The organism is Intrasporangium sp. (assembly GCF_051961875.1).
Classification (GTDB): Bacteria; Actinomycetota; Actinomycetes; order Actinomycetales; family Dermatophilaceae; genus Intrasporangium_A.
On record NZ_JBQCCV010000108.1, the window covers coordinates 1 to 44,536 of the forward strand.

General features: G+C 71.4%; 39 protein-coding genes. 23 read left to right on the plus strand and 16 right to left on the minus strand.

The window, feature by feature from the left end; genetic code table 11:
- Positions 1-189: 189 nt before the first annotated feature.
- On the plus strand, positions 190-1,236 hold the full coding sequence (gene tsaD / locus ACTHJJ_RS06030) for a tRNA (adenosine(37)-N6)-threonylcarbamoyltransferase complex transferase subunit TsaD (RefSeq protein WP_440302031.1): 1,047 nt from the start codon (positions 190-192) through the stop codon (positions 1,234-1,236).
- Positions 1,237-1,271: 35 nt separating this feature from the next.
- Here the strand turns inward: tsaD and ACTHJJ_RS06035 are convergent, their stop codons facing one another.
- Together ACTHJJ_RS06035 and ACTHJJ_RS06040 are read right to left on the minus strand one after the other, a co-directional pair.
- Complete coding sequence (locus tag ACTHJJ_RS06035) at positions 1,272-2,342, minus strand: glycoside hydrolase family 3 N-terminal domain-containing protein (RefSeq protein ID WP_440302032.1); 1,071 nt, start codon at positions 2,340-2,342, stop codon at positions 1,272-1,274.
- A gap of 343 nt (positions 2,343-2,685) precedes the next feature.
- Positions 2,686-3,516: a polysaccharide deacetylase family protein gene (locus ACTHJJ_RS06040; RefSeq protein WP_440302033.1), complete on the minus strand. Its 831-nt coding sequence runs from the start codon at positions 3,514-3,516 to the stop codon at positions 2,686-2,688.
- Positions 3,517-3,706: 190 nt separating this feature from the next.
- On the opposite strand from ACTHJJ_RS06040, the gene ACTHJJ_RS06045 reads away from it, so the two are divergent.
- The 3 genes from ACTHJJ_RS06045 to ACTHJJ_RS06055 all read left to right on the plus strand — a co-directional run bounded on the left by ACTHJJ_RS06045 (position 3,707) and on the right by ACTHJJ_RS06055 (position 6,441).
- Positions 3,707-4,726 (plus strand): nucleoside hydrolase, encoded by a 1,020-nt coding sequence (locus ACTHJJ_RS06045; RefSeq protein WP_440302034.1) that lies wholly within the window; start codon positions 3,707-3,709, stop codon positions 4,724-4,726.
- Positions 4,726-5,541 carry a ribokinase gene (locus ACTHJJ_RS06050; protein WP_440302035.1) on the plus strand — a complete coding sequence of 272 codons (816 nt, stop codon included), beginning with the start codon at positions 4,726-4,728 and terminating at the stop codon, positions 5,539-5,541. The genes ACTHJJ_RS06045 and ACTHJJ_RS06050 overlap by 1 nt, the downstream gene beginning before the upstream one ends.
- 75 nt (positions 5,542-5,616) lie before the next feature.
- Entirely contained in the window at positions 5,617-6,441 is an 825-nt protein-coding gene (locus ACTHJJ_RS06055; protein ID WP_440302036.1) for a DUF427 domain-containing protein, read from the plus strand.
- Here the strand turns inward: ACTHJJ_RS06055 and ACTHJJ_RS06060 are convergent.
- Positions 6,438-7,679, minus strand: a complete 1,242-nt coding sequence (locus ACTHJJ_RS06060) for a THUMP-like domain-containing protein (protein ID WP_440302037.1) — start codon at positions 7,677-7,679, stop codon at positions 6,438-6,440. The genes ACTHJJ_RS06055 and ACTHJJ_RS06060 overlap by 4 nt on opposite strands.
- Positions 7,680-8,205: 526 nt before the next feature.
- Between ACTHJJ_RS06060 and groES the strand changes: the two genes are divergently transcribed.
- Entirely contained in the window at positions 8,206-8,502 is a 297-nt protein-coding gene (gene groES, locus ACTHJJ_RS06065; protein ID WP_440302038.1) for a co-chaperone GroES, read from the plus strand.
- Between the two features lie 111 nt (positions 8,503-8,613).
- Entirely contained in the window at positions 8,614-10,227 is a 1,614-nt protein-coding gene (gene groL / locus ACTHJJ_RS06070) for a chaperonin GroEL (RefSeq protein ID WP_440302039.1), read from the plus strand.
- A gap of 74 nt (positions 10,228-10,301) precedes the next feature.
- On the opposite strand, the gene ACTHJJ_RS06075 is transcribed toward groL, so the two are convergent.
- Complete coding sequence (locus ACTHJJ_RS06075; protein WP_440302040.1) at positions 10,302-10,592, minus strand: WhiB family transcriptional regulator; 291 nt, start codon at positions 10,590-10,592, stop codon at positions 10,302-10,304.
- A 334-nt stretch (positions 10,593-10,926) separates the two neighbouring features.
- On the opposite strand from ACTHJJ_RS06075, the gene shbA reads away from it, so the two are divergent.
- From shbA to ACTHJJ_RS06105, 6 genes are all read left to right on the plus strand, one after another.
- The gene (gene shbA, locus ACTHJJ_RS06080; RefSeq protein WP_440302041.1) at positions 10,927-11,505 is read left to right on the plus strand and encodes an RNA polymerase sigma factor ShbA; all 579 of its coding nucleotides are present in this window, start codon (positions 10,927-10,929) and stop codon (positions 11,503-11,505) included.
- Positions 11,502-12,458 carry a hypothetical protein gene (locus ACTHJJ_RS06085; RefSeq protein WP_440302042.1) on the plus strand — a complete coding sequence of 319 codons (957 nt, stop codon included), beginning with the start codon at positions 11,502-11,504 and terminating at the stop codon, positions 12,456-12,458. The genes shbA and ACTHJJ_RS06085 overlap by 4 nt, the downstream gene beginning before the upstream one ends.
- 14 nt (positions 12,459-12,472) lie before the next feature.
- Positions 12,473-13,993, plus strand: coding sequence for an IMP dehydrogenase (gene guaB, locus ACTHJJ_RS06090; protein ID WP_440302043.1), 1,521 nt, complete (start codon positions 12,473-12,475; stop codon positions 13,991-13,993).
- Between the two features lie 120 nt (positions 13,994-14,113).
- Positions 14,114-15,235 (plus strand): GuaB3 family IMP dehydrogenase-related protein, encoded by a 1,122-nt coding sequence (locus tag ACTHJJ_RS06095; protein WP_440302044.1) that lies wholly within the window; start codon positions 14,114-14,116, stop codon positions 15,233-15,235.
- A 214-nt stretch (positions 15,236-15,449) separates the two neighbouring features.
- Complete coding sequence (locus ACTHJJ_RS06100) at positions 15,450-15,656, plus strand: cold-shock protein (RefSeq protein WP_440302045.1); 207 nt, start codon at positions 15,450-15,452, stop codon at positions 15,654-15,656.
- Between the two features lie 144 nt (positions 15,657-15,800).
- A complete protein-coding gene (locus ACTHJJ_RS06105) occupies positions 15,801-17,474 on the plus strand; it encodes a GMC oxidoreductase (protein ID WP_440302046.1) in 1,674 nt (557 codons plus the stop codon).
- A gap of 170 nt (positions 17,475-17,644) precedes the next feature.
- Here ACTHJJ_RS06105 and ACTHJJ_RS06110 read toward each other — a convergent pair whose 3' ends face one another.
- From ACTHJJ_RS06110 to ACTHJJ_RS06150, 9 genes are all read right to left on the minus strand, one after another.
- Positions 17,645-19,432: an ABC transporter ATP-binding protein gene (locus ACTHJJ_RS06110; protein WP_440302047.1), complete on the minus strand. Its 1,788-nt coding sequence runs from the start codon at positions 19,430-19,432 to the stop codon at positions 17,645-17,647.
- Entirely contained in the window at positions 19,432-21,144 is a 1,713-nt protein-coding gene (locus ACTHJJ_RS06115; RefSeq protein WP_440302048.1) for an ABC transporter ATP-binding protein, read from the minus strand. Before ACTHJJ_RS06115 ends, ACTHJJ_RS06110 begins: the two co-directional genes overlap by 1 nt.
- Positions 21,145-21,189: 45 nt before the next feature.
- Positions 21,190-21,600, minus strand: a complete 411-nt coding sequence (mnhG, locus tag ACTHJJ_RS06120; protein WP_440302049.1) for a monovalent cation/H(+) antiporter subunit G — start codon at positions 21,598-21,600, stop codon at positions 21,190-21,192.
- The gene (locus tag ACTHJJ_RS06125; protein WP_440302050.1) at positions 21,597-21,872 is read right to left on the minus strand and encodes a monovalent cation/H+ antiporter complex subunit F; all 276 of its coding nucleotides are present in this window, start codon (positions 21,870-21,872) and stop codon (positions 21,597-21,599) included. Before ACTHJJ_RS06125 ends, mnhG begins: the two co-directional genes overlap by 4 nt.
- Entirely contained in the window at positions 21,869-22,510 is a 642-nt protein-coding gene (locus ACTHJJ_RS06130; protein ID WP_440302051.1) for a Na+/H+ antiporter subunit E, read from the minus strand. The genes ACTHJJ_RS06125 and ACTHJJ_RS06130 overlap by 4 nt, the downstream gene beginning before the upstream one ends.
- On the minus strand, positions 22,507-24,126 hold the full coding sequence (locus ACTHJJ_RS06135; protein WP_440302052.1) for a Na+/H+ antiporter subunit D: 1,620 nt from the start codon (positions 24,124-24,126) through the stop codon (positions 22,507-22,509). The genes ACTHJJ_RS06130 and ACTHJJ_RS06135 overlap by 4 nt, the downstream gene beginning before the upstream one ends.
- A complete protein-coding gene (locus ACTHJJ_RS06140) occupies positions 24,126-24,626 on the minus strand; it encodes a Na(+)/H(+) antiporter subunit C (RefSeq protein WP_440302053.1) in 501 nt (166 codons plus the stop codon). The genes ACTHJJ_RS06135 and ACTHJJ_RS06140 overlap by 1 nt, the downstream gene beginning before the upstream one ends.
- Complete coding sequence (locus ACTHJJ_RS06145) at positions 24,626-27,472, minus strand: Na+/H+ antiporter subunit A (protein ID WP_440302054.1); 2,847 nt, start codon at positions 27,470-27,472, stop codon at positions 24,626-24,628. Before ACTHJJ_RS06145 ends, ACTHJJ_RS06140 begins: the two co-directional genes overlap by 1 nt.
- Positions 27,473-27,593: 121 nt before the next feature.
- Positions 27,594-28,262 carry a hypothetical protein gene (locus ACTHJJ_RS06150; protein WP_440302055.1) on the minus strand — a complete coding sequence of 223 codons (669 nt, stop codon included), beginning with the start codon at positions 28,260-28,262 and terminating at the stop codon, positions 27,594-27,596.
- Between the two features lie 71 nt (positions 28,263-28,333).
- Here ACTHJJ_RS06150 and ACTHJJ_RS06155 point away from each other — a divergent pair, with 71 nt between their 5' ends.
- From ACTHJJ_RS06155 to ACTHJJ_RS06185, 7 genes are all read left to right on the plus strand, one after another.
- Positions 28,334-29,101, plus strand: a complete 768-nt coding sequence (locus tag ACTHJJ_RS06155; RefSeq protein ID WP_440302056.1) for an SURF1 family protein — start codon at positions 28,334-28,336, stop codon at positions 29,099-29,101.
- Complete coding sequence (locus ACTHJJ_RS06160; RefSeq protein WP_440302057.1) at positions 29,098-29,490, plus strand: DUF3817 domain-containing protein; 393 nt, start codon at positions 29,098-29,100, stop codon at positions 29,488-29,490. Before ACTHJJ_RS06155 ends, ACTHJJ_RS06160 begins: the two co-directional genes overlap by 4 nt.
- 180 nt (positions 29,491-29,670) lie before the next feature.
- Positions 29,671-31,257 carry a glutamine-hydrolyzing GMP synthase gene (gene guaA, locus ACTHJJ_RS06165; protein ID WP_440302058.1) on the plus strand — a complete coding sequence of 529 codons (1,587 nt, stop codon included), beginning with the start codon at positions 29,671-29,673 and terminating at the stop codon, positions 31,255-31,257.
- A gap of 74 nt (positions 31,258-31,331) precedes the next feature.
- Positions 31,332-32,063: a phosphatase PAP2 family protein gene (locus tag ACTHJJ_RS06170; RefSeq protein WP_440302059.1), complete on the plus strand. Its 732-nt coding sequence runs from the start codon at positions 31,332-31,334 to the stop codon at positions 32,061-32,063.
- Between the two features lie 10 nt (positions 32,064-32,073).
- Positions 32,074-34,740, plus strand: a complete 2,667-nt coding sequence (gene asnB, locus ACTHJJ_RS06175) for an asparagine synthase (glutamine-hydrolyzing) (RefSeq protein WP_440302060.1) — start codon at positions 32,074-32,076, stop codon at positions 34,738-34,740.
- A gap of 283 nt (positions 34,741-35,023) precedes the next feature.
- Positions 35,024-37,420, plus strand: coding sequence for a phosphoketolase family protein (locus ACTHJJ_RS06180; protein WP_440302061.1), 2,397 nt, complete (start codon positions 35,024-35,026; stop codon positions 37,418-37,420).
- On the plus strand, positions 37,417-38,511 hold the full coding sequence (locus ACTHJJ_RS06185; protein WP_440302062.1) for an acetate/propionate family kinase: 1,095 nt from the start codon (positions 37,417-37,419) through the stop codon (positions 38,509-38,511). The genes ACTHJJ_RS06180 and ACTHJJ_RS06185 overlap by 4 nt, the downstream gene beginning before the upstream one ends.
- On the opposite strand, the gene ACTHJJ_RS06190 is transcribed toward ACTHJJ_RS06185, so the two are convergent.
- Together ACTHJJ_RS06190 and ACTHJJ_RS06195 are read right to left on the minus strand one after the other, a co-directional pair.
- The gene (locus tag ACTHJJ_RS06190; protein ID WP_440302063.1) at positions 38,508-39,590 is read right to left on the minus strand and encodes a lysylphosphatidylglycerol synthase transmembrane domain-containing protein; all 1,083 of its coding nucleotides are present in this window, start codon (positions 39,588-39,590) and stop codon (positions 38,508-38,510) included. The two genes, ACTHJJ_RS06185 and ACTHJJ_RS06190, sit on opposite strands and share 4 nt — an antisense overlap.
- A complete protein-coding gene (locus tag ACTHJJ_RS06195) occupies positions 39,587-40,441 on the minus strand; it encodes a PIG-L deacetylase family protein (protein ID WP_440302064.1) in 855 nt (284 codons plus the stop codon). Before ACTHJJ_RS06195 ends, ACTHJJ_RS06190 begins: the two co-directional genes overlap by 4 nt.
- 37 nt (positions 40,442-40,478) lie before the next feature.
- Between ACTHJJ_RS06195 and ACTHJJ_RS06200 the strand changes: the two genes are divergently transcribed.
- From ACTHJJ_RS06200 to ACTHJJ_RS06215, 4 genes are read left to right on the plus strand one after another with little or no spacing between them, the layout of a single operon-like run.
- Complete coding sequence (locus ACTHJJ_RS06200) at positions 40,479-41,675, plus strand: glycosyltransferase (RefSeq protein WP_440302065.1); 1,197 nt, start codon at positions 40,479-40,481, stop codon at positions 41,673-41,675.
- Positions 41,672-42,379, plus strand: a complete 708-nt coding sequence (locus tag ACTHJJ_RS06205; RefSeq protein WP_440302066.1) for an NUDIX hydrolase — start codon at positions 41,672-41,674, stop codon at positions 42,377-42,379. The genes ACTHJJ_RS06200 and ACTHJJ_RS06205 overlap by 4 nt, the downstream gene beginning before the upstream one ends.
- A gap of 10 nt (positions 42,380-42,389) precedes the next feature.
- The gene (locus ACTHJJ_RS06210) at positions 42,390-42,743 is read left to right on the plus strand and encodes a hypothetical protein (protein ID WP_440302067.1); all 354 of its coding nucleotides are present in this window, start codon (positions 42,390-42,392) and stop codon (positions 42,741-42,743) included.
- A 1-nt stretch (position 42,744) separates the two neighbouring features.
- Positions 42,745-42,960: a hypothetical protein gene (locus ACTHJJ_RS06215; RefSeq protein ID WP_440302068.1), complete on the plus strand. Its 216-nt coding sequence runs from the start codon at positions 42,745-42,747 to the stop codon at positions 42,958-42,960.
- Between the two features lie 134 nt (positions 42,961-43,094).
- Here the strand turns inward: ACTHJJ_RS06215 and ACTHJJ_RS06220 are convergent.
- Positions 43,095-44,536 (minus strand): amidohydrolase (locus ACTHJJ_RS06220; RefSeq protein WP_440302069.1); only part of this gene is annotated, 1,442 nt, incomplete at its 5' end.

The window sequence follows — 44,536 nt, forward strand, 5'->3', positions numbered from 1 at the left end:
AGGCGGCGACGGCGGCACTCGTCCGAGAGAGTCCCCGTGTATGCATGGAGTGGCTCCGAATTCTTCTGGAGGTTGTGGAGTTGAGCGCGGACAACCTATGTCCGCCGATGGTCCCGGTGATAGAGGCGCGCGGCCCTTGACGGCGGGGTCTGTTCCCGTCGCCCACCGGCGATCGGGCACCATGAGCGGGTGAGCGACGAACCCCTCATCCTGGGCATCGAGACGTCGTGCGACGAGACCGGCGTCGGGATCGTGCGTGGCCGCACCCTGCTCGCCGACGCGGTCGCGAGCAGCGTCGACGAGCACGCACGGTTCGGAGGGGTCGTGCCCGAGGTCGCGAGCCGGGCCCACCTCGAGGCGATGGTGCCGACCATCGAGCGGGCCTGCCAGGACGCCGGTGTCACGCTGCGCGACCTCGACGCGATCTCCGTCACGGCCGGTCCCGGGCTCGCGGGGTCGCTGCTCGTCGGCGTGGCGGCGGCCAAGGCGCTGGCCGTCGCGCTCGGCAAGCCCATCTACGGCGTCAACCACCTCGCCTCCCACGTCGCGGTCGACATCGTCGAGCACGGCCCGCTGCCCGAACCGACGATGGCGCTGCTCGTCTCCGGCGGCCACTCGTCGCTGCTCCTCGTCCCTGACGTGACCCACGACGTGCGCTCGTTGGGCTCGACGATGGACGACGCGGCAGGGGAGGCGTTCGACAAGGTGGCCCGGGTGCTCGGGCTGCCGTTCCCGGGAGGCCCGCACGTCGACCGGGCGGCCCGCGAGGGGGACAAGGTGGCGATCGACTTCCCACGCGGCCTGACGAGCGGACGGGACATGGAGCGGCACCGCTTCGACTTCTCCTTCTCGGGGCTGAAGACGGCGGTGTCGCGCTGGGTCGAGTCGCGGCACCGGACCGGCGAGCCGGTGCCGGTGGCGGACGTGGCCGCTAGCTTCCAGGAGGCGGTCGTCGACGTGCTCACCCGGAAGGCGCTGCTCGCCTGCCGCGAGAACGACGTCGATCACCTGCTCATCGGTGGCGGTGTGGCGGCGAACTCGCGGCTGCGGGCACTTGCCGAGGAGCGCTGTGCAAAGGCGGGGGTCACGCTTCGGGTGCCGCGGCCGGGCCTGTGCACCGACAACGGTGCTATGGTCGCCGCGCTCGGCGCGCAGATGGTGCTGAAGGGGCGCGACCCGAGCGACCTCGGCCTGCCGACCGACTCCTCGATGCCCGTGACAACCGTCCGCGCCTGACCCGTCGACCGGTCACATTCCCGGCCCTCGACCGGTCACCCGCAGCGGGCGAGGTGCCGCTCCACCTTGAGGGTCACCACCCGGGTAACCGCCGCCTCGACCTGGGCAGCGAAGGCCCGGTCGGTCCTCATCCGGGCCGTGATCGCGTCGAGCATCGCCGGCACCGCGTCGGGCCGCGCGGTGAGGACGATGTCCCCGCCCGCCGCGATGAAGCGGGTCGCCCGTTCGCCGGGCGGCACTGCAGCGACGGACTTGGCGGCGCCGACGTCGTCGGCGATGACCACGCCGTGGTAGCCGAACTGGTCGCGGAGCAGGCCAGTCATGATCTTCTTCGAGAAGACGGCGTTGATGCCCGGATCGATCCGGCTGTAGATTGCCGAGCCCACCATGACGAGGTCCGTCCCAGCCGCGATACCGGCCCTGAACGGCTCGAGATAGGGATCCTGAGGCGTCGTGACAGTGTCGGTGATGTCCTGCGCGGTCACGTCGGTGTTGCCGGTGATCCGCCCGAGGCCGGGAAAGTGCTTGACCGAGGTCGCGACGCCGGCGGCCTGCATCCCCTTGAGGAACGCGACCGACATGGTGGCGACCCGGCCGGGCTCGTGCCCGTACTCGCGACCCCACCGGCCGATCGGTTGGTTGGCGGTGCCGAGGCTCGCCGGCACCGTGTCGGCAACTGGCGCGAGGTTGACGTTGATGCCGGCTGCCTTGAGCTCCTTGCCCCAGGCCGTCGCCGCGGCGGTCAGCTTGGCCGGCGTCATGGTGCCCTGCTCGAGTGCCGAGGGGATCCGACTGAAGCCCGGACCGCGCAGCTGCTGGATGTTCCCGCCCTCCTGGTCCGCCGCGACCAGCAGGCCGACGCCACCAGCCGCGGCCCCGGACGCGACTCCCGCGAGGTGGCTGGACGTCGCCCGTATGCCGCCTGCGCCGTTCCAGCCACCGAGGAGGACGATGCCGCCCACGTGTCGGTGGGCCACGAGGGAGTCGAGGCTGGTCCGCGGGGCGTGGACGTCGAGGCCCACCATGAGCAGCTGGCCGGCCCGTTCAGCCGGCGAGAGGCGGTCGACGATCGACCCGACGCAGGAGGGCGTGCTCGGGGACGTCACCGGCGCAGTGGTTGTGGTGCCTGGCGGGGCGGATGCACCGGTGGGCGACGAACCTGCCGTCGCGCCGCTCGGGGAGGCCGGCTCGCGGGTCGTCGCAGGCGATCGGCCCGGGCTGGGAGCTGCAGTGCACGCGGTCACGGTGAGCGTCATACCGACGGCGCAGAAGAGTGCGCGGCGGCCCGACCGCCACGTCGACCCGGAAACGTGGTGAGGTCGACGATCACGCACCCGGCCACCCTAACCCGCTGGCCCCGCCGGCATCGGGGGCCCATCCGGCAGCGCTGACGGGGGGTGCGCATAGCACCGAAAGGTCCTTCCCGGCGAGACGCCCCTCAAGCCGGGTTCACGGTCGGCCCGGCGCTGGCTTGGGGAGGGGCTTCAGGCCGGAGGTCGCGTCCAACGCCACGAACCGGTATCCCCGAGCCTGGTACCACTGGATGATGCGCGGCAGCGCCCTCAGCGTGTTTCCCCGGAAGGTGGCGACCGTCGCCTCCGGCTCGTTCGACGCCTTCCCGCCGTGCATCAGCACGATGGGGTGGTTGACGTTGGAGTAGCGCAGGTCTGTGCCTCTGCGCACGATCGCATCCTGGGCCGCCTTGCTGAGGTACTTCGGCTGTGACCAGTCCTGGGTGTCGACCGACCAGAGGACGTTCTGCATGCCGAGCGACCTGGTGACGGCGCTGACGTTGTTCATGTAACCGCCTGGCGGACGGAAGAAGCAGGAGACGTGACCGGTCTGCTTCTGCTGCTGGACCGCGGTCGTCCTGATCTGGTTGGTCAGGTACGGCTTGGACCAGTGGCCGTTGGCCTTGGTGGGGTACTGGTGCTCCCACGTGTGGGACTCGACCAGGTGGCCCTCCTGGGCGATCTTCTTGACGGTCGCGAGCATCTTGGCGTCCTGCTTGCCGGTATCGAAGAACGTCGCGCGGACGTTGTACCTGCGCAGGATCGCCAGCAGCTCGGGCATGTTCTCCAGCGAGTTGTCGTCGAAGGTGAGCGCGACGGTCTTGCCCGAGCCCGGCGCCACGCGCGTGGTCGTGCCGGCCAGCTTCGGGTTGCACTTCCCGGTGAGAGCCATGGCGGGCTGCGGGGCAGCAACCGTCATGGCGGTCGTCGCCACCGCCGCGGCCGCAACGGCGGCCACGAGGCGAGCACGCGAGGGGCGCTTGATCACTGGTTCGACGACCTTTCGGTTGGTCTGGCTCACGCCGGATGGGCCGCGCATCAGCGGCGGAAGCCCGACTCCCGCCGGAGCCTAGGTGCGAGGTCCGGCCTTTTTCTCCCTTTTGCACCTTTTCAGCCCGTCGTCCCCTCGCCACCCGTGCTCCAGCACGCGACGGCACCGAACGCGATACGTTGCCGCGGTGATCACCGGAACCGTTCCCGTGGTGCTCGACGTCGACACCGGCGTCGACGACGCCTGCGCCATCGCCTTCGCGGCGCTCCATCCGCGCGTCGACCTGACGGCGGTCACATGCGTCGGCGGCAACGCCCCGGTGGACGACGTGGTCCGCAACACCCTCATCGTGCTCGACGCTGCCGGACGTCGCGACGTGCCGGTCGCGCGCGGTGCCGACCGACCACTCCTCGAGACTCCCGTCGACGCCCGGCACGTCCACGGCGCGGACGGCATGGGTGACCTGGGCTGGGCACCCAGTGAGCGCACCGCCGATCCCCGCCATGCGGTGGAGCTGCTCCGTGACGTCTGCGCCGCCGCGGCGGAGTCGGGCCGCAAGCTCACGATCGTCCCGCTCGCGCCGCTCACGAACATCGCGCTCCTGCTGCGGACCCATCCCGACGCAGTCGCGGGGATCGAGCGCATCGTCTTCATGGGCGGCGCGGCGCACGTCGGCAACGCCACCGCCTCCGCGGAGTTCAACGTGTTCCACGACCCTGAGGCGGCGGCGATCGTCCTCGGCGCCTGCCACGAGCTCGGCATCGACGTGACGATGTACGGCCTGGACGTCTTCTACGACCCGGTCATCACCCGGGAGCAGGCGGACCGCCTCGTCGCCGGAGGTCATCACGGCGCGGCCGAGCTGGCAGGTCGGCTCGCCCACTACCAGTGCGACCGCTTCGGCGGGGATGCCGCGACCATCGGCGACGCCGGGGCCGTGTGCGCCGTCGTTGAGCCGGACCTGATCCGGACGGAGGTCCTCCCGGTCCGCATCGAGCTGGCCGGAGCCTGGTCCCGGGGCCGCACCATCGTCGACCGCCGCGACTGGACGGGTGACCTGGCGCACGACCCGCATGGCGAGGCCCCGGTGCGGGTCGCGGTCGCCCTCGGCGTCGATGCCGCCCGCGCCGCACGGCTCTGGTACGACACGCTCCTCGCCTCGACCACGTCACCCGGGCCGGCTGAGCCCACGGAGAGGAGCGCCTGATGGGTCGGGTCATCGTGGTGGGTTCGCTGAACGTCGACCTCGTCACCCTCGTCCAGCGCCACCCGCGCCCGGGGGAGACGGTGCTCGGTGAGTCGGTCGGCAGGTTCGCCGGTGGCAAGGGTGCCAACCAGGCCGTGGCTGCCCGCCGCGCCGGCGCCGCCGTCGTCATGGTGGGAGCCGTCGGGATGGACGACGCCGGCGACGCCTACGTGCGGCGGCTGGCCGACCTCGGAGTCGACCCACGGCTCCAGCGCATCGAGAACACGCCGACGGGCGCGGCGGTCATCACCATCGACCGCGCCGGGGAGAACTCGATCATCGTCGTCCCGGGTGCCAACGGCGAGTTCGACGCCCGCGAGGTCGGCGCCGGGCCGGGCGACGTCGTCCTCCTCCAGCTCGAGATCCCGCTCGAGTGCGTCGGCCGCGTCGCCCGGGAGAGCCACAAGGCAGGTGCCCGCGTCGTCATCAACCTGGCTCCCTACGCATCCCTGCCAGACGACGTCGTCGCGCTCGCGGACCCTCTCGTCGTGAACGAGACGGAGGCCGCCCTTCTCGCCGACGCGGGCCTCATGCCGCAGTCGCTCATCGTCACCTTCGGCGCCGCCGGAGCGATGTGGGACGGGGAACGCGTCGACGGGATCTCCGTCGCCGAGGAGGAGATCGTCGACAGCGTGGGCGCGGGGGACGCGTTCTGTGGCGCCCTCGCCGCGGCGCTCGCGGACGGCGACGACCGCACCACCGCTCTGTGTCGCGCCAACGCCGCCGGCGCCGCTGCGGTCCGGTGGAGCGGTGCCCAGCCGGACGGCCGCCTCTGACCGAGCGCCCACACTCAGTCACGCAGATCACTCACAGCCCTTCCCCAGCGAGCGCAGCGCGAGCACACTCAGGGAATGGCTCTCCGGCTCGAACGTCTCCTCCGCGACACCCTCGACGAGATCCGGATCCACCCGGTGCGCAAACGGATCCGGGCCATGCTCGGCGACACGACCGTGGTCGACTCCACCGAGGCCGTCATCGTCTGGGAACCGCGGCGCGTGGTGGCCTCCTACGCCGTCCCGGTCGCCGACGTCGCGGCGCAGCTCATCCCCTACTCCGGACCTGTCCCGGCCCCGCCCACCCCGCGCGAGGGCCGGCCCCTCCTGCTCGACCCTCGTGTCCCGTTCGGTGTGCACCTCGGGCCGGGTACGGCGCTGACGATCCGCACCGAGACCTCGGAACTGCCCGGTGCGGCGTTCCAGCCCGACGACCCGGACCTCGAGGGCCACGTCCTCCTCGACTGGGACGCCTTCACCGAGTGGCTCGAGGAGGACGAGCCGGTCATCGGCCATCCGCACGACCCGTTCGACCGGATCGACTGCCGGCGCAGCTCGCGGCGGGTCGTGGTGAGCCACGACGGGCACGTCCTTGCCGACACGACCCGCGCGACCTTCCTCTTCGAGACACCCCTGCCGACGCGCTTCTACATCCCGCGGGAGGACGTGCGCATGGACCTGCTCACCCCGACCGAGTCGACTTCGACGTGCGCCTACAAGGGGAGGGCGGCGTACTGGTCGGCCCACGTCGACGGCGAGACCCTCCGGGACATCGCGTGGTCCTACGAGGAGCCACTCCTCGACGCCCTCCCCGTCCGCGACCAGGTGGCCTTCTTCGACGAGCGACTCGACGTGGCCGTAGACGGGAAACGTCTCCGACGCCCGGTCACGCCCTGGTCCTAGGCCGGCTCCACGACGATCGCGGCCTGGCTGCCCGCGACGCGGGTCAGCACGAGGACCGCCTCGGAGCCGCCCTTGCCCCGCCCGGTCATCTTGAGCTGCCGCCGCAGGAGGTCGGCGTCCGTCGTGACCCCGCGCTTCTTGATGGTGACCCGGTCGTGGCCGTGCTCGCGCAACCAGCGCGCCACCGCTTTCGTGGAGAGGGGCATCGCGGCACGGACCCGGTAGCGCTTGGCCCACCCCACGTCGTATGCCGCTCCGCTCGTCACGTAGCCGAGGCCCGGTCCAAGCTCGGTGCCGTCCACCGCGGCGACGAGCGCGCCGGTCAGGCCAGCCCGGATGACCGCCCGGTCCGCCTCGTAGAGCCAGCCGCCGAGGGCATCGATGGAGTCGAGCGGCTCGCGCTCCGATCCCGGCGTGGCGTCCGCTTCGGTGACGACCGCAGTCGTGGACTCGGTGCAGACGGCCGCTGTCCTGCCCGCCGCCTCGACGAGGGGGCCCCACCAGACCGCGCACTCGAGCACCTCCCCGTGCCACGACGTCCACTGCGCCTCGGCGCCCTTCGGGATCGCGGCGTGCGGGAAGGCGGGCGACAGCTTGGCCCCCGTCGCAGGGACATTCGCCGCATAGCGCTGCACCTCCTGCCACGACGGTGAGATCTCCTCGAGCGAGAAGAGGCGCTTGGTCCGGCCACGCACGTCGCCGACCCCCGGGGCACGCCGGGCCGGGTCGAGCCAGACACCGGTCCGGGTGGCCGCGGCCCCAGTGGGCAGGTCCACGTCCTCGGCCGGCCCGCGCGTCACCCTGGCATCGGGCCAGTGGCGCAGGTTCACGGCGGCGACCGCGGCGGTCACCGGATCCGCGTCGACGGCGGCCACCCGGAGGTCGAGGGCGGCGAAGGCCATGGCGTCGGCGCCGAGGCCGCAGCCGAGGTCGTGGACGAGCTGGACTCCGGCCCGCTCGAACCGGAGGGCGTGCCGGGCCGCGACGGGGAGCCGGGTCGCCTGCTCCAGGCCATCGGCCGTGAAGAGCATCCCGGCGGCGAAATCACCGAACTTGTCTCGGGCCCGGGCTCGGAGACGGGCCTGCGCCATGGCGGCGGCGACGAGGTCCGGGTCCAGGCCGGACGCCCGCAGCCGACTCTGCAGCTGGAGGGCGGTCGACTCGTCGTAGTCCGGCAGCGCCTGTAGGAGGGACCACCCCTCGGGGCTCGCGAGCCGCTCGACCGTCGCCACGTCCATGAGGGCCATCCTCCCAGCGGTACGTCCAGGCTCCCGCCACCCCTCCCGTCGACTGAGCGCCCCGACACTCCTGTCACAGCGTCAGCCGGCTCGAGTGAACGTCCCGTCACTGTGGTCACAGCGTCATCCCCTTCGAGTGGGCGCTCGGTGGCTGGAGTCGCGCCAACGGTGGGGCGAATGAGGTTGAGCGCTCACTCGACGGGGGATGGCCCGCGTCGGACGCCGCACGGGCGCCCGTGGGGTGTGACGGATGGGACGGGGCGCTCACTCGACGCGGGGGAGGATGGCGTACGGGGGGCTGGCGGGGCCTGGCGGATGGGACGGGGCACTCACTCGACGGGGGCGGCGGCCGGCGTGTTGGCACTCGACTTGACCGAGTGCTAATCGGAACCTAGATTTCTGCTTGTTGGCACTCTCGCCCTGAAAGTGCCAGAACTCCAGAGGTGGTCGACCCCCGCGACGGCGATCGCCTCGACGAGCCCAACAGTCAACAGTCATCCAGACAGTCCCGAAGGGAAGGTCACCAGTGTCGGTTTCCATCAAGCCGCTCGAAGACCGCATCGTCGTGAAGTCGCTCGAGGCCGAGCAGACCACCGCGTCCGGCCTCGTCATCCCCGACACCGCCAAGGAGAAGCCGCAGGAGGGCGAGGTCCTCGCTGTCGGCCCCGGTCGGTGGAACGAGGACGGCGACGAGCGCGTCCCGCTCGACATCAACGTCGGCGACAAGGTCATCTTCAGCAAGTACGGCGGCACCGAGGTCAAGTACAACGGCGAGGAGTTCCTGATCCTCTCCGCGCGCGACGTCCTCGCCATCGTCGGCTGACGCCCTTCGCACCACATGCAGTGACCGCACCCCGGTGGTGAGTCCCCGTCGGGGTCCAACCGGGGTGCGGTCCCATTTCAGCAGAAGTTCTACACGAGCCTAAGGAAGCACATGGCCAAGCAGTTGGAGTTCGACGACTCCGCACGCAAGTCACTCGAGCGCGGTGTCGACGCGCTCGCCAACGCGGTCAAGGTGACGCTCGGTCCGAAGGGCCGCAACGTCGTCATCGACAAGAAGTGGGGCGCCCCCACGATCACGAACGACGGTGTGACGATCGCTCGCGAGATCGAGCTCGAGGACGCCTACGAGAACCTCGGCGCCCAGCTGGCCAAGGAGGTCGCGACCAAGACCAACGACATCGCCGGCGACGGGACGACGACCGCGACGGTCCTCGCCCAGGCGATGGTCAAGGAGGGGCTGCGCAACGTCGCCGCCGGCGCCGGTCCGGCCGCGCTCAAGCGCGGCATCGACAAGGCCGTCGCGGCCGTCAACGACCACCTCCTCAAGGTCGCCCGTGACGTCGACGGCAAGGACGAGGTCGCCTCGGTCGCGACCCTGTCGGCCCAGGACGCCACGCTCGGCGAGCTCATCGGCGAGGCCTTCGACAAGGTCGGCAAGGACGGCGTCATCACGGTCGAGGAGTCCTCGACGACCGCCACCGAGCTCGAGTTCACCGAGGGTATGCAGTTCGACAAGGGCTACCTGTCGGCCTACTTCGTGACCGACACGGAGCGCATGGAGACCGTCCTCGAGGACGCCTACGTCCTCATCAACCAGGGCAAGATCTCCTCGGTCACCGAGGTGCTGCCGGTCCTGGAGAAGGTCGTCCAGTCGGGCAAGCCGCTGCTCATCATCGCCGAGGACGTCGAGGGCGAGGCCCTGTCGACGCTCGTCGTCAACAAGATCCGCGGCACCTTCAACGTCGCGGCCGTCAAGGCCCCCGGCTTCGGCGACCGTCGCAAGGCGATGCTGCAGGACATGGCGATCCTCACCGGCGGTCAGGTCATCGCCGAGGAGGTCGGGCTCAAGCTCGACCAGGCCGACCTCACGGTCCTCGGCCAGGCCCGCCGCATCGTGATCACCAAGGACCACACCACGATCATCGACGGCTCGGGCGACGCGTCCGAGGTCGCCGGCCGGGTGGCCCAGATCAAGGCCGAGATCGAGCGCACCGACTCCGACTGGGACCGCGAGAAGCTCCAGGAGCGCCTCGCCAAGCTCGCCGGTGGCGTCTGCGTCATCAAGGTCGGCGCGCACACCGAGGTCGAGCTCAAGGAGAAGAAGCACCGCATCGAGGACGCGATCTCCGCGACGCGGGCCGCGATCGAGGAGGGCATCGTCGCCGGTGGCGGCACCGCCCTCATCCACGCGGCCGAGGTCATCGACGGCCTCGGGCTCGACGGTGACGAGGCCACCGGCGCCGCGATCGTCAAGCGCTCGGTCCAGGAGCCGCTCCGCTGGATCGCCGAGAACGCGGGCCTGCAGGGCTACGTCGTTACCTCGAAGGTCGCCGAGCTGCCGATCGGGCAGGGCCTCAACGCCGCGACCGGCGAGTACGGCGACCTCGTCGCCGCCGGTGTCATCGACCCCGTCAAGGTGACCCGCTCGGCGCTGCGCAACGCCGCGTCGATCGCCTCGATGATCCTGACGACCGACACCCTGGTCGTCGACAAGCCCGAGGACGAGCCGGAGCCGGCCGGCCACGGGCACGGGCACGGTCACTGACCGACACCGGCAAGGCCGGAGGGCCGCTTCCCAACTCGGGAAGCGGCCCTCTTCACATCTCGGCAGCGGTGCGCTCAGGACGCCTCACGGACCGTGCCGTCGAGGAGCAGCTCCCGTTCGAGCTCGGACAGCCCACCCCAGATGCCGTAGGGCTCTCGCACGGAGAGGGCGTGCTGGAGGCACTGGGTGACGACGGGGCAAGCACCGCAGATGGCCTTGGCCGCTGCCTCCCGGGCCCGTCGGCGCGGGCCGCGTTCCCCCTCGGGGTGGAAGAAGGTCTCGGGGCTCTCCGTGCGGCACGTGCCCTCGAGCTGCCAGTCCCACCGCTCCGCGAGTGGGCCGGGAAGACGACTGATCTCGGCCATTCTCTTGTCTTTCGATCCATGCAGGGCTGGGGCCCCTGCGGTTCCCTGTTGCCGGCTGGGGGGAGTGGCCGGTAGTTCGACGCTAACCGGGTGGACCACCAAGAAAACAGGACGAAAAGTTCAAGAGATAGTCAAGATTCGGTCCGCTGATGGCATGCTCTGAGTGGCGCGCGCAACGGGGTGGCCGCTCGGCCAGACCGGACCGCGGTCGTCGGTGATCCTTTGGACCGTTTGCCCAGTGCGGCGGCGGTGGTCGAGAGAGGTCGGGGGACGGGGAGCGATGGGTCTCGGAGTCACTGTGTCTGCGCGCGTAACGCCAAGCCGGTCGCCTGCGATGGAACAGGTGGACCTGCCGACACCGCTCGGTGACCTCGCCGTTCGTGCCGTCCACGACCGTCACGCCGCCGAGCGTCTGATGGCAGGGGTGAGGGGACTCGCCCTCAGGTACGGACGAGTTCGGCTGGCCCGGTTCGGCGCCGAGGACCTCGCCCAGGACGTCGCTCAGGAGGTGTGCATGGCCGTGCTGTCGGCGCTCCCGACGTACCAGGACCGTGGTCTGCCCTTCGAGGCGTTCGTCTACCGGATCGCCGCCAACAAGCTGGCCGACGCACAGCGCGCCGTGCTGCGCTCCGCGGCACCCGTCGCCGACGTGCCGGACTCGCTCGACGAGCGGCCCGGGCCCGAATCGCAGGCGGTGACGCGCGCCGAGGCGGCGCTCGCGCTCGAGCTCATGGAACACCTGTCCGAGCAGCAGCGCGAGATCATCATCCTGCGCGTCGCGGTCGGGCTCTCGACCGAGGAGACGGCCGCGTCACTCGGTATGTCGCCGGGCTCGGTCCGCGTCGCCCAGCACCGCGCGCTCCAGAAGCTCCGCTCCCTCATGGCCGAGCGAGACACGAGCGACGTGGCATGAACGACCCGGCACCCCTGAGCGACGTGCGTGCGGACGAGGCGCTCCTCGACCGCCTGGGCGCACGCACCGACGCCGAGGCCACGGAGCCCGTCGCCGGGCTTCTCGCGGCCCTCGGCGTGCTCGCCGACGAGCCGGTCGGACCTCAGGGCTCGACCAGGGCGACATCGCACCGGCGCACCTTCCGCAGCCGCCGCAGTGTCGCCGCCGCGGGCCTGCTCGCGGTCGCCCTCTCGGGCGCAGGAGTGGCCGCGGCCATGACGCTGCCTGACCTCGGAGCCCCCGCACTCGCACCGGTCCGGACGAGCCGGTCCGCCAAACCAGTGAAGCCGATCGTCCCGCAGCAGCTGGGCCGGGTCGGCGCCAGCCCGTCGAAATCCCCGACCACCCCCGCCACCAGTCGAACCGGTGCCGCGACGGATCCCCCGTCAGCGGGCCTGCCGCAGCCGCGGGGAGGTCAGTCGTCCGAGAGCCAGCCCATCGAGAGCCAGCCGTCCGAGAGCCAGCCGTCCGAGAGCCAGCCGTCCGAGGACCCGCAATCCGGAAGCGACCCTGCCGGGACGTCCCGGACCGGTACGCCGCTCCCACCCTCGGGGACCGACGACGGTGCGGACGACCAGGGCCAGGCCGGCCAACCGGGGGCGAGCGCACCGAGGCCGGTCCGCGGCGGGACGCTGCCGGGACCCGCAGCGGGGCGGGGGACGACGGTCGCGTCGGTCCCCGCCCAGGCCGCGCACGGGCAGCAGCAGGGAGCAGCGGGACAGCAGGCGAACTCGAGCGACAGGCCCGGCGTGGCTGCCTCGGCGAAGGGGCGCCCGGCGACCCCGGCGACCACCCACGCGAGCGCCGCAGCGGGCTCCGCGAAGAGCGGCATACCGTCCGGGGCGGAGATGGGATCCGAGCGGAAGGGCACGTCCCAGGGATCCTCCGGGCGTCAGGGCTCCTCAACCCGCTGAACTACCATTCGTGCATGAGTCTCGGATCGCCAGAACTTCCTGCTGCCTTCGCGTCCCTCGGCCTCACCTACGACGACGTCCTGCTCCTGCCCGGCGAGACGGACGTCATCCCGAGCGAGGTCGACACGACTGCGCGGCTGACGCGAGAGCTCACGATCCGGATCCCGCTCCTGTCCGCGGCCATGGACACCGTGACCGAGGCCCGGATGGCGATCGCGATGGCCCGCCAGGGCGGCATCGGGGTGCTGCACCGCAACCTCTCCATCGAGGACCAGGCCAAGCAGGTCGACCTCGTCAAGCGCACCCAGACCGGCCGCATCACCAACCCCGTCACCATCGGGCCCGACGCGACGCTCGAGGAGCTCGACCGGATCTGCGGCGAGTACCGCGTCTCCGGGCTGCCGGTCGTCGCCCCCGACGACACCCTCCTCGGCATCATCACGAACCGCGACCTGCGGTTCGTGCCGGTGGCCGAGTGGACCCGGACGCTCGTCCGCGACGTCATGACGCCGATGCCGCTCATCACCGCGCCCGTCGACATCGACCGGGACGCAGCCGCGGCCATCCTCCGCAAGCACAAGCGGGAGCGGCTCCCGCTCGTCGACGGCGAGGGCCGGCTCGCCGGGCTCATCACCGTCAAGGACTTCGTCAAGTCCGAGCAGTTCCCCGACGCGAGCAAGGACGGCCAGGGGCGCCTCCTCGTCGGCGGCGCGGTCGGCTACTTCGGCGACTCCTGGGAGCGGGCGACGACCCTCATCGAGGCCGGTGTCGACGTCCTCGTCGTCGACACCGCGCACGGCCACGCCCGGCTGCTCCTCGACATGATCAAGCGCCTCAAGAGCGACCCGGCGACCGCCGACACCCAGATCGTGGGCGGCAACGTCGCGACCCGTGAGGGCGCCCAGGCGCTCGTCGACGCCGGGGTCGATGCGGTCAAGGTCGGTGTCGGACCCGGCTCGATCTGCACGACGCGTGTGGTCGCCGGCGTCGGGGTGCCGCAGGTGACGGCGATCCACGAGGCCGCCCAGGCCTGTGGCCCCGCCGGGGTGCCGCTCATCGGTGACGGCGGCCTGCAGTACTCGGGCGACATCGCCAAGGCTCTCGTCGCGGGCGCCGACACCGTCATGGTGGGCTCGCTCCTCGCGGGCTGCGAGGAGAGCCCGGGCGAGCTCGTCCTGGTCAACGGCAAGCAGTACAAGTCCTACCGCGGCATGGGCTCGCTCGCGGCGATGTCCTCGCGGGGCAAGAAGTCGTACTCGAAGGACCGCTACTTCCAGGCCGACGTGGTGAGCGACGACGAGCTCATCCCGGAGGGCATCGAGGGCCGGGTCGCCTACAAGGGCCCAGTCGCGACGGTCGCCCGCCAGCTCGTCGGCGGCCTGCACCAGTCGATGTTCTACGTCGGCGCGCGGAACATCCCGGAGCTGAAGGAGCGCGGCCGGTTCGTCCGCATCACCGGGGCCGGGCTCAAGGAGAGCCACCCGCACGACATCCAGGCCATCGTCGAGGCGCCGAACTACTCCGCTCGCGGCTGACCCCCGCTCCAGTTCGTATGCCGTTCAGCCCCCCGCGCAGGGCAGCCACCAGCAGGAGCGGGCGGAGCGGCATACGGACGAGGGCGCGAGCCGGCCAGCCGCGGTGGATAGGCTGGCCGCGTGACCGAGATCGAGATTGGCCGAGGCAAGCGCGGCCGGCGCGCGTACTCCTTCGACGACATCGCCGTCGTGCCCTCCCGGCGCACGCGCGATCCTGAGGAGGTCTCCGTCTCCTGGCAGATCGACGCCTACCACTTCGACATCCCGGTCATGGGCGCCCCGATGGACTCGGTCATCTCGCCCGACACGGCGACCGAGCTCGGGCGGCTCGGCGGGCTGCCGGTCCTCGACCTCGAGGGCCTCTGGACCCGGTACGACGACCCGCTGCCGCTGCTCGACGAGATCGCGGGGCTCGAGCCGCTCCGGTCGACCTCGCGGATGCAGGAGATCTACGCCGAGCCGATCAAGCCCGAGCTCATCACGCAGCGGCTCCAGGAGCTGCGCGCCGCCGGCGTCACCGTGGCCGGCGCGCTCTCGCCGGCGCGGACCCAGCAGCACTGGAAGACGGTCGTCGACGCCGGAGTCGACGTCTTCGTCATCCGCGGCACGACGGTGTCGGCCGAGCACGTGTCCGGGCAGGCGGAGCCGCTCAACCTCAAGCGGTTCATCTACGAGCTCGACGTGCCGGTCATCGTCGGTGGCGCGGCGTCGTACACCGCGGCGCTGCACCTCATGCGGACCGGCGCGGCCGGGGTCCTCGTCGGCTTCGGCGGGGGAGCGGCCCACACGACCCGCACGACCCTCGGCATCCACGCGCCCATGGCGTCGGCCGTCGCCGACGTCGCCGCCGCGCGCCGCGACTACCTCGACGAGTCGGGTGGCCGCTACGTCCACGTCATCGCCGACGGCGGGGTGGGCACGTCGGGTGACATCGTCAAGGCGATCGCCTGCGGCGCCGACGCCGTCATGCTCGGCGCCGCCCTCGCCCGGGCGACCGACGCCCCCGGCCGCGGGTTCCACTGGGGCGCGGAGGCACACCACCCGCAGCTGCCCCGCGGCGAGCGGATCCAGATCGGCCGGCAGGCGACCCTCGAGGAGGTCCTCCTCGGCCCCAGCCGGAGCGCGGACGGCACGACGAACATCATCGGTGCGCTCCGCCGCGCGATGGCGACGACCGGCTACTCGGACGTCAAGGAGTTCCAGCGCGTCGAGGTGGTCGTCGCACCGTACGCCGGCCGCTGACTCCTGCGCCTTTCCTCCCGCGCGCGGGCAGGAATAGACGTGGGCGGCCGTGGCCCGTAGAGTTGTCTGCCGGTTGGTTCTTGCGTTTTTGCAGCATGAGTAGGCGGTCCCGCCGGGGCCTGCAGTTGATTCTGAGAAGACGAGTTACAGGCATCACACCGCGGAGCGTCCCGACGGTCGGGACAGGCTCCATTCCTCAGAAGGCAGGCTCAGCATGGCTACAGGCACCGTGAAGTGGTTCAACTCCGAGAAGGGCTTCGGCTTCATCGCTCCCGACGACGGTTCGGCGGACGTGTTCGCCCACTACTCGGCGATCAACTCGTCCGGCTACCGCTCCCTCGAGGAGAACGACAAGGTCGAGTACGAGACCCAGCAGGGCCCGAAGGGTCCGCAGGCCGCGAACATCACCGTCCTGCGCTGATCTCCTGGCCGAGACCCTCGGCCACAGCACCATGACCGCCGTCCGACACCGTGTCGGGCGGCGGTCGTCGTATACCTGCTCCGTCTGCGTCCCCCATGACCAGCCGCGGTAGCCGCGGCGGCACGGTCCTCCTACAGTTCTCGCATGAGCCGCCCCCATGACCGCGACGTCGTCGTGATCGGCTCAGGCTTCGGCGGGGCGGTGGCGGCCCTGCGACTCGCGGAGAAGGGCTACGACGTCCTCGTCTACGAGGCGGGGCGCCGGTTCGAGGACGACGACTTCGCCCGCACGAGCTGGGACCTGCGCCGCTACCTCTGGGCACCGGTCCTCGGCTGCTACGGCATCCAGCGGATCCACCGGCTGCCCGACTGCCTCGTCCTCGCCGGGGCTGGTGTCGGGGGTGGCTCGCTCAACTACGCCCAGACGCTCTACGTCCCGCCCACCCAGTTCTTCCAAGACCCGCAGTGGGCCGGCATCACCGACTGGGAGGCGGAGCTCGCGCCGCACTACGCCACCGCGCAGCGCATGCTCGGAGTCATCGAGAACCCGTGTGACGGTCCCGTCGAGCGGCTGATGCGGGACACCGCCGTCGAGCTCGGCGTGGGCGAGTCCTTCCGCCGCACCCCGGTCGGCGTCTTCTTCGGCGAGCCGGGCAAGCGCGTGCCGGACCCCTACTTCGGCGGCGAGGGCCCCGACCGCACCGGCTGCACCCAGTGCGGCAACTGCATGGTCGGCTGCCGCGTGGGCGCGAAGAACACGCTCATGAAGAACTACCTCGCGCTCGCGGAGCGCCGCGGGGTCGTGATCGAACCGCTGCGCACAGTGACCTCCCTGAGGCCGCTCGATCCCCACCGTCCCGACGAGGGGTATGCCGTTCACACCGTCCGCACCGGAGCGCGCCGTCGTCGTCGACGCGATCCGCAGGCCGTGACGGCGCGGCACGTGGTCGTGGCGGCGGGCGCCTGGGGGACGGCGCAGCTGCTGCAGGCGATGAAGGCGAGCGACCTGCCCGGCATCTCGGATCGCCTCGGCTGGCAGACCCGGACGAACTCGGAGGCACTCGGTGGTGCGATGACCACGCGCGTTCCCCGAGGCGTCGACCTCACGAGGGGAGTGGCGATCACCTCGAGCTTCCACGTGGACGCGACGACGCACGTCGAGAACGTCCGCTACGGCAAGGGGTCCAACGCCATGGGACTGCTCGCCGTGATGCAGGTCGACGGCGGTGGCCGCATCCCACGGCCGGTGCGGTTCGCAGGCGGGGCGCTGCGGCACCCGGTCACCTTCGCGAGGTCGCTGTCCGTGCGCCGCTGGAGCGAGCGGACGGTCATCGCCCTCGTCATGCAGACCCTGGACAACTCCATCACGGTGAGCCGGCGGCGGGGTCTCTTCGGCTGGCGCCTCACCTCCGAGCCGGGGCACGGCGAGCCGAGCCCGAGCTGGATCCCGCAGGGCAACCGTGCCGTGCGCGCGCTCGCTCGAGGACTCGAGCGGGTCGCGGGCGTCCGCGCCGAGCCGGGCTCGTCGATCGGCGAGGTCCTCGACATCCCGATGACCGCGCACTTCCTCGGCGGCGCCGTCATCGCCGAGTCGCCGGACCGTGGCGTCGTGGACCCCTACCACCGCCTGTGGGGCTATCCGGGGATCAGCGTCGTTGACGGCTCGACGGTGTCGGCGAACCTCGGTGTCAACCCAGCGCTGACGATCACCGCCCAGGCCGAGCGGGCGGTGTCCCTCTGGCCCAGACTCGGCGAGCCGGACAGGCGTCCCGCTCAGGGTGCGCCCTACCTACGGCTGGACGCACAGCCCGCCCAGTGAGCGGGGCGGGCGTGAGGTCGCCACCCCTCAGAGACAACCCCACGCCCGTGATGGACGGACCGCAACCGGTCAGAAAGGTCCGCACATCAGGAACGACAGCGCAACCCACGTGAGATTGCGTGCCGTCGCCACCATCATCCCATGCTTGGCCTCGTTTCGCTGTGCGTGTCTCAATGTTGCGCGGGCTCACGCTCGTCCCGCCACGATCGCCAGAGTGCGGCGTAGGGTCCGTCGGCCTCGAGCAGCTCGTGGTGGGACCCGATCTCACTCACGTGCCCACCCTCGATGACGCAGACCCGGTCGGCGTCGTGGGCGGTCATCAGCCGGTGGGCGATGGCGACCACCGTCCGGCCCTCCACGACGGCCGCGAGCGACCGCTCGAGGTGGCGGGCCGCGCGCGGGTCGAGCAGCGAGGTCGCCTCGTCGAGCACGAGCGTGTGCGGGTCGGCCAGCACGAGACGCGCGAGCGCGAGCTGCTGGGCCTGCGGCTCGGTGAGCCGGTGGCCTCCCGAGCCGACGACCGTGTCGAGGCCGAGCGGCAGCCGGTCGGCCCACGCCACGGCGTCGACGGCCGCGAGGGCGGCACGCAGCTCCGCCTCGGACGCGGCGGGGCTGGCCAGTCGCAGGTTGTCGGCCAGGGTCCCGACGAAGACATGGTGCTCCTGCGTCACGAGCGCGACCTGGCCGCGCAGCTGCGGCAGCTCGAGGTCGACGAGCCGCACCCCGCCGACGTCGACCCGTCCCGTCCGCGGACCGTCGATGCCGGCCATCAGCCGCCCGAGGGTCGACTTGCCCGCTCCGGAGGGACCCACGATGGCGAGCCGCTCACCGGGACGCAGGTCGAGGGACACGCCTCGCAGGACGTCCCGGCCGGACCGGTAGGCGTAGTGCACCTCGTCGACGGTGATCTGGTCGTCGGCGGGCTCCTCACCGGTCGCCGACCGGTCGGGCGGCACGTCGCCGACGCCGATGACCCGGGCGAGCGAGGTCGCCCCGACCTGGACCTCGTCGAGCCACGAGATGAGCTCGTCGAGGGGGCCCGCCATCTGCTGGACGTAGAGAGCGACCGCCGTGACCGTCCCCGCCGTCGCCAGGTCGTTGGTGATAAGCCAGCCGCCCCACAGCAGGGTCGCCGCAACAGGCAGGTAGAACGCCACCTCCACGGCCGGGAACCAGCGCATCCGCAGCCCGAGGGTGTAGACCTCGGCGTCATAGCAGTCGGCGAGGGCGTCGTCCATGCGCCGGCGACGCCTGCCCTGCAGGCCCAGCGCGTCGACGGTGCGGGCTCCCTCGCTCGACTCGGTGACGACGCCGCCGAGCACGGCGTAGGTCGCCCGCTCGCGGAGGTAGCCGGCCGGCGCGAGGCGCAGGTAGCGCCGCGTCGACACCCAGAGAAGCGGCACGCCGACGATGACGGGCAGCGCGACGAGCCAACCCGTGACAAACGCGGCGACGACCGTGATCGCCGTAGTCACAGACCCGACGAAGATCGCCGGAATCCCGAAACGGAGCACGTGCGAGAGGGCCTCGACGTCGTTCGTCGTGCGCGAGACGAGGTCGCCCGTGCCCGCCCGCTCCACCGTGGAGAGGGGAAGGCCCACGACCCGGGACATGAACTGCTCGCGCAGCTCGGCGAAGATCGTCTCGCCCATGACGAACGAGGCGCGCCGGGCGAACCAGGTCAGGACCGTCTGGACGACCACGGCGACGGCGATCCAGAGGGCGAGCCGGTCGATCACGCTGAGCGAGCGGTCGCCGGTGATCTCGTCGACGAGCAGGCCGATGACGCGCGGCGCGACGAGGGCCGCGAGCGCGGCGACGGCATGCAGCACGACGACGCGGATGAGGGCGGCGCGGTGCCGGACGAGGAGGCCCCGCGTGTGGGCCCGCACCGACGCGGTGTCCGCGACCGGCAGCGTGCGCGTGACGGTGTCGGTCGGGGTCGTCGTGGTCGACATCAGGCATCCTCCCCTCGGACGACGGTTGACCGGTATGACGCGTGGTCGGTGACGAGTGACCGGTGCGTCCCCGTCGCGGTGGCTCTGCCGCCCTCGAGGAAGACGACCTGGTCGGCCTGCTCGAGCAGGAGCGGGCTGGCCGACATGACGACCGTCGTCCGCCCCCGCCGTGCAGAGGCGAGCCGCATCGCGATGCGGGCCTCGGTGTGCGCGTCGACCGCGCTCGTCGGCTCGACGAGGACGAGGGTCTCCGCCTCGGTCAGAAGCGCCCGGGCCAGGGCGAGCCGCTGCCGCTGGCCGCCGCTGAAGGCGCGGCCGCGCTCTTGGACCTCGCTGTCGAGGCCATCGGGCAGGGCCTCGAGGATGTCCTCGCCACTCGCGACGGACAGGGCCTCGAGGATCGCCTCGTCGCCGCGCTCGCCGCGGGGGTCGAGCTCCTCGCGAAGGGTCCCCGTGAACAGGCGCGGGTCGGTCTCCGAGACGACGATGCGCCGCCGCACGTCCCCGAGGGAGGCGTCCGCCAGCCGGGTGCCGCCGAAGCGAGCCTGCGTCTGGACGGCGCCGAACCGGCCGAGCCGGTCCGCGAGGGCAGCGGACTCCTCGGGGTTGGCCGACACGATCGCGGTGAGGCAGCCCGGCTCGATCCGTACAGCGCTCTCCGGCTCGAAGAGGGGCTCCGGGCCGCTGGGCAGCGGCGTGGGGACGGTGACGTCACGGTCGTCGGCCTCGACCGAGAGCACCCGGATGAGCTTCCCGGCGCCGATGTGGGCGCGCGTCGCGCGGTCGACCATCTCGGTCGCCGTGCGGAGCGGGATCACGAGGAACGCGGTGTAGCCGTAGAACGCAACGAGCTGCCCGGGCGTGATCTGGCCCTCGACGGCGAAGCGGGCACCGAGCCACACGACGACGAGGACGAACAGGCCGGGCAGGAGGACCTGGGCGGCGTCGAGGGCCGCCTGGTAACCGGCCACCTGGTTCCCCGCGCGTCGCACGCCCTGGGACTGAGCGGCATACCGGTGCAGGAAGGTCTGCTCCCCGCCGATCCCGCGCAGCACGCGAAGCCCTGCGACGGTGTCCGCGCCGAGGCCGATCAGCTTGCCCGACTCCTCACGCTGGGCGAGCTGGCGGGCCTGCAGGGGGCGCACGATGAAGGTGAGGCCCGCGACGAGGACGGGCACGCCGATGAGGACGACGAGCCCGAGCGGACGTGACGCGTCGAGGAGGATCAGCGCCACGACGACATAGCTCGCGACGGCGCCGACGAAGCGGGCGCTGATGTCGTAGATGCCGCCGATCCGCATCGCGTCCGAGGAGACCGCCGCGACGACGTCGCCGACCGGCACGGTGCGGGGGAGTGCCTCGCCCGTGTCGGCGGCCCGGTGGCCGATCAGCTGGGCCGAGCGGAAGGCGCCCTGGAGCCAGTTGAGGACCGAGAACCGGTGGCGGAGCACGCCGGCCGCGGCGCTCAGCGCGATGAGGCCGAGCAGCGCGGCGCACCAGCGCCCGAGCGCCTCGATGTCGCCACCGAGGATGCCCTCGTCGATCGCCCGGCTCATGACGGCGGGGAAGAGCGCCTGGCTCACCATCCACACGACACCGAAGGCCACGGCGATCACGAGGGTGCGCCACTGGAGACGGCCGACCCAGCGCAGGTAGGCGGCCGGGCGCGTGAGGTCAGGGGTGCCGGGGTCGGCGTACGGCAGGCGAATCACTCGGTCGACGGTACCGTCGAGCACCGACGCCCCTCACCCCATTTTCTACGGATGTAGTGGTCGCTGGGGGTCGTCGGCCGAGCCGTTCCCGGCGCCGTCGCTGTCGTCGCCGTCGCGGGCCAGGGCCTCGGACAGCTCGTCGACGATGAGCAGCTCGGTGCGGACGTTGCGATGCCGGTAGGCGGAGCGGCCGACGAGCTGGGCCGTCACCGGGGAGGTGAAGAACTGCGTCGCCCCGACGAAGACGAGGGTTGTCACGGCCGCCCACGTGCGCAGGGTGAGCGCGAGGCCCATGAGGACCAGGATCAGCCCGAGCGTCTGCGGTTTCGTCGCGGCGTGCAGGAGCGAGAGGGTGTCCGGGAAGCGCACGAGCCCGACTGCGCCGGCGAGGCACATGAAGGCGCCGAGCAGCAGGCAGAGCCCGCCGGCGGCGTCCAGCAGCATGGACCAGCTCACGGTGCCTCCCGATCCGAGTCGTGGGACATGAACCGGGCGATGGCGACGCCGCCGACGAAGCTGACGATCCCGAGCACCATGAGCAGGGGCAGGCTCGTGGAGCGCTTGTGCCAGGCCGCCTCCATGCCGACCCCGGCGATGACGACGACGAGCAGGATGTCGGTCGCGATGAGCCGGTCGAGGTTGGTCGGGCCGCGGTAGACGCGGTAGAGCACCAGCACGGCGGCGGTCGCGAGCATGAGCATGCCGGCGACGGCGAAGAGGGTCGTCATGAGGCCTCCTGCTCGAGCTTGCGGCGTTCGAGGTCCGCGATCTCCTCGTCCGAGCCGAGGGCCCGTACGACCCGCTCCTCGACCCGGTACACGTGCGCCCTGCCCTCCTCGATCGCCCCGGGACGGTCGACGTCGAGCAGGTGCAGGAAGAGGGTGGAGGTGGACCTGCGGGCATCGAGCACGACCGAACCGGGCACGAGGGCGTTCAGCTCCGCGGTGATGGTCAGGTAGAAGTCCGAGCGGGACCGGAGCGGCACCTCGATGACCGCGTTGCGCGGATGCTTCGTGCTGAAGGCGAGCCGGGTCACCTGGACCGAGGCGACGACGAGGTCGGTGAAGAACCGGAAGATGAGGTGGGCCACCCGCAGCGGGCGCGGGTAGCCCGCGAACTCGATGGAGGGCAGCGGGAAGACGGTCGTGACGACCAGGCCGATGATGAGGCCGTTGACGACGTTGCCCCAGCTGATCCGGTCCCAGAGGAACAGCCAGGCGACGGCCACCGCGATGATGGCCCGAGGCTGGAACCCGCCACGGCGCGAGCCCCGGTGTCGCCGTCTCCTCGTCGGCGCGGTGCCCGTGGGCTCGGTGCTTCTCGGCCGGGTGTTCCTCGGCTCAGGGCTCCTCGGCTCGGTGCTCATCGGCGCACCTCCGGCGGCAGGACGGTGGTGATGTAGGGAGCGCGCTGCTGGAGGTCGGCGGCGGCGCGCTGCGTGTAGGCGAAGAGGGGTCCGGCCGCGAGGGTGATGACGAGGCCGACGGCGGTCATCGTCGCCGTCGCGGCCAGCATGAGCGGCGGCATCGCGCGGCTCGTCGACGCCGACTCGGTGAGGACGGTCGTCCGCGCGCTTGCCGGGTCGACGTCGTCCGGCACGTCGAGGCTGCCGGAGGCGAGTGCGGCGGCGGTCTCGGCCGGGGCCGGGGTCTCGGCGATCGGCCGCCAGAAGGCCTGGCTCCAGACCTTCGCCAGCGCGTAGAGCGTCAGCAGGCTGGTCACCACCCCGCCGACGACGAGCGCCCACGACAGGGGCGTGCCGAACTCGATGCCGGCGTGGAACAGCCCGATCTTCGCGAGGAACCCGGACAGCGGCGGGATCCCGGAGAGGTTCATCGCCGCCATGAAGAAGAGGACGGACAGGACGGGGGAGGCGAAGGCGAGGCCGGCCAGTCGGTCGAGCGAGGTCGTGCCGCCGAGCCGCTCGACGAGGCCGGCGATGAGGAAGAGCGCGGTCTGGATCGTGATGTGGTGCACGACGTAGAAGATCGCCCCCGCCATGCCGTGCGCCGTCCCGAGGGCGATGCCGAAGACCATGTAGCCGATGTGGCTGACGAGGGTGAAGGACAGGATGCGCTTGAGGCCGGACTGCGAGACCGCGCCGAGGATCCCGACGATCATCGTCAGCAGCGCGGCCCACATGAGCAGGGTGTGCAGCGGCGACTCGGGGAAGAGGAGCGTCTGCACCCGGATCATCGCGTAGACGCCGACCTTCGTCAGCAGCCCGGCGAAGACGGCGGTGACGGGCGCGGGGGCGGTCGGGTAGCTGTCGGGCAGCCAGGCGGACAGCGGGAAGACCGCGGCCTTGATCGCGAAGGCGGTGAGCAGGCAGAGCTGGAGGACGAGGAGCGCGCCGGGCTCGAGCCCGCCGAGGCGGATCGCGAGCTGGGCGAGGTTGACGGTGCCCGTGGCGGCGTAGGTCGCGGCGATGCCGATGAGGAAGATCGAGGACGAGATGAGGCTCACCACGACGTATGTCGTCCCGGCGTGGATGCGCTGCTCCGCCCCTCCCAGCGTGAGCAGCACGTAGGAGGCGTAGAGCAGGATCTCGAAGCCGACGAAGAGGTTGAACAGGTCGCCCGCGAGGAACGCGTTGCTGACGCCGGCCGCGAGGACGAGATACGTCGGGTGGAAGATCGACATCGGGGTGTCGGAGTCGTCGTCCTCCTGGCCCTGGGCGATCGAGAAGACGAGCACGACGAGGATGACGACGCCGGACACGAGCAGCATGAGCGAGCTGAGCCGGTCCGCGACGAGCGAGATCCCGAGCGGCTCCTTCCAGGCACCGACCCAGAGCACCAGCGGCCCGCGCCGGTCCGTCTCGACGACGAGAACCGCCGACACGAGGACGAGCCCGGAGAGCACGGCCGTGCTCGTCAGGCGCTGCAGCCGGGGGGCCCGGCGGAAGGCGAGGGTGAGGGCAGCGCCGAGCAACGGCAGGAGGACCGGCATCGGGACGAGGTTGCGGACGAGCGTGTCCATCACGAGTGCTCCTCTGCCAGCTCGTCCGAGGTCGTCGTGGACTCCTCGCCGACGTCGAAGGTGGCGGACGGCTCGTCGAGGTCGGCGAGCTCCTGGAGCTGCTCGTCCTCGATGTCGTCGGGCACGTTGTCCGTGCCCGAGACCTGCCAGAGCCGGTAGGACAGGGCGAGGAGGAAGCCGATCGTCGCGAGCGAGATGACGATCGCGGTGAGGACCATCGCCTCCGGGAGCGGATCGCTCATCTCGGTCGCCGGGGTGCCGAAGAAGGGCGGCTTGCCGGCGGCGCCGCCCGAGACGAGGAAGATGACCGAGACGCCGTTGCCGATGAGCAGGGTGCCGAGCAGGACCCGGGCGAGGCTGCGGTCGAGCAGGAGGAACACGCCGGCGGCCATCAGCACGGCCACGACGACGAGCAGGACGACGTTGGGGGCGAGGCTGCTCGAGATCGTCACGTCATCCGCGGCACGGAGGAGGCCGGCGGGAAGAGCTGCGGCTGGCATCAGACCTCCGCCTCCGCGTGCCGTTCGGCGGCGATCTGCCGGTCGATGCCGGTGCCGAGGCTGCGGACGATGTCGAGCATCATGCCGAAGACGATGAGATAGACCCCCATGTCGAAGATCGCGGACGTGACCAGGTGCACCTCGCCCCACGGCGGCAGGGTGAAGTCGAAGGCGGCCGACTGCAAGATCGTGCCCCCGAACGCGAGCGGGGCGAGGGCGGCGACGACGACGATGAGCAGGCCGATCCCGACGACGAGCCCGGCGTCGAACGGGGCGGCCTCGTCGAGCTCGTAGCGGCCGCCGGCGAGGTAGCGCACGACGAGGGCGAGTCCGGCCACCAGGCCCCCGGCGAAGCCGCCGCCCGGCAGGTTGTGCCCGGAGAAGAGCACGTAGAGGGATACCGCGATCATGACGTGGAAGATCAGCCGGGTGACCACCTCGAACATGACGGAGCGGCGCTCGCGGCGGAGCATCCGACCGCCCCGCAACCAGGTCCCGCGCGTCGGCTCGGTCGCCTCGATCGGCTGCTCGCTCGCCATCGACAACCTGGTGTTGCGGGTCTTGACGAAGATGAGGCTCGCGATGCCGGTCGCCGCGGCGACGAGCACCGAGACCTCGCCGAGGGTGTCCCAGGCCCGGATGTCGACGAGCGTCACGTTGACGACGTTGTCCCCGTGCCCGAACGAGTGCGCCTCCTCGGCGAAGTCGATCGACACCGGTACGACGTGCCGCGCCGCGCTCGCCACGAGGGTGACCGCCGCGACCGACGCGCCGAAGGCGACGCCGAGGACGATCCGGAGCCGTCGCCGGATCGACCGCACGTGCCGCTGGAACCGGGTCGGCAGCCGGCGCAGCGCGAGGACGAACACGACCAGCGAGACCGTCTCGACGAGCATCTGCGTGATGGCGAGGTCGGGCGCGCCGTGGATGATGAACAGGGTCGACACGCCGTACCCGGTGACACCGACGAGCATGACCGAGGCGAGCCGGCGGTCGGTGAGCAGGACGAGCACGCAAGCGGCAATGATGACCGCGCCGATGACCGCCTGGGCGGGGGAGTCCCAGAGGCGGACCGCGCCGACCGAACCCCGTGCCACCGCCACAGTCCCCGGCAGCGCGATGAAGGTCAGGATGATGGTGCCGAGATAGAAGGGCAGCGACCCGCGCTGCGTCCGGGCGGTCACCTCGACGGCTCCGACATCGAGCCCGCGCATCAGCCGGGCATAGGCCCGCTCGCCGTCCACCAGGGCCGGCACGGCCGCCTGCACGTGCTCGACCCGGTCGCGCCACGCGAAGAGGGCGAGCCCGGCGACGATCGCGAGGATCGAGAGGCCGAGGGCGGGGGTGACCCCGTGCCAGAGGGCGAGGGAGGGCGGTGGCGCGCCGAGCACGAGCTGGCGCGCGTACGGCATGAGCCACGGGTGCTCGAGGGGAGCGAGCAGCCCGACGAGGAGCGAGCCGACGCCGAGCAGGAGGGGCGAGAGCACGAAGCCGGGGTGCGGCACGCGCAGGGGCGTGGGCGGCATACCGGGTTTCGTGGCGAAGGCGCCCCAGAGGAAGCGCGCGGAGTAGGCGACGGTGAGGGCCGACCCGGCGACGAGCGTCGCCGTCATGAGCCATCCCCACGCGGCCGGGAACGGGACGGAGTCCGTGGCGGTCTCGAGGCCGGCGGCGATCGCGGCTTCCTTCGCCACGAAGCCGGCGAGCGGAGGGATGCCGGCCATCGACAGTGCGGCGAGCACCGCGGGCACCGCGAGCGGCAGCAGCCGGCGACCGACGGCGGAGAGCTCACGCAGGTCACGCGTGCCGGTCGACCGGTCGATCACGCCGACAGTGAGGAACAGGGTCGACTTGAAGAGGGCATGCGACACGACGAGGGCGAGAGCGGCGAGGGCGCCCTCGCGCGTGCCGAGACCGGCGAGCGCGACCATGAAGCCGAGCTGGCTGACCGTGCCGTAGGCGAGGAGGAGCTTGATGTCGTGCTGCCGTAGCGCCCGCCAGCCGCCGACCAGCATGGTGAACAGGCCGAGGCCGATGGTCAGGGCGTGCCACCCCGGGGCCCCGGCGAAGGCCGGCGCGAGGAGCGCGACGAGGTAGACCCCGGCCTTGACCATGGCCGCGGCATGCAGGTAGGCGCTGACGGGCGTGGGGGCGGCCATCGCGCCGGGCAGCCAGAAGTGGAACGGCACGAGCGCGGACTTCGTGAGAGCCCCGACGAGGAGCAGCACGACGGCCGCGATCGTCACGGCGTCGAGGGCCGGGGGATGGGCGACGACCTCGCTGATCCGGTAGCTGTGCCGCACGCCGAGGGCGACGATGCCGATCAGCATCGCCAGGCCGCCGAGAGTCGTCACGATGAGGGCCTGCATCGCCGCGCGCCGGTTCGTCGAGCTGGCCGGGTTGTGGCCGATCAGCAGGTAGGAGAAGACGGTCGTCAGCTCCCAGAAGACGTAGAGGACGAGGAAGTTGTCGGTGAGGACGAGCCCGAGCATCGCCCCGGCGAAGGCGGTGAAAACGCTGGTGAAGCGCCACAGGGTCGGGTCGCCGGCGGCGAAGTACCAGCGGCAGTAGAGCAGGACGAGTGCGCCGACCCCGGTGACGAGGAGCGCAAGCACCCACGAGAGCGTCGTGAGCCGGAAGTCCAGCTCCAGCCCGAGCCCGGGCACCCAGGTGACCTGCTGCTGCGGCCCCTGCCCGGTGCGGACATCGGTCCCCACGGACACGAGCCAGGCGAAGGCGCTGGCCGGGGCGAGCGCGAGCACGAGGAACGAGGACCGGCCCAGGAAACGTACGAGCAACGGGGCAACTGCCGCCGCGACGAGGTGCACGAGCAGCAGTTGCACCACGGGCGGCCCCTCGGTCGTCTACTTGGTCAGGAGGTCGGACCCATTCTAGGTGGCGCCGGAGGGTGCCCCCGGCCCGGACCGCCTGCCGGACGGAGCCGCCTGGGCCTGGGGGCAGGCGGGATCAGAACGTGACGAAGGTGCTGCGGGCGATGAAGAAGCCGCGCTCGTAGTCGGTGTCGATGCACGTGACACCGGCCGTCTCGCTCAGGCACGTGAACGGCGAGTCGGGCACCAGGGTCCGTGAGCCGTAGCGGAGCTTGGGGGCATCCTCCGCCCCGCCCAGTTCGCCGGTGCAGACGGGGAAGGCGCCCAGGTCGGTCAGCTTCACCCCGCGGACTCGGTTCGCGTCCTCGCCCTCGCACAGCCGGTCGGGGACCTTGATGCGGCCCTTGTCCAGCTCGCAGGCGGCGACGGCGGCCGAGTTGCTGACGTCACACCTGATGTTGCCGCTCGGGCTCCGGAAGGTCCCGTGGATCGAGCCGTCCACCTTGGCCTTGGCGAATCGGGCCTTGGCCTCGGCGTAGCTGTGGGGCGCACCTCGCTGGTGCCCGACCGCGAGCGACGTCGGCAGCGGTGCCGTCGTCCGCGGACCGCTCGGGGTCGGGGAGGTGCCGGTGGGGATCGGGGTTCCCGTTCCCGTCGCCGGGGGCGTCGTTCCCTCGGTCACCGTGACCGTCACGGTCGACGCCGGGGCCGGCGCCGCGCTCGTCGAACAGGCCGCGGTGCCCGCCACCAGGAGGCTGGCAAGCAGCGCCACGGCGCACGTGGTGGCGGTCTGACGGCCGGTCATGGCCGTCGAGTCTGGCACGGGCGGCCCCGGGCGGGACAAGTCGGGCCGAGTCGGTGACCTACGCTTGGTGCGTGTCCGCAGGCCTGTTCCGTCCTCGCTGGATCGGGCTGTTCCTGATCCTCGTGAGTGTCGTCGTCGCCTGCACCCTCCTGGGCATGTGGCAGCTGGGAGTCGCCCAGGACAAGGGGCGGGCGGAGGCCGTCAGCGCCGCCGCGAAGCTGCAGCGCGAGCCGCTCGAGCAGGTGACGCGGCCACACTCGGACTTCGAGGCCGACTTCTCGAACCGCCCGGTCTCCGCGGTCGGCACGTATGACGCCCGCGACCAGATCCTCGTTGTGGACCGTCGGCTCGATGGCCGGGTCGGCTCCTGGGTCGTCACCCCGCTGCGAACCGCCCAGGGCACCATCGCCGTCCTCCGGGGCTTCACGGACGGGACCCCGACCACCCTGCCCGACCCGCCCAGCGGCACCGTGACCATCCTCGGTACGCTCGGCCCCGGCGAGTCGCCGCAGGTGGACGCCGCTCCGCTGCCGGCCCCGCAGCGGCCCGCCATCGACCTTGCCGCCCTCGTCAACGAGTGGCCGGGGCAGCTCTACAACGTGGTGCTCCTCGCATCGAGCGAGTCCGTCGGCGGGACGGCGCTCGACCCGTCGGCCTCCGGCCTGAGCCGGGTGCCGCCACCGGGGCTGCCGTCGCACCTCAACATCCAGAACGCCGCCTACGCCGTCCAGTGGTGGGTCTTCGGGCTCTTTGCGGTCTGGATGTTCGTCAAGATCGTCAGAGCCGAATGGCTGGCCGAGCGCCAGCATGTTGCACCCAAGGAAGAGGCCCACGCGTGAGCACCTACCCGACCAAGCTGGCCAAGCCGAAGCAGATCCGCTCGGCGCTGTCCTTCTATCGCGTCATGGCGATCGTCGCCGGCATCGCCCTGTTCATCCTCATCGCCGAGATGGTGATGAAATACGGCTTCCACCTGGACAACTTCCTGACCCGCAACTGGAGCTACATCCACGGCTTCATCTACATGGGGTATGCCGCGTCGGTCGCCAACCTCGGGCTGAAGTGCGCGTGGCGGCTCGAGCGGATCGTGCTCAACCTCCTCGCCGGTTTCGTCCCGGTCGTCCCGTGGATCGCCGAGCACCGGGTCAACCGGGAGACCACCGCCCTGCTCCAGCGCACGTACGTCGCGGACACCGCCAGCAGCGCCGAGGACAGCCAGCCCGCCTGACTTAGGCGCTCAATCGCGATCGAGAGTGCAGTCTTTCCGATCGAGAGTGCACTTTTCTCGATCGAGAGTGCACTTCCTGTCGCACAACGGGAGGTATGCCGCCCACCGCGGACCGCGCGGCGGCGCCGTCCCAGCCCAGCGGCATACGGGCTGCTCGGGGTGGGCCGCTAGGCTTTCGTCGTGAGCGAGACCCCCACTGACCTGCAGCGTCACCCCGTCCTCGTCGTCGACTTCGGCGCCCAGTACGCGCAGCTCATCGCGAGGCGCGTCCGGGAGGCGCAGGTCTACAGCGAGGTCGTGCCGCACTCCATGCCGGTCAGCGAGATGCTGGCGAAGAAGCCGGCCGCGATCATCCTGTCCGGAGGGCCGAGCTCGGTCTACGAGGAGGGGGCGCCGCGGCTCGACCCGGCCCTGCTCGAGGGCGGCGTACCGGTCTTCGGCATGTGCTACGGCTTCCAGTCGATGGCCCAGGCGCTCGGGGGGACGGTCGCCCAGACGGGTTCGCGTGAGTACGGCAAGACGGGCGCCACGATCGCCGGCACCGACTCGACCCTCTTCGAGGGCCAGCCGAGGAGCCAGATCGTGTGGATGTCGCACGGCGACTCGGTGACCGTCGCTCCCGACGGCGCCCGGGTCACCGCCTCCACCGCGGGCACGCCGGTCGCCGCCATCGAGGACGACGAGCGACAGCTGTACGGCGTCCAGTGGCACCCCGAGGTGCTCCACTCCGAGCAGGGGCAGCGGGTGCTCGAGAACTTCCTCTGGAAGGGCGCCGGCATCGAGCCCTCGTGGACCCCGGGCAACGTCGTCGAGGACCTCGTCGCGGCCGTCCGGGAGCAGGTCGGCAAGGACCGGGTGCTCTGCGCCCTCTCGGGCGGGGTCGACTCGTCGGTCGCCGCCGCGCTCGTGCAGCGGGCCGTCGGCGACCAGCTGACCTGTGTGTTCGTCGACCACGGGCTGCTCCGCGAGGGCGAGGCGGAACAGGTCGAGAAGGACTTCGTCGCCGCGACCGGCGTCGACCTCGTCGTCATCGACGCGCGCGAGCGGTTCCTCACGGCGCTGGCCGGGGTCACCGACCCGGAGACGAAGCGCAAGGTCATCGGCGAGCAGTTCATCCGCGTCTTCGAGCAGGCGGCCCGCGACATCGTCGAGGACCGCGGGGACGAGGAGCACCCCGTCAAGTGGCTCGTGCAGGGCACCCTCTACCCGGACGTCGTCGAGTCCGGCGGCGGCGAGGGCGCGGCCAACATCAAGAGCCACCACAATGTCGGCGGCCTGCCCGAGGACCTGCAGTTCCAGCTCGTCGAGCCGCTGCGGGCGCTCTTCAAGGACGAGGTCCGCCAGGTCGGCCTGGAGCTGGGCGTGCCCGAGGCGATCGTGTGGCGCCAGCCGTTCCCGGGCCCCGGCCTGGGCATCCGGATCATCGGGGCCGTCGACGCGGAGCGCCTTGCGATCCTGCGCCGGGCCGACGCGATCGCCCGCGAGGAGCTGACCCGCGCCGGGCTGGACCGCGACATCTGGCAGTGCCCGGTCGTGCTCCTCGCCGACGTCCGCTCGGTCGGCGTGCAGGGAGACGGGCGGACCTACGGGCACCCGGTGGTGCTGCGTCCGGTGGCCTCCGAGGACGCGATGACGGCCGACTGGGCGCGGGTGCCCTACGACGTGCTCGCCCACATCTCGACCCGGATCACGAACGAGGTCGCCGAGGTCAACCGGGTCGTCCTCGACGTGACGAGCAAGCCGCCGGGCACCATCGAGTGGGAGTGATCGCCGGCTGACCCACGCGCGGCTCGGACGGTGAGCGGTACCGGATCACAGACGGCCTCGCTAGCGTGAGCGCCATGTCGACCGGCACGAGCGCCCACCGCGCGAGCGGCGAGCAGCCCAGGGTCCGCGCCGACCACTCGAGCGGCCCGAGCCGCCTCGCGGACGTGATCGTGCCGGCCCTGCTGCTGGTGGCCCTCGTGCTCCTCACGGTCGCTGTCGTGCGGGGCCTCACCGTCCGGATCGACGACCCGGTCTACGAGGCGACCCCGGGCGGGGGCAACGGTCCGGCGGTGCCCGACGTCCTCGCCCTCGTCGTCGTCGACATCGGCACGCCGGCCGTGTGCGTCGCCGTGGTCCTGCTGCTCGCGGTGGCGCTCTGGGTGCGCACCCGGCGCATCGGGCCGCTCATCATGACCGCGTCGGCGACCGCCCTGCTCACTCTCACCGTGCTGCTGGGCAAGGGCCTCATCCCGAGGCCGCTGCCCGGTTTTGCCGAGGTCGTCGGCGACCGGGGGGCCTACCCGTCCGGCCACACCGCCACGGTGCTCGTGTGCGCCGGTCTCCTGGCCGAGCTCGTCTCACAGGCCCGTCCCGCGCTCCGGAGGCGCGCCTGGCTGGGCGTCGCCGCCTGGACCGTGCTCGTCGCCGCAGGGCTGCTGTGGCTGCACTTCCACTGGCTGAGCGACGTGGTGGGGTCGATGCTCCTCGGATCGCTGATCCTGTGGCTGCTGCTGCGCTGGCCCCTGCGGCTCGGGATGGGTGGCGGCAGGCGACTCAGGGACGGAGGCCGCGTCCGGTCCCGTTAGTGTTGTCGCCATGTGTGGGATCGCGGGATACGTCGGCTTCAACGCGGACGAGGCGCTGCTGCGTCGGATGAACGACTGCCAGCGCCACCGCGGGCCGGACGGCGAGGGCATCTTCACCGACGGGCGCGGCGGCCTCGCCCATCGGCGCCTCTCGATCATCGACGTCGCGCACGGGCAACAGCCCATGAGCACGGCCGACGGGCGCTTCACGATCGCCTACAACGGTGAGGTCTACAACTACCTCGACCTGCGGGCCCAGCTCGAGGAGCTCGGCCACACGTTCACGACAGACAGCGACACCGAGGTCGTCCTCGAGGCGTTCGCCGCCTGGGGGTCCGACGCGTTCGACCGCTTCAACGGAATGTTCGGCCTCGCCATCTGGGACCGCGAGAACCGCACGATGACCCTCGCGCGCGACCACTTCGGGATCAAGCCCCTGTACGTATGCCGTGCCGCTGCGGACGGCGGGGACGGATGGGTGTTCGCCTCCGAGATCAAGCCGATCCTGCAGTCGGGGCACTACGAGAAGCGGCCCAACGACCGGACCATCTACCGCTACCTGCGCTACCGGATCCACGAGGACGGACGCGAGACGTTCTTCGACGGGATCGAGCGGCTCGAGCCCGGCGAGATGATGACCATCGGCGAGGACGGGCACGCGGAGCGCCGGATGTACACCCGGCTGCGTGAGGAGCTGGCCGAGCTCTCGTCGGTGCAGCGGCCCTACGACGAGGCGACGGCAGCCGAGTACCGCGAGCGCCTCGTCGAGGCGGTCCGGCTCCGGCTCCAGTCCGAGGTGCCGGTCGGCACGTCGCTGTCCGGTGGGCTCGACTCGTCGGCGGTCGCCGTCATCATCAACCGGCTCATCAACGCCGGGGACAAGACGACGGAGTCCGTGGGGCAGCAGCAGAACACGTTCAGCGCGGTGTTCCCCAACTCGATCAACGACGAGGAGCGCTACGTCGACGACGTCCTCGAGATCTGCCGGGGCCATGTCGACGGGCACAAGATCAAGCCCACGGCCTCCGAGTTCAAGGCTGACCTGCGCGACTTCGTCCGCACCCAGGAGGAGCCGCTCATCTCGAGCGGGCCATACGCCCAGTACCAGGTGATGCGCGAGGCGACGAAGCACGTCACCGTCCTGCTCGACGGCCAGGGTGCCGACGAGATGATGGCCGGCTACGTGCCCTACTACTTCGTCTACCTCCGGCAGCTCCGGGCCCAGGGCGCCCGGAAGGCGGCGACCGAGCTGTCGAAGTCGCTCGACGTGCTCTACCGGCTCGGGCGCTTCAAGCTCAAGGCGAAGCTGCGCGGCCGCCGGGACATCCCGACGACCCAGCTGCTCGGCCGTGACTTCGTCTCCGCGCACCGTGACGAGCGGTACGTCGTCGAGCAGGCGAACCTCAAGAAGCGGCTCATCGAGGACCTCTTCGTCGGGTCCCTGCCGTCGCTGCTGCGCTACGAGGACAAGAACACGATGCGGTACTCCCTCGAGGGGCGCGTGCCGTTCCTCGACAAGGAGGTCGTGAAGTTCCTGTTCTCGCTCTCCGATGAGGCGATCATCAAGGACGGCTGGAACAAGCGCATACTGCGCGATGCCACCCGGGACCTGCTGCCCGACTCGATCCGCAAACGCCGCAACAAGATCGGCTTCACGACGCCCCAGGGCGAGTGGTTCATGACGCTCAAGAACCACTTCTACGGCATCTTCCTGTCGGAGTCGTTCGCGACCCGGCCCTACTTCAACCAGACCGAGGTGCTCCACGCCTTCGAGGGTTGGATCAAGGGCACGAACGACGTCGACTCCATGACGTTCTGGCGCCTGATCAACCTCGAGCTGTGGCTGCAGGAGTACTTCGACGAGCAGCCGAGCGAGACGGACGTGGCTGCCCAGACCAAGCCCAAGACGGACTACGAGCCGAACTCTCGCAAGTCCCTCGACCTGGCGCTCGACTCCGGTGAGACGGTGCGGCGCTATCCGCTGCGGACCGAGCTCTACGCCCGCGAGGACGACCTCGAGGCGAAGACACTGGGCTACATCGACGGGTTCTTCGGCGGCCTGCCGGCTGCCGGGCCGGAGCACGAGGTGGCCACCAAGGGCCGTTGGTACTTCTTCATCTCGGAGAAGATCGTCGCGATCACCCAAGGGCGGTCCTACTTCATCTGGGACATCAAGGTGTCGCGTCCGGCCAGGGTGCTCTCGCGCTACGTGACGCGGACCCCGGCCGGCATCGGGCTCGGTTCGCCGTTCACCATGCAGCTCGCCATCGAGGAGGCCGGCCTGCCGAAGGTGCTCTACGCCGCCGCCGGTGGCGCGGTCGGCAAGCTGATCGGCAAGCGGGGCCTGTTCTACGACCTCGTCGGCGGCGACATCCGGGCCATCGACGGCCCGACGGAGTACTCCGTCTATCCGGCCAACGTGTCGGCCAAGCTCGCCCCGAAGGACCCGGATGCGGTGGCGGCACGCCTGTCCGCTGCCATCCGGGCCCGGGTGCCCGAGCCGTGGCGCTCGACCTTCGGCGGCACCGTCGTCATGGACGCGAACGACATCGGGCGCAACGTCCTCGGCAAGGACGCGCCCGGTCCGAAGGAGCGCTACGAGGCGATGTTCGCCGACAACCCGCTCGGCCAGGGGTCCGAGCAGACCCCGATGGCGGTCGTCTTCGAGCAGTCCTGACGCCGGGCGGCTTCGGCTCTCGTCGAGTGAGCAGTCCGTCCCATGGGCCCCACGGGATGTTGTAACGGGTGGGGCGGAGCGCTCACCCGACGTGCGGGGGCAGGGTCGTGAGCGGCATACGAACCTGACCCGCGCGACTGTCCCACGGGGGAGCGGGGGCTCTTTTTGGGCGTGATCACAACCAAGAGGGCACACACCCGGATCCCCGGTGGCCTTCGTCCTCTGGTGAGGCGCCTCGTTTGTTGCCATGGTGGATGGGCACGCACCCACCGGAGGAGGTCCGATGCTCACGCTCACCGATGCCCAGCAGACCCAGCCGTTGGACGAGGAGGCCCTGAGCGACGTCGACGCGTACTGGCGGGCCTGCAACTACCTCGCCGTTGGGCAGATCTACCTGCTCGACAACCCGCTGCTGAAGGTCCCGCTCCTCCCAACACACATCAAACCGCGGCTGCTCGGGCACTGGGGCACGACCCCCGGGCTCAACCTGGTCTACGCGCACTGCAACCGGGTCATCCGCGAGCGGGACCTCGACATGATGTACATCATCGGGCCCGGGCACGGAGGCCCCGCGATCGCGGCGAACGCCTGGCTCGAGGGGAGCTACACCGACCACTACCCGGACGTCCGGCAGGACGAGGTCGGGATGAAGCGCCTGTTCCGCCAGTTCTCCTTCCCGGGCGGCATCCCGAGCCACGTCGCGCCCGAGATCCCCGGCTCGATCCACGAGGGTGGTGAGCTCGGCTACTCCCTCGCCCACGCCTTCGGCGCCGCCTTCGACAACCCCGACCTCGTCGTCACGTGCGTCGTCGGCGACGGCGAGGCCGAGACCGGGGCCCTCGCCACCTCCTGGCAGTCCACCACCTTCCTCAACCCCGCCCGGGACGGCGCCGTCCTGCCGATCCTGCACCTGAACGGCTACAAGATCGCCAACCCCACCGTGCTCGCCCGGATCGGTGACGAGGCGCTCACCGACCTGCTCCAGGGCGCCGGCTGGCGGCCCTATCTGGTCGAGGGCGACGACCCGGAGCAGGTCCACCAGGCGCTCGCCGGCACCATGGACCGCGTCCTCGACGAGATCGCCGACATCCAGCGTGAGGCCCGCTCAGGGGCCGAGCCGCGGCGTCGCGGAGAGGAGGGCTGGCGTCCCTGGCCGATGATCGTGCTGCGCACCCCGAAGGGCTGGACCGGCCCCCACATCGTCGACGGCAAGCAGGTCGAAGGCACGTGGCGCGCCCACCAGGTGCCGCTCGCCGAGGTCCGCAACAACGCCGCGCACCTGGGGATGCTCGAGCGGTGGCTCCGCAGCTACCGCCCGCACGAGCTCTTCGACGACGACGGCGTGCCGAACGAGCGGCTCAGGACATGGGCGCCCACCGGCACCCGGCGGATGGGCTCGAACCTGCACGCCAACGGGGGCCGCCTGACGCGAGGACTGGACCTGCCCGACTTCCGCGACTACGGCGTCGACATCGACGGGCACGGCCGCACCACGAGCGAGAGCACCCGGGTGCTCGCGAGGTGGCTCGCCGAGGTCATGCGCCGCAACATGACGACGTTCCGCCTCTTCGGTCCCGACGAGACGGCCTCCAACCGCCTGGACGCGGTCTACGACACCACCGGCAAGACGTGGGGCGCGCAGGTCCTGCCCGTCGACGAGCACCTCGCGGCGGACGGCCGCGTCATGGAGGTCCTCGCCGAGCACCTGTGCGAGGGCTGGCTCGAGGGCTATCTGCTCACCGGGCGGCATGGCCTCTTCAGCTGCTACGAGGCGTTCGTTCACATCGTCGACTCGATGTTCAACCAGCACGCCAAGTGGCTCAACACGTCTCGGCGCATCGAGTGGCGAGCGCCGATCCCGTCCCTCAACTACCTGCTCACCTCGCACGTGTGGCGTCAGGACCACAACGGCTTCTCGCACCAGGACCCGGGCTTCATCGACCACGTCGTCAACAAGAAGGCCGAGGTCATCAGGGTCTACCTGCCACCGGACGCGAACTGCCTGCTCTCCGTCGCCGACCACTGCCTGCGCAGCCGTGACTACGTCAACGTCATCGTCGCGGGCAAGCAGCCCGAGCTCGTCTGGCTCAGCATGGACGAGGCGGCCGCCCACTGCGCCCGGGGCATCGGTGTGTGGGACTGGGCGGGCAACGACGAGGGGGACCCGGATGTCGTGCTCGCCTGCGCCGGGGACGTGCCGACCCTCGAGACGCTCGCGGCTGCCGACCTGCTGCGGCACGACCTGCCAGACCTCAAGGTCCGGGTCGTCAACGTCGTCGACCTCATGCGGCTCCAGCCGCCGAGGGAGCACCCGCACGGTATGCCGGACCCGGAGTACGACGCGCTCTTCCCGCCCGACGTGCCGGTGATCTTCGCGTACCACGGCTACCCCTGGCTCATCCACCGGCTCGCCTACCGCCGGCACAACCACGAGCACCTGCACGTGCGCGGCTACAAGGAGGAGGGCACCACGACGACGCCCTTCGACATGGTCCTCGTCAATGACCTCGACCGCTTCCACCTCGTCATGGACGTCATCGACCGGGTGCCAGGCCTCGGCTCACGGGCCGCCGTCGTTCGGCAGGAACTCGTTGACAGGCGCGCGGAGAACCGACGCTACGTCCGCGAGCACGGAACCGACATGGCGGAGGTCGCCGACTGGGTCTGGCCCGACCAGTGAGGGTCCTCGTCGTCAACGCCGGGTCGTCGAGCCTGAAGCTGAGCGTCCTCGACGAGTCGGACGAGGTCGTCGAGCAGCACGACCTGGAGCAGTGGGACGGCGGGGCGGAGGCGATCGCCCGCGCCGCCGGGGCCTGGAGCTGCGACGCGATCGGGCACCGGGTGGTCCACGGCGGGCCGCGCCTGACCGATCCCGTCATCGTCGACGACTCGGTCCGCGACCAGATCGCGGCCGTCACGCCCCTCGCCCCGCTGCACCAGCCGCGCGCCCTCGCCGGCATCGACGCGACCCGGGAGGCGTGGCCGGATCTGCCGTCGGTCGCCTGCTTCGACACGGCGTTCCACGCGAGCATGCCGACGGCATCCGCGACGTATGCCGTCCCCGCCGACTGGCGGGACCGCTGGCCCATCCGTCGCTACGGGTTCCACGGCCTCTCGCACCGCTATGCGTCCCGCCGCGGGGCGCAGCTCGTCGGGCGACGGGTCGAGGACCTCCGCCTCGTCACGTGCCATCTCGGTGCCGGAGCGTCCCTGTGTGCGGTCAAGGGCGGGCGGAGCATCGACACGACGATGGGGTTCACCCCGCTCGAGGGACTCGTCATGGCGACGAGGTCCGGGACGGTCGACCCAGGTCTCGTCCTCTGGCTCGTCCGCGAGGCCGGGGTGTCCCCGGGGCGGGTCAACGACGCCCTCGAGCACGAGTCGGGCGTGCTCGCCCTCGCCGGCACGGCCAAGCTCGAGGAGGTCACCGAGCGGGCCACCCGGCCCCCAGCCGAACGCGACGACCTCGCCGTCCTCGCCCTCGACGTCTACGTCCACCGCTTGGTGCGGGAGCTGGGTGGGATGGTCGCCGTGATGGGGGGCGTCGACGGCATCGTCTTCACCGGTGGCGTCGGCGAGCACTCGTCCGTCGTGCGCGCGCGGGCGGTGGCGGCCCTGGCGTGGCTGGGGGTGGGCCTCGACGAGGACCGGAACGACCGAGCGCATGGGGACTGTGTGATCAGCAGTACCGACAGCGGGGTCGCGGTCCTCGTCGTCGAGTCGCGGGAGGACATCGAGATCGCCCGGCAGGTGCGCCGGGTCCTGTCCTAGGCGTGCGCGCCTTCCTCGTCGAGGTGGGCGTCGCCCGGCTCCTTCTTCGGGCTGAACCACCAGATCACCCAGCCGATCAGGCCGAGCGGCACCTCGAAGAAGTGCGTGAAGAGCGAGAAGAGCACGACTCCGGCCGTCGCCTGGGCGGGGTCCGCGCCCCACCCGACGAGCACCGCCGCGGTGCCGGCCTCGGGGACGCCGAGGCCGCCGGGCGTGATCCCGACTGCGGTCAGCAGCCGCCCGACCGTGTAGGCCCCGAACATGTAGGCGAACGGCATCTGGACGCCCATGGAGTTGAGGCAGAACCAGAACAGGATGTAGTAGACGCCGAAGAAGCCGATCAGCCCGTAGGTCATCTCGAGCCACCCGTAGCGGACGATCTCGATGATGCGCCGCCGCAGGTCGGTGATCGCGAACTCGAGGTCGAAGTCCTTCTTGCGCCGACGCCGAAGCGGTGCGGAGACCTTCATGAGCCAGCGACCGAGCTTGTGGGCGAACGTTTCCGACGCGAGCGCGCCCCAGAACGCCACGACCACACCGGTGCCGATGAGGGCACCGAGGATCGCGGCCTGCGCGACAAGGGGATTGAGGTGGCCGATGCCGAAGATGATGGCGATGATGCCGACGACGGGCAGCACCACGCGTGCCAGCACGTTCCAGACGCCGGTGACGATGACCATCGTGGAGATGTCCCGGCGCAGGAAGCCCCACGACCGCAGCTGCTTGTAGGTCACGACGACGCCTGCGGCGCCGCCACCGGGCAGCAGGTTGCCGATCGAGCTGCCGCAGGCGTTGACGATCATCGCCTGCAGGTGGCCCAGTCCCTTCAGCGACCCCGTGTAGAGGAACGTCACGAGCCACAGGCCGGAGATCATGAGGACGGTGAGCCCGAGGACCGTGCCGCGCTGCAGCTGGGAGAGCAGGTGCCACACATCGGTCCACGTCGTGTGTGCGACCTTCGGCAGACCCCACCAGAGGAGGAAGACCGCGAGGCCGACGCCCACGACGAACTGCAGCAGACGCCATACGATCGAACGCCGCTGCGAGGCGGCCGGGGCGTTCGCGAGGGGCCCGCTCACGGAAGTCCCTCGAAGACGTCGGTGTGTATGCCGCTCACCGGGCTCTCATCAGCCGTCCGGTTCGTCGCGGGGGCCCCACCGGTCGCATCGACGTACCACTCGCGCCCGAAGACGAGGTCGTAGAGCGGGCGCGGGATCCGCAGGAAGGCGGCCAGGGTGCGGTCCGCGCCGCCGTCGGCGCTCGCCTGGGACGCGTGTGCCCGCATGGAGGCTCGCTTGGCCTTGATGTGGCGGCGCACGTTGATCCGGTGCGTGATGTCGCGGCGCGCCGAGAAGGCCCGGTTGAAGGAGTCACGGTCGAACTCCGGCGGGAAGCGGTAGACCTTCGCGGCGAGGTCGATGGCCCGGCAGATCGTGTCGCGGGGGACGGTCGCCTGCAGTACACGTGGGGTGCGGGCGAGCGCCGCGGCCCGCATGCCGACCTCGTGAGCCTTGACGTGGTCGGGGTGGCCATAGCCGCCGTTGGGGTCGTAGGTGAGCAGGACGTCGACGTCCTCCTCGGTGAGGATGGCCGCGAGCCGGGCGGCCGCTTCGTCGGTGTCAGCGCGGACGAACCTGGTCGTGCCCGGCGGGTCGGGTGGGGCGTGCGGGCCGAGGCCGCTGTCGGCATAGCCGAGGTGCTCCACGCGGGCCACCCCGAGCGCGCGGCCGCTCGTCTCGAGCTCGGCCATCCGCCGTACCGCCAGGGCACCGTCGCCGGCGAACTCGGTGGCGGCGAGCCCCTCGCCGCCGTCGGTGGCGACCACGAGGACGACCCGATGCCCCTCGGCCGCGGCACGCGCCATCGTCCCGGACGTGAGGAGGGCCTCGTCGTCAGGATGGGCGTGGAATGCGAGCAGCGTGTACGACATACGTTCGTCCATCTTTGCGCATGACAGAGTGTTCCCCGTGAAGGTGGCGCTCCTGTCTGACTGTTACCTGCCGCGCCTCGGTGGGATCGAGGTCCAGACGCACGACCTCGCGGCCCAGCTCGTGGCGCTCGGGCACGAGGTCGAGGTCTTCACGGCGACGCCCGGCGCGGACAGCGAGATGCACGGGGCGGTCACGGTCGTCGACGGGATCCCGGTGCACCGTCTCGCGGTGCGGATGCCGTGGGAGCTCCCGGTCAACCCGACGGCGCCGAGGGAGCTGCGCCGGCGCCTGGTCGCCGGCGGCTTCGACGTCGCGCACGTGCAGACGGGGGTCGTGAGCCCCTTCGCCTGGGACTGCACCCGGATGACGGTCGGGCTGGGCCTGCCGACCGCGATGACGTGGCACTGCATGCTCGGTCCGACGACGGGCCTGTTCAAGGCCGCTCGGTTCGTGCGTCGATGGGCCGACCGGGGAGTCGCCATGTCGGCGGTCTCGGAGGTCGCGGCCGAGCCGCTGCGCCGGGTCGTCGGCGCCGCCGGCGAGGTGACCGTGCTGCCGAACGGCATCGACGTCTCCCGCTGGCGCCCGGCGAGGACGGGAGCCGGCCCTGCCATGGAAAGCGGCCCCTCGACGACCGCCCACCCCGAGAGGCCGCGCACAGACGAGAGGCCACTGCGGCTCGTCACCGCGATGCGGCTGGCCCCGCGCAAGCGGCCCACCGCGCTCGTCGACCTCGTCCGCCACGCCGCCGACCTGGTCCGCCCCGGCTCGCTCGACCTGACCATCCTCGGGGAGGGCCCCGAGCGTCGGCGGGTCGAGGCACAGGTCCGGGCGCACGGCCTCGACTGGGTCCACCTGCCCGGGCGCGCGCCCCGGGACGAGCTGGCCGCCCGCTACGCCGAGAGCGACGTCTATCTCTCCCCGACCCGGCTCGAGTCCTTCGGGATCGCGGCCCTCGAGGCCCGCACCGCCGGGCTGCCGGTCGTGGGCAGGCACGGCTCCGGCGTCGGGGAGTTCGTCACCGACGGCGTCGGGGGCCGCATCGTGGGTGACGATGCGGAGATGGCCCTCGTCATCGCGGAGCTCGCCACGAACCGCGGGGTGGTCGAGCGGATGCGCGCCTGGAACCTCGAGCACCCGCCGAGCCAGGACTGGCCGCGCGTCGCCGCCCTCGCCGCCGCGGAGTACGACCGGGCCCGCGCCCTCGCCAGGCTCCGGAGCGCCCGCCGGTGAGGACGAACGTGCCCGGCGGCGTCCGGGTGGTCGCCGTGCCCACGTGCGGCGAGCCCGTCGACCTGGGCCGGATCGCGCACGGCCAGCACCCCGAGTCGCTCCTGCACGCGGCCGGGTGGGCCGCCGAGGAGCCCCTCTCCGCCAGCGTGGCAGGGGACGGCGCGCTCGAGCTCGCCTACGGCGTGAGCCCGCTCAGCGGCACACCTCCGCGTCTGGAGGGTCGCCGTCGCGACTCGGACGTGCCCGCGGACGCGACCGGGGAGGCGTACCAGCGGGTCGCGGCCTACGCGCTCGTCATGAGCCGGGAGGGGGTGCTGCTCACCGAGTTCACCGCCCAGACCCACGTGGCGGGGGAGTGGGGCCTGCCCGGCGGCGGGCTCGAGGCCGGCGAGACGCCGGTCGACGGCGTGCTGCGCGAGGTCTGGGAGGAGACGGGGCAGCAGATCCTGCTCGGCAAGCTCATCGCGATCCAGTCGAGCCACTGGATCGGTCGGGCCCCGTCCGGGGTCATCGAGAACTTCCATGCGATCCGGATCGTCTACCGCGCCGCCTGTCCGGAGCCGACCGAGCCGGTCATCCACGACGTGGGCGGGACGACCGGGGACGCGCGCTGGGTGCCGCTCGACCGGGTCCAGGAGCTGCCGATGACTCGGTCGTGGCAGGAGTTCGAGGCCCTCGTCGGGGACGGCCCGGCGCCACCGTAGGATCGCGGCCATGGACGTCCTCCAGAAGATCATCCTTGTCCTCCACCTGCTCGGCATGGCCGCGATCGTCGGCGGCTGGGTCGCGACGCGGGGCACCCGGAAGGTGTCGGAGGTCGTCGTCTGGGGGGCGCGGGCGCAGCTCGTGACCGGGCTCGTCCTCGTCGGGCTCGCCGAGGCGACCAAGGACGAGGGGAGCTCGCTCAACCACACCAAGATCGGCATCAAGCTGCTCATCGCCATCTGCGTCGTCGCCTTCGCCGAGATCGGCCGGGCTCGCGCGAAGCGTGGCGAGTCCTCGTCGACGGCCCTCGATGCGGCCGGTGCCGGTGGCGTGCTCAACGTCCTCGTCGCCGCCCTCTGGTGAGATGCGTTGGAACGTCGGCGTCCTCGCCGGCCTGCTGATCGGGCTGGCCTGGCTCGCCGGGGGCATCGTCACCTACGTCATCGGTCGCCGCAATGCCCGTCGCTCCAACCGTGAGGGGGCCGGAGGCGCCGCGGTCATCGGCATCTTCATCGTCGTCGTGGGCGCCCTGACGCTCTTCGCGACCCTCCTGCTCGCCGTGGTTCCCGGCAACGACTGACGACCGGCCTTCCGCCGAACGACCCCTGATACCGCCCGCCGGGCACGCCGAGCACCGGACACGCCGCGACCACCGGTTCGTGGACGTTTCGCCGACCAGCCCGTATGCCGCTGGGCGCGGTGCCGCCCGACCGCTCAGGGGCGCTCGAAGCCGAGCTCCCCTCCGACCCAGGTCTGCTCGACCACGGTGTCGCGGATCGCCGCGGGGTCCGACCGCTCGAGGTCCCACAGGTCCCGGTCGACGCAGACGAAGTCCGCGAGGTGACCGGCGACGAGGCGCCCGACATCACGGCGGCCGGCCGCCTCCCACGCCCCGACGGTGTGGGCGTGCAGGGCCTCGTCGAGCGTGATCCGCTCGTCCGGCTGCCAGCCGCCCGGCGGGAAGCCGTCGCCCCGCTGCCGGGTGACGGCGGCGTGGAGCGCGTGGAACGGGTTCGGTTCCTCGACCGGGGCGTCGGAGCCGAAGGCCAGCCCGACGCCGGCGTCGAGCATCGAGCGCCACGCGTAGGACCGCAGGGGCCGGGGCCCGATGACGGAGTCCACGACCTCGAGGTCGGTCGTGCAGTGGGTCGGCTGCATCGAGGCGACGACGCGCAGCCGGGCGAACCGCGCGATGTCCTCCGGGAGCACGTGCTGGGCGTGCTCGATGCGGAGGATCGCGTCGGGGGCGCTCGGCCGCAGCTTCTCGTAGGCGTCGAGCACCAGCCGGTTGGCCTCGTCGCCGATGGCATGGGTGCAGACGTCGAGCCCGGCGTCGAGCGCCATGCCGATCCGGTCCAGCAGCACGGGGTACGGCGTCACCGCGAGCCCGCACGACTCGTGCCCGAGGAAGGGCTCGGTCATGTGGGAGGTCCGCGAGCCGAGGGCACCGTCGGCGAAGAACTTCACCGGGCCGACCCGGAGCCGGGCGTCACCGTCACCGGCGCGGCGGCCCTCGCCGATCGCCAGCTCGAGCTCCGGGTCGCGGACACACTTCGTGACCCGCAGCCGGAGCGAGCCGGCGTCGTGCATGGCGAGGTACCCCTGCCTGACCTCCTCGCCGTCGATGTCCGTGATGGCGGTGAGGCCGACGCCGAGCAGGTCTGCCTGGACGGCCTCGAGCCCGGCCCGCACCGCTTCGGCGTCCGGCGTCCGCTCCGGCAGCAGGTCGATCGCGTCGTCGTAGAGCACGCCGGACGGCTCGCCGCTCGCATCGCGGGCGATCTGTCCACCGACCGGGTCGGCCGTGTCGCTCGTGATGCCTGCGGCCGCCAGGGCAGCGGAGTTCACCCAGACGGAGTGGCCGTCGACGCTCGGCAGCACGGCGACCCGGTCACCGGTGACTCGGTCGAGGGACCACCGGTCCGGGCCGGGTCCGGTCCAGCGGTTCTGGTTCCACCGGCCGCCCCGCACGTCGGCGCCGGCAGCCAGCCGAGCGGCATACCGCTCGACGAGAGCGAGCGCCTCGTCCAGGGAACGGGTCTCGCGCAGGTCGACCGCCACCGACTCCTCGGCCAGCCACCCCGTGTGGATGTGTGCGTCGTGGAGGCCGGGGAGGACGGCGGCGCCCGGAAGGTCGACCACGTGCGTCGCACCGG

Excerpts from the sequence above, each read along its gene's own strand:
- ACTHJJ_RS06050 (WP_440302035.1), top strand. The coding sequence starts at position 4,726 with ATGGGTCGGGTCATCGTGGTGGGTTCGCTGAACGTCGACCTCGTCACC.
- ACTHJJ_RS06055 (WP_440302036.1), top strand. The coding sequence starts at position 5,617 with ATGGCTCTCCGGCTCGAACGTCTCCTCCGCGACACCCTCGACGAGATC.
- ACTHJJ_RS06060 (WP_440302037.1), bottom strand. The coding sequence starts at position 7,679 with ATGGACGTGGCGACGGTCGAGCGGCTCGCGAGCCCCGAGGGGTGGTCC.
- groL (WP_440302039.1), top strand. The coding sequence starts at position 8,614 with ATGGCCAAGCAGTTGGAGTTCGACGACTCCGCACGCAAGTCACTCGAG.
- ACTHJJ_RS06075 (WP_440302040.1), bottom strand. The coding sequence starts at position 10,592 with ATGGCCGAGATCAGTCGTCTTCCCGGCCCACTCGCGGAGCGGTGGGAC.
- shbA (WP_440302041.1), top strand. The coding sequence starts at position 10,927 with ATGGAACAGGTGGACCTGCCGACACCGCTCGGTGACCTCGCCGTTCGT.
- ACTHJJ_RS06085 (WP_440302042.1), top strand. The coding sequence starts at position 11,502 with ATGAACGACCCGGCACCCCTGAGCGACGTGCGTGCGGACGAGGCGCTC.
- guaB (WP_440302043.1), top strand. The coding sequence starts at position 12,473 with ATGAGTCTCGGATCGCCAGAACTTCCTGCTGCCTTCGCGTCCCTCGGC.
- ACTHJJ_RS06100 (WP_440302045.1), top strand. The coding sequence starts at position 15,450 with ATGGCTACAGGCACCGTGAAGTGGTTCAACTCCGAGAAGGGCTTCGGC.
- ACTHJJ_RS06105 (WP_440302046.1), top strand. The coding sequence starts at position 15,801 with ATGAGCCGCCCCCATGACCGCGACGTCGTCGTGATCGGCTCAGGCTTC.
- ACTHJJ_RS06110 (WP_440302047.1), bottom strand. The coding sequence starts at position 19,432 with ATGTCGACCACGACGACCCCGACCGACACCGTCACGCGCACGCTGCCG.
- ACTHJJ_RS06125 (WP_440302050.1), bottom strand. The coding sequence starts at position 21,872 with ATGACGACCCTCTTCGCCGTCGCCGGCATGCTCATGCTCGCGACCGCC.
- ACTHJJ_RS06130 (WP_440302051.1), bottom strand. The coding sequence starts at position 22,510 with ATGAGCACCGAGCCGAGGAGCCCTGAGCCGAGGAACACCCGGCCGAGA.
- ACTHJJ_RS06135 (WP_440302052.1), bottom strand. The coding sequence starts at position 24,126 with ATGGACACGCTCGTCCGCAACCTCGTCCCGATGCCGGTCCTCCTGCCG.
- ACTHJJ_RS06140 (WP_440302053.1), bottom strand. The coding sequence starts at position 24,626 with ATGCCAGCCGCAGCTCTTCCCGCCGGCCTCCTCCGTGCCGCGGATGAC.
- ACTHJJ_RS06150 (WP_440302055.1), bottom strand. The coding sequence starts at position 28,262 with ATGACCGGCCGTCAGACCGCCACCACGTGCGCCGTGGCGCTGCTTGCC.
- ACTHJJ_RS06170 (WP_440302059.1), top strand. The coding sequence starts at position 31,332 with ATGTCGACCGGCACGAGCGCCCACCGCGCGAGCGGCGAGCAGCCCAGG.
- asnB (WP_440302060.1), top strand. The coding sequence starts at position 32,074 with ATGTGTGGGATCGCGGGATACGTCGGCTTCAACGCGGACGAGGCGCTG.
- ACTHJJ_RS06180 (WP_440302061.1), top strand. The coding sequence starts at position 35,024 with ATGCTCACGCTCACCGATGCCCAGCAGACCCAGCCGTTGGACGAGGAG.
- ACTHJJ_RS06195 (WP_440302064.1), bottom strand. The coding sequence starts at position 40,441 with ATGTCGTACACGCTGCTCGCATTCCACGCCCATCCTGACGACGAGGCC.
- ACTHJJ_RS06210 (WP_440302067.1), top strand. The coding sequence starts at position 42,390 with ATGGACGTCCTCCAGAAGATCATCCTTGTCCTCCACCTGCTCGGCATG.
- ACTHJJ_RS06215 (WP_440302068.1), top strand. The coding sequence starts at position 42,745 with ATGCGTTGGAACGTCGGCGTCCTCGCCGGCCTGCTGATCGGGCTGGCC.